Source organism: Rhodococcus aetherivorans, assembly GCF_011058165.1.
Classification (GTDB): Bacteria; Actinomycetota; Actinomycetes; order Mycobacteriales; family Mycobacteriaceae; genus Rhodococcus; species Rhodococcus aetherivorans.
On the sequence record NZ_JAALEG010000004.1, the window covers coordinates 112,053 to 158,851 of the forward strand.

Genomic DNA, 46,799 nt, shown 5'->3' on the forward strand with positions numbered 1-46,799 from the left:
GACCTGATCGCGCCGTACCTGCAGGGCTGGCACGACGTGCTCGGCGCCGGGAACACCGGCGTGTACGCCAACGGGCCGACCATCTCCTGGGCCCGCGAGGCCGGCCTGGGATCGTTCTACTGGCAACATGATTGGGGCACGGCCGAGGGCTACGTGCATCCCGCGGCGAACCTGCACCAGGTGGGTGGCGGGACGATCGACGGCATCGGCATCGACGTCAACAATGTATTCAGCGCCGACTACGGGCAGTGGTCGCTCACCGCCGGTTGAGCCCGCCGGGCCGCGCCCGGGGAACGGCGGCGGTCAGGGCCAGCGCGACGGCGGAGGCCGCGATCGACAGCAGGAAGGTGGCGCGGAACCCGTCGAGGGCGGGCACCGTGTAGGTGCCGACCGTCGTGGTCATCGCCGCGAGCACCACGCTCACCACCGCCGCGGACGTGGACGTCCCGATCGAACGCATCAGCGTGTTGAGACTGCTCGCGGCGGCGGTCTCGGACAGCGGCACCGCGCCCATGATGAGGGCCGGCATCGCCGCGTACGCCAGGCCGATGCCCGCCCCGATGATCATCCCCGCCACGACGATGTGCCAGATCTCGGTGTACGCGACGTAGACCAGCACGTAGCCGGCGCCCACCACCACGACCCCGCTCGCCAGGGTGACCCGTGGCCCGTGGCTGCCGGTGATCCGCGCGGAGACGGGGGACAGCGCCATCATGACGATCCCGCCCGGCGCGATGAGCACGCCGGCCGTCACCATGGACAGCCCGAATCCGTAGCCCGTCTCGGTGGGGGCCATCAGCAACTGCGGGAACGCGAGCATCTGTCCGTAGATCGCGAATCCGACGGCGACCGACGCGAGGTTGGTCAGCAGCACCGGGCGCCGCGCGGAGATCCGTAGATTCACCAGGGGTCGCGCCGTGCGCAGTTCGTAGTATCCCCACACGAGCGCCGCGCCGGCGGCGCCGGCGAACATGCCCAGGGTCAGGGGATTCGACCAGCCCCAGGTGCCGCCCTTGGTGACGGGCAGGAGCAACAGCGTCAGCGTGACCGAGAGGCCGATCGCGCCGACGACGTCGAACCGGCCGGGGTTGCGGTGGGGCGACTCCGGGATCACCTTCAGCACCATGGCGATGCCCAGCAGGCCGAAGCCGGCGGCGGCGGCGAACAACATGTGCCAGTCGGCGATCTGGGCGATGGCCGCGGCGACGGGGAATCCGACGGCGCCGCCCACCCCGAGGGTGGCGCTGATGGTCGCCATCGCCCCGGCGATCCGCCGGGGCGGCAGTTCGTCGCGCAGGATCGCGATGCCGAGCGGGATCGCGCCGGTCGCCGCGCCCTGCAGGGCGCGGCCGGCGATCATCGGGAGCAGCGACTCGGCGAGGGCGCAGACGAGGGAGCCGGCCACGACCGCACCGAGGCTGACCAGCAGCATGCGCCGCTTGCCGAACATGTCGCCCAGCCGGCCGCTGATGGGGGTGAGGACCGCCGCGGCGAGGAGCGTGGCGGTGACCGCCCATGAGGCGTTCTCCACGGACGTGCCGAGCAGGTGCGGCAGCTGGGGGAGCAGGGGGATGACGAGGGTCTGCATCAACGCGACGACGATCCCGCACAGGGAAAGCACCGCGACGAGACCACGGGGTGCGGGGCGTTCGGCTGTGACCGGAACGGGGGTCTCGACGGCCATGCGCCTCCTCGGGTCCGGGGGCCGCGCGATACGGGCGGGCATGGACGTGATCTACGAGATGTATCAGGTTCCCCACCGGGAGGGCAGCCGCGCGCCCGCCGATCGGGACACGGGCCCGGCCGGTCAGCTCTGGCAGTGCGCGGCGGGGTCGGGTTCGGCGGCGGTGACGACGAGCGTGGGATGCGGGTCGTCGGGGGCATCGTGGACACCGCGCCACGACAGCAGCGACCAGCGGGACAGTCCCGACAGCGCCGAGCCGAGGCTGGCGAACGACAGCGACGACAGGGCCGAACCGAACGAGCCCACCGAACCGACGGACAGCACCGACCCCACGCTGCCGATCGACAGGATCGAGTACGCCGAGCCGATGGACAGGATCGAGCCCTCGGAGCGGACGGACAGGATCGACCGGTGTGAACGGCGCGAGCGCAGGCACCGGGAAGCGGTGAGCCTGGACGGTGTTTCGGCCATGACTCGGTCTACCACGCGGTTCCCGGCTCGGGAAGCGCCCGGACGACGGAGGCCGCCGGGGGATGATCCCGGCGGCCTCGGCCAAGGTGCGGATGATCGGTCAGGCGACCGTGACGAGCCCGATCGTCGGCAGGAAGGTGCACGAACGCGGGGCCGCGCCCGCGGCTTGCGTGGTGATGCCGCCGGAGATCACGGCGGCCACGTTGCCGGAGCCGGTGTCGGCGATCGCGCTGAGCGTCGTCGGCCCGTCGGGATTGATCCTGGCCTCGTTGGTCAACGTCGCGGTGCCGCTGCGGCCGTTGGAGACGTTGATCCAGCTCACCGTCAGCGGCTGCGCCTGCTGGTCGGCGAACTTGGCGGTGCCCAGGGCGGTGAACACGAACCCGGCCTGGCCGGCCTTCGGGCCCGGCGGCGGGAGCGGCGCGGGGCCGGCCACGGCGAGCGCGGTGCCGATGGAGTCGCCGCCGTCGCGGATGCAGTCCTTGCCGATGCTCGGGTACAGGAACTGCGAGATCGCCACGGCGCCCGGCTCCGGAATGTCGGGTCCGCCGCCGCCGCTGCCGTCGAGGAAGGTGATCACGCGCTGGAGCAGGGCCTTGACCGAGTCCGGCAGCTGCGAGTTCGCGAGCAGTTCCTTCGCCTGGTCGAGGAGCTGATTCTTGCCGTCCGCGACGTCGGCCGGGCCGGCCGCCGCTCCGACGATGGCGGGGGCGAGGGAGGCGAGGGCCTCGACCTCTTCGGGGGCGGCTGCCTGGGTGCTGAGCATGCCCATGAGCGACTCGATCGACAGATCCGCCGGCACCTGGTAGCCGGCGAACTCGGCCGGCAGCTGGAGCACGTCGGGGATGCCCGGAACGACGGGTTGCGCGACCGCCTGCGACGGCACGGTGAGCGCCGCGGCGGCGGCGAGGGCGCAGGCGGTGAACATCCTGCGCGTTGCTCGGGTTCGAAGCACTTTTCCCCATCCTTGTCGTTGAAGCGGCTCCGGAGCGCGAGGCGCCGATGCCGCTGACGGCTCGGGGAGACACTTTATGTAGGCCCCCCGATCAGTACAAGCCGTGGCCGGTCTCACAGCCGCGCCCGTACTGGCGGGAGTCTAGCCATAACGTGTTCCGATCAGTGGTGTCCGCTCGAGACTACGTGTGACTGATGTGGTTTTTGTGAGAGTAGATGAAACTGTTACTGATGTGAGTATCGTGTTCGGCCCGCCGCCGCGGAACGGATAGTCTGCATCCGTCCCCGGCCCTTCCCCCCGGGGTGACGTGACGACGGGAGGCCGCACCGCAGTGTCCGATCCGGTTCGCCCGCATCGACTGTGGTGGTGCGCGGCCCTGCTGGCCGTATCCGTCGGGGCCCGGCTGGCGTGGAACTTCCTCACGCCCAACGGCATGAATCTCGTGGATCTGCACGTGTACGTCGACGGTTCCGCGGCGCTGCTGCGCGGCGAACTGTACGACTTCACCTACACCCGGGACACTCCCGAGTTCTCCCTGCCCTTCACCTACCCGCCGTTCGCGGCACTGGTCTTCTTCCCGCTGCACTATCTGCCCTTCCCGGTGGTCGGGGTGGCGTGGCAGCTGCTGACCGTCGCCGCCCTGTTCGGCCTCCTGCGCATCTGCCTCGAGTTGCTGTTCGGTTCCGCGGCGCACGGCGCGCGCTGGACGGCGGTCGCGCTCGTGTGGACGGCGGCGGGCATCTGGACGGAGCCCATCCGCACGACCCTCGACTACGGACAGGTCAACGTGTTCCTGGCCTTCGGCGTGATGGTCGCGGTCCGCAGCAACCGCTGGTGGCTCTCGGGCGGACTGGTCGGATTGCTCGCCGGCATCAAGCTGACCCCGGCGATCGCCGGCATGTACTTCGTGGCGCGTCGCCGCTGGGCGGCGGCGTTCTTCTCCGCGGCGACCTTCGCCGCCACCGTCGCCGTCAGCTGGCTGGTCCTCGGCGACCAGGCGCGGACCTACTTCACCACGTTGTTCGGCGACGCCGACCGGATCGGGCCGGTGGGGTCGGTCTGGAACCAGTCGCTGCGCGGAGCGCTGAGCCGCATCGTGGGACACGACGTGGGCACCGGGCCGCTGTGGCTGGCGGCTGTCGCGGCCTCGGCGGCGCTCGCCGTCGCGGCCTGGCGTGCCCTCGGCCCGGACGACCGGCTCGGCACGATCGTCGTCGTCGAACTGTTCGGGCTGCTGGTGTCGCCGATCTCCTGGATGCACCACTGGGTGTGGGTGCTGCCGATGCTGCTGTGGCTGGTCTACGGGCCGCTCGCCGGCCGCCTCGGCACCCGTGTGCTCGCCGGGTTCTGGGCGGTGCTGACCGTCGTCGGGGTGCCGTGGCTCCTCGGCCTGGCGCAGGACTCGATGTGGGACATCTCCCGCCCCGCCCTGCTGGCCTGGGCGGGCGCGTGCAACGTGGTGGGGGTGCTGGCGGTGTACGCGTGGATCGTCTACACCGGGCGCCCGGCTGCGGCCCCGCCCGTCAGCCGCGGGCCAGCGCGTCGATCTTCCGGGCCAGCTCCACGTCCGACCCGGTGATCCCGCCGGCGGAATGGGTGGACAGCGAGTAGGTCACCTTCCGCCAGCGGATGTCGATGTCGGGGTGGTGGTTCGCCGCCTCGGCGGCCTCGGCCACCCTGTCCACCAGCGCGACGGCCGCGGGGAACGAGGAGGACTCGACGGTCCGCACGATCGCGTTCCCGTCCCGTCGCCACTCGGGCAGCTGGGCGAGGGCGGCATCGATGTCGGCGTCGGAGAGCAACTCGGCCATGCCCCATTCTGGGACGATGCCGCACATGAGTGCAACGACGGGCCGGGCGGACGAGGTAGTGGCCGGGGCGATCTTCCGCGACGGCCGGCTGTTGCTGGCCCAGCGCATCGGGCCGCCGGAGCTCGCGGGGCTGTGGGAGCTGCCGGGCGGCAAGGCCGAGCCGGGGGAGTCCGCCGAGGCGGCGCTGCGCCGGGAGCTGCGCGAGGAACTGGGCGTGGAGGTCGCCGGTGCGCAGCGGGTCGGGGTCGGGGTGCCGCTGGACGGCGGCCGGGTGCTGCGTGCCTACCGGGTGGAGCTGCTCTCCGGGGAACCGCGGCCGCTCGAACACGCGGCACTGTGCTGGGTGGACGCCGACGAGCTGGAGCAGATCGACCTGGTGCCGAACGACCGGCTGTGGCTGCCGGAGCTGCGCGCGCACCTCGGGCGCTGACGGGGCGGGCGGTCAGGCGGCGCGGGCCTTCTTCAGGCGCTTCGCGAGTTCCTTCCCGCCGAGGCCCTCGTGCTCGAGCCTCTTCATCCGCATGATCACCACGGGGCAGCGCACACAGCGGGTCTTCTTGCGGCAGCACTTCTTCTTGGGCTCGAGCTGCGCGACCCTGCTCGCCTTCACCTTGCCCATCCGTGTCGCCGGCCTTTCGTCGGTGGGTCCCGGACCACAGCACTGGGCCCCTGGTCACATCAATTGGAAGGTTAGCATGCCCTAATAAAGGCGGAGGCGCCCGGCGAGCCGGTTTCGGCGGCCCGCAGCCGCCGGCGGGTTCGCCGAACAGTGCGCCGGGACGTGGCGAACGTCACGCTCCGGCCCGCGAACTGGTGAATCAGCCGTCGGCGGGCGCGAGGTACCACGTCCGGCCTGTACTGTATTGGAGGCCGCAGTGCCTGTGCGGGCCGTTCGCGGCCGCGAACGGGTGACTCGCATTCGCGACGCGGCCACCGCAAGAACGCCGTACGGGCGAGGTGCCGTCTGGGTCCAGTGCCGTGTGGCCGGACAACAGCCAGGAGAGCCATCGCGTGAGCACCGCCAGTTTCCGCAACGTCGCCATCGTCGCGCACGTCGACCACGGAAAGACCACCCTCGTCGACGCCATGCTGCGCCAGTCGGGCGCCTTCGCCGAGCGCGCGGAACTCGTCGACCGGGTCATGGACTCCGGTGACCTCGAGCGCGAGAAGGGCATCACCATTCTCGCGAAGAACACCGCCGTGCACCGGTACAACGGCGACGGCACCGTCACCGTCATCAACGTGATCGACACCCCCGGTCACGCCGACTTCGGTGGCGAGGTCGAGCGCGGCCTGTCCATGGTCGACGGCGTCGTCCTGCTCGTCGACGCGTCCGAGGGCCCGCTGCCGCAGACCCGCTTCGTGCTGCGCAAGGCGCTCTCCGCGTCGCTGCCGGTGCTGCTGGTGGTCAACAAGACCGACCGCCCCGACGCCCGCATCGCCGAGGTCGTCGAGGAGACCCACGACCTGCTGCTCGACCTTGCCTCCGACCTCGACGACGAGGCCTCCGAGGCCGCCGAGCAGCTGCTGGACCTGCCGGTCCTGTACGCCTCCGGGCGCGAGGGCAAGGCGTCGACGGAACAGCCCGAGAACGGACAGGCGCCCTCCGCCGAGAACCTCGACGCGCTGTTCGACGTCCTCATGAAGTACATCCCCGCCCCCAAGGGTGATCCGGCCGCACCGCTGCAGGCCCACGTCACGAACCTCGACGCCTCCGAGTTCCTCGGCCGCCTGGCGCTGCTGCGCATCCACAACGGCGAGCTGCGCAAGGGCCAGACCGTCGCGTGGATGCACGCCGACGGCGTGAAGAACGTGAAGATCACCGAGCTGCTCCAGACCATCGGTGTCGAGCGCCGGCCCGGTGACGTCGCCGTCGCCGGCGACATCGTCGCCGTCGCCGGTATCCCGGACATCATGATCGGCGACACCCTTGCCGACGTGGACAACCCGGTCGCCCTGCCGCGCATCACGGTCGACGAGCCGGCCATCTCGGTGGTCATCGGCACCAACACGTCGCCGCTCGTCGGCCGCGTGCAGGGCCACAAGCTGACCGCGCGCATGGTCAAGTCCCGTCTCGACTCGGAGCTGGTCGGCAACGTGTCGCTGCGCGTGCTCGACATCGGCCGCCCCGACGCCTGGGAGGTGCAGGGCCGCGGCGAGCTGGCGCTGGCCATCCTCGTCGAGCAGATGCGCCGCGAGGGCTTCGAGCTGACCGTCGGCAAGCCGCAGGTGGTCACCCGGCAGGTCGACGGCAAGGTGCACGAGCCCTACGAGGAACTCACCATCGACAGCCCCGAGGAACACCTCGGCGCGATCACCCAGCTGCTCGCGGCCCGCAAGGGCAAGATGGTGCAGATGTCCAACCACGCCGCCGGATGGGTGCGCATGGAGTTCATCGTCCCGTCGCGCGGCCTCATCGGGTTCCGCACCGACTTCCTCACCGAGACCCGTGGCACGGGCATCGCCAACGCCGTTTTCCACGGCTACGCCCCGTGGGCCGGGGAGATCCGCGCACGGCACACCGGCTCGCTGGTCTCCGACCGCTCGGGCTCGGTCACGCCGTTCGCCATGATCCAGCTCGGCGACCGCGGCACCTTCTTCGTGGAGCCGGGCAGCGACACCTACGAGGGCCATGTCGTGGGCATCAACCCGCGCGCCGAGGACCTCGACATCAACGTCACCCGCGAGAAGAAGCTCACCAACATGCGCTCCTCCACGGCCGACGTGATGGAGACCCTCGCGAAGCCGATCACCCTGAGCCTCGAGGAGGCCATGGAGTTCTGCGCGTCCGACGAGTGCGTCGAGGTCACCCCGGAGATCCTCCGTGTCCGCAAGGTGCACCTGTCGGCCACCGACCGGGCCCGCGCCCGCTCGCGGGAGAAGGCTCGCAACAAGTAGTCGCGGCAGTGGTGGTCCCGGCGCGGCCGGGACCGCCGCCGCATCCCGGAGGGAAGGGAGGCCGGATGCGCAGGATCGCCGGGATCACCGCGGTCGCCGCGGTGCTGGGGTTGACGGCGTGCACCGCCGATCCGCCGCCGCCGATCGAGCAGACCGAGCCCACCCGGACCCCCACCCCGGTTCCCCAGCTCAACACCGTCGTGGTGGCCGTCGACGACGTGGGCGCCGGGCTCAACCCGCACCTGCTCGCCGACCAGTCGCCCGTCGGCAACACCGTCGCCGGGATGGTGCTGCCGAGCGCGTTCCGGCCCGTGCCCGACCCCGCGCGGCCCGGCGCCTCCGCCTGGGTGCTCGACGAGTCCGTCCTCGCATCGGCCGAGGTCACCTCGCAGGCCCCGTTCACCATCACCTATCAGGTGCGCGACGAGGCGCAGTGGTCCGACAGCGCGCCCATCGCCGCCGAGGACTTCCGGTACCTGTGGCAGCAGATGATCACCCAGCCCGGTGTGGTCGATCCCGCCGGATACCGCCTCATCGAGGACGTCGGATCCTCCGGCGGCGGCAAGACCGTCACCGTCACGCTGCGCGAGCCCTACCCGGCGTGGCGGGAACTGTTCACCCACCTGCTGCCGGCTCACCTCGTCAAGGACACTCCGGGCGGTTTCACCACGAGCCTCGCCGAATCGATCCCGGTGTCCGGCGGGCAGTTCCATGTCAAGTCCGTCGACCGCGGCCGCGGCGAGATCCTGCTCGAACGCAACGATCGCTTCTGGGGCACGCCGGCCCGGCCCGACCGGATCCTGTTGCGCCGCGGCGGAACCGACGCGCAGCTCGCCGAGTCCATTCGCACCGGCGACGCGCAGGTCGCGCAGATGCACGGTGGGGGATCCGCGCTGCTCGCCCAGCTCGGCGCGATCCCGCAGGTGCGCACCGGCACCCAGCTGCAGCCCCGCGTCCTCGAGCTGACCCTCAACGGCCGCACGACCGAGTTCGCCGATCCGCGCGTGCGCCGGGCCGTCCTCGGGCTTCTCGACCCGGACCTGCTGGCCACCGTCGCGGCCGGCACGGAATCGGCCGTCGTCGCGGCCCGCGCGCAGGTGCTCGCCCCGTCCGATCCCGGCTATTCGCCGACGATGCCGCCGCGGCCCGGCCGCGAGGAGTCCCTCGCGCTCCTCGCCGGGGCCGGGTATGTACCGGCCGGCCCGGCGACGATCGACGCAACCGGCACCCCGGCGCCCGAGACCGCGACCACGGGTCTGCTCGCCCAGGGCGGCGTGCCGCTCACCCTCGTGCTGGGCGTGCCGGAGAACTCGCCGGTGGCCGACGCCGTCGCCCGCACCGCCGCGGACCAGCTGCGTGGGGCCGGCGTCGCCGCCACCGTGACGACGTTGCCGCCGGACGAGCTCTACGGCGACGCCCTCGTCGAGGGGACCGTGCATGCGGTGGTCGGCTGGACGCGCGCCGGAGGCGACCCCGCCACCGCTGCGCTGTCCCGATTCGGTTGCCCCCCAGTGCTTCCCGAGCAGGGCCCCGGCTCCGTCGAGCCGGCTCCCGCACCCACCCCGACGCCGGAGCCCGCCCCCGGCGGTGACGCCGAGTCCGTTCCGGACGGTGACGCCGAGTCCGTTCCGGACGGTGACGCCGGGCCGGTTCCCGACGGTGACGCCGGGCCGGTTCCCGACGACGAGATCGAGGCCGCCGAGGCGCAACTCGCCGCACCGAGCAACGTGTCCGGGGTGTGCGACCCCACCCTCGACCCGGAACTCGCCGGGGCCCTGCGCGGCGCCGGCGACGTGCCCGCCGTCCTGGCCGGGGCGCAGCCGAAGCTGTGGGACCTCGCCGTCACCCTGCCGATCGTGCAGGACCGCACCGTGATCGCCGCGGGACCCGGCGTCGAGGGCGTGACGCTGGCCGGCTCGATCCCTGCCGGTTCCCTGTCCGACGCGCAGAACTGGTGGAGGACCACACCGTGACCGATCGGAACGCCCCCGCGCCGAAACGCCTGCTGCTGGTGCACGCCCATCCCGACGACGAATCCATCACCACGGGCGGCACCATCGCCCGCTACGCCGCCGAGGGCGCCGAGGTCACCGTCGTGACGTGCACCCTCGGGGAGGAGGGCGAGGTCGTCGGCGACGAATGGGCGCAGCTCACCGCCGACCGGGCCGATCAGCTCGGTGGCTATCGCATCCACGAGCTCGGCCGGGCGCTGGCCGCCCTCGGCGTGCCCGCGCCCCGCTTCCTCGGCGGCGCCGGGCATTGGCGCGACTCCGGGATGGCCGGCACCCCGTCGGCCGCGAACCCGCGGGCCTGGGTGAACGCCGACCGCGACGAGGCGGTGGCCGCACTCGTCGCGGTGATCCGGGAACTGCGCCCGCACGTGGTGGTCACCTATGACCCCGTGGGCGGTTACGGCCACCCCGACCACATCCGGGTGCATCACGTCGTGACCGCAGCGGTCGAGGCCGCGGGGACCGGCGCCTACCCGCACGCCGGCGCACCGTGGGATCCGGCGAAGCTGTACTGGACCGTCACCGAGGCGAGCGCCCTGCGCCGCGGCATCGCGGAGATGACCGGCCTGCCCGACGGGTGGCAGCGTCCCGGCCCCGACGACCTGCCGTGCGTGCCCGACGAACAGGTCACCACCGTGGTCGACGTCGCCGGCGTGCTCGACGCCAAGCGGGCGGCCCTGGCGGCGCACGCGACCCAGGTCGTCGTCGCGCCCGGCGGAGCACAGTTCGCCCTGTCCAACCTCGTCGCGCAGCCCGTGCTGGAGCAGGAGCACTACGTGCTCGTCCGGGGCGACCGCGGCGACGTCGACGGCTCCGGCCGGGAGCGTGACCTCTTCGCCGGGCTGAGTTAGTGTGACCACGAGCACCGGACAGGTGATCGTGGTCACACGAGAGGGTCCTGATGTACAACTGGTCCGTCCAGAACCAGATCGTCGCATTCGTCGATTCGCTGCGTCCCTACGCGGACCAGATCAACGCCGCCTACTACCAGGCGCTCTACGGATTCGCGGACCAGGCCAGCCACGTGCTGACGCTCATGGGTTACCCGCCGGTGCCGTGATCGGCCGGGACCCGGTGACCACCCACCCGCGCCGGTGGCGCACTATCGAACGATGACGGTCGATCCCGCCACCACAGCCACCGAAGCTCCCGCCCCGCCGGCGCCGAAGCCGCGGCCGGGCATCGTCGCGCTGCTGACCTTCGACGGCTTCCTCTGCGCGCTGCTGTCCGTGTTCTTCCTCGGCCTGTACATCGGCACGGTGCCGTTCCCGATCACGATCGTGCTGGCCGGCGCGGCGAACATGCTCCTGGTGATGGCGATGCGCGCCGAGACCGGGTCCGCCTCGCGCGCGGCGTGGCCGCTGCTGGCGTGGATCGTCGGCTTCGTGGTGTGCCTGGCCGGCGGTCCCGGCGGCGATCAGCTCCTCGTCGCCGACTGGCGGACCCTGCTGCTGCCGGTCGGTGCGCTCGCCCCCGCCGGGTTGCACCTGTTCGTCGCCCGCATGGCCGCGCTCACGAGCGCAGTCCGGCAGCCCGCGCCGCGTCCGTGAGCACGGCGGTGAGCATGGCCGGGGTGAGCCGGCCGGTGAACGTGTTCTGCTGGCTCACGTGATAGCAACCGAACACGTGCAGCGGCCTGCGGTCCGCAGCGTCGCCGCGCGGCCGCAGTTCCACCGCCGTGCCGTGCCCGAATCCGGGGCGGGGACGCGGCACGGCCCAGCCGGCGTCGTCGAGCACCGGGAGCAGCGCCCGCCATCCGAAGCCGCCGAGCACCACGACCGAGCGCAACGTCGGCGCCAGCAGCTGCAGCTCCGCGTCGAGCCAGGTGCGGCACGTGTCCCGCTCCTGCGGCGTCGGCCGGTTGGCCGGCGGCGCGCAGTGCACCGGCGACGTGACGCGGGTGCCGAACAGTTCGAGGCCGTCGCCGCGGTGCGTCGCGGTGGGCTGCGACGCCAGGCCCGCCGCGTGCAGCGCGGCGTACAGGAAGTCGCCCGAGCGGTCGCCGGTGAACATCCGGCCGGTCCGGTTGCCGCCGTGCGCGGCCGGGGCCAGGCCCACGATCAGCAGGGACGCATCCGCCGGTCCGAACCCGGGCACGGGACGCGCCCAGTACTCCTCGTCGCGGTATGCGGCACGCTTCTCGCGGCCCACCTGCTCCCGCCACGCGACCAGGCGCGGGCAGGCCCGGCACTCGATCAGGCGCGCGTCGAGCGCGGCCAGGTCCGGGGGCCGATCGATCGGGTTCATCGGCGCACCCATCCGTCGCCGGCCCCGGGAGTGACCGCCTCGACCAGCGCCCACGCCTGCTCCGCGGGGAGGTCCACCACCGCGTAGCGGCCCGTACCGGCCGGGGTCGCGGCGACGACCGTCGCCACCCCGGCGCGGCGCTGGAAGAACGTCTGCCGCACCGTCCAGCCGATGATGCCGTCCGCCTCGAGCGAGACGCGGCGCCGATCCAGCGACCCGCCGCGGGTGATCAGCCACGACGTCGCGTCCTGCGGCCCCGCCCCCAGCACGGCATGCCCCAGGCTGCGGTAGCGATCCCACGCCAGCCCCACCGCCGCCACCGTGACAGCCGCGACCGCCGGACCCCATGCCGCCACCGGGACCGTGCGGCCGGTGACCGCGACCGCCGTCGCACCGGCGGCGACGGCCAGCGCCACGGGACTCAGCGCCCGGGTGAACCGTCGCCGCCGCGCCGCCGGCCCGTGCGGCCGCAGCGGGGCGTCGAGCTGCCGCGTGTCGCGCAGTACCGCTGCCGCGACCCGTCGCGCCTCGGCGGAGGGCGCGGGCGGCAGCAGCAGCGACGACTCGCCGTGCTCGGCGGCGACGCCGGTCATCACCGCGTCCAGGCGGGCCCCGCCGGCCAGGCGCAGCGCAAGCGGCTCGCGAAGGCTCACGCCGCGCAGGCGGCGCCGGTCCAGGGTGGTGTGCCGGTGCCGCAGCAGGCCGTGCCCGACCCGCAGCATCCGCCCGTCGTCGGTGACCGACAGGTCCGCGTACAGCAGCACGTACCGCACGCACGCCGCCAGGCTCGCCACCACGCCCAGGACGAGCAGGCCGAGCACGGCGGCGACGAACGGGCCGGCGGCCTCGATCGACGACAGCCCGCGCTCGACGGTGGCCGACTCGCCGAGCCGCTCGGCGATCCCGTACTGGAAGGCCAGTCCCACCACCGCCGCGACGGTGACCAGCCCCGTGGTCGAGAACGGGGCGTAGCGCACCCAGCCCGGCTGGAACCGGGCGATCGCGGTTTCGGCCGGGGCGGCCGCCCCGGCCGCCTCGTCCGGCGCCCCCGGGTGCGTGCTGAGCAGGGCGGCGCGCAGCGCCGGCACGGCACCGACCGCCAGGCCGTTCAGCTCGAACCGGTTGCGGTCGCGTCCGGCGCCGGTCCGCTGGCCGGTCCCGATCCGCACCACCGCCAGCCCGAGCAGCCGGTGCAGCAGGCGCTGTTCGACGTCCACGGACCGGATGCGGCTGCGCGGCACCGACAGCAGCTGGCGCTGCAGCAGGCCCCGGCGCAGCTCCACGTGCACCGGTCCGATCCGGTAGGTCGTGGTGAACCAGCGCAGCATGCCGATCACCACCAGCAGCGCGGCCACCGCCAGGCCCCAGCCGTGATTGCCGCTGCTGCTGCCGAGCAGCACCGACGCCACCAGCACCGGCAGCAGCCGCAGTACCTCCTCGACGGGGTGGATCAGCAGCATCCGCGGATCCAGCCGCAACCACGGCTGCTCGGCCTCGGCGGCGAGGGCGGGGGCGTCCTCCCGCTCCGGCGGCACGGGTACGTCGCTCACGTGGCATCGGCCTGGCTGCTGCCGGCGATCGCGGTGAGCCGGGCGGCGGTGGCGTCGGCGACCCCGACGTCGAGAGCGGTGATCTCCACGGCGCCCGCGGACGAGGCGGTGGTGACGGTGACGGTGGCGAGGCCGAGCCATCGTTCGATCGGGCCGCGCTCCGTGTCGACCGACTGGATCCGGGAGATCGGCGCGATCCGGCGTTCCTGGGTGAGCCACCCCGAGCGCGTGTACACGGCGGTGTCGGTGATCTCCCAGCGGTGCACCCGGTACCGCCACAGCGGCATCACGGCCACGTGCGCGACGGCGAGAACCGCGGTGGCGACGCCGGCGGCGACGTGCCAACCCGGGTGCCGGCCGGAGTCGACTATCGCCCACACCACCTGCGCGGCCACGACCGGCACCCACAGCAGTGCGGCGCTCACCGCCCACAGCAGCCGCGCCCTCGGGCTGGGGCGCCACGCCGGATCGGCCATCGTCACCGGCGGCGGGGCGGCCCTGCCGGCTGCCGGGGGCGGCGGGGGGTCGTCCCGGTTCACGCGGTTCTCCTCGTCGGTGGTGTCCAGTCGGTTCCAGGCTAAGCTGATCGGGCGAGCAAACCCGGCAATGCCGCGACCGGGTTCGGAGTCGACACGAGGAGGAGGACCGCCGTGACCGAATCATCGGAGACCACCGAATACACGGAACTGCCCGAGGCCGATCGGATCGAGCAGGAGATGCCGGCCGAGGACGAACCGGCCGACGACGAGGTGACCTCGGTGCCGCTCGAGGTGGAGCCCGCGGACGTTCTCGAGCAGAGCCGGGTCGTCCCGGGAGACGAGGACTATCCCCGCGAGTGAGTTCGCCGGGGACGTGCCCCCGAGGTGGCATGGGTACGGCGGGTGGCGCATGATCGGCGAATGACCGATTCGACCCACGACGGTGCCACGCCCGCGATGTTGCCCCTGCCCTCGGTCCGCGCCGGCGCGGCCGGGCCCGCGTCGTCCGCGGCGGATCCTGTGCGGGTTTCGCCGTCGGGCATGCGGCGGGCGTTGCGGCGCGCGCGGGACGGGGCGACGCTCAACGTCGACGAGGCCGCGATCCTGCTCGCCGCCCGGGGATCGGATCTCGAGGACCTGTGTGCCTCGGCCGCCCGGGTGCGCGACGCCGGTCTGCTCGCGGCGGGCCGGCCGGGCACGGTCACCTATTCCCGCAAGGTGTTCGTCCCCATCACCCGGCTGTGCCGGGACCGCTGCCACTACTGCACGTTCGTGACCGTGCCGGGCAAGCTGCGCGCCGCCGGGCAGGGGATGTATCTCGAGCCCGACGAGATCCTGGACATCGCCCGGCGTGGAGCCGAACTGGGTTGCAAGGAAGCGCTTTTCACGCTCGGTGACCGGCCCGAGGAGCGCTGGCCGGAGGCGCGGCAGTGGCTCGACGAGCGGGGCTACGACTCGACCCTCGACTACGTGCGCGCGATGGCGATCCGGGTTCTCGAGGAGACCGGGCTGCTGCCGCACCTGAACCCCGGGGTGATGAGCTGGGCCGAGATGTCCCGTCTCAAGCCGGTGGCCCCGTCGATGGGCATGATGCTCGAGACCACGTCGACCCGGTTGTTCACCGAGCAGGGGGAGTGCCACTACGGCAGCCCCGACAAGGACCCGGCGGTACGGCTGCGGGTGCTCACCGACGCGGGCCGGCTGTCGGTGCCGTTCACGACCGGCATCCTCGTCGGCATCGGCGAGACGCTCACCGAGCGCGCCGAATCCATCGCGGCAATCCGCAAGCAGCACAAGGCGTTCGGACATATCCAGGAAGTGATCGTGCAGAACTTCCGGGCGAAGGACGACACCGCGATGCGCGACGTGGACGACGCCGGACTCGACGAGTTCCGGGCCGCGATCGCCGTGGCCCGGCTCGTGCTCGGCCCGTCCATGCGCATCCAGGCGCCGCCGAACCTCGTCGCCGCCGACGAGTGCCGCGCGCTGCTCGCCGCGGGCGTCGACGACTGGGGCGGGGTCTCACCGCTGACCCCGGACCACGTCAACCCGGAACGGCCGTGGCCGAACCTGGACGCGCTCGCACGGATCAGCGCCGACGCCGGGTTCACCCTCACCGAGCGGATCGCGGCCCAGCCGCAGTACGTGCTGGCCGGGCAGCCGTGGATCGACCCGCGGATCGCCGCCCACGTGCGCGCGCTGGCGGACCCGGCGACCGGTCTGGCCCGGGACGTGACCCCGCAGGGGCAGCCGTGGCAGGAGCCCGACCTCGATTGGGAGTCCAGCGGCCGCGTGGATCTGAACTCCGAGATCGACGTGACCGGGCGCAACACCGAGTACCGCTCCGACCTCGGCAGCGCGTTCGGCGACTGGGACACCGTGCGCGAGCAGGTCCTCGCACTCGGCGCGAATGCCCCGGTGCGGTTGGACGGGGACGTGCTCTCGGCGCTGCGCGCGGCGGAGAAGGACCCCGCCGGTTGTACCGACGCCCAGTACGTCGCCCTCGCGCACGCCGACGGGCCCGGCCTCGAGGCGGTCGTCGCCCTGGCCGACCAGCTGCGACGGGACACGGTCGGCGACGACGTCACGTTCGTGATCAACCGGAACATCAACTTCACCAACATCTGCTACACCGGCTGCCGGTTCTGCGCGTTCGCGCAGCGCAAGGGCGACGCCGACGCGTTCACCCTGTCCACCGCGGAGGTCGCGGACCGGGCGTGGGAGGCGCACGTCGCCGGTGCCACCGAGGTGTGCATGCAGGGCGGCATCGACCCGGAACTGCCCGTCACCGGCTACGCCGACCTGGTCCGCGCGGTCAAGGAGCGGGTGCCGTCGATGCACGTGCACGCCTTCTCCCCGATGGAGATCGCCAACGGCGTCTCCCGCAGCGGCGTGTCCGTCCGCGACTGGCTGACCGAGCTGCGTGAGGCCGGCCTCGATACGATCCCCGGCACCGCCGCGGAGATCCTCGACGACGAGGTCCGCTGGGTGCTCACCAAGGGCAAGCTGCCCACCGCGGAGTGGATCGAGGTGGTCACCACCGCACACGAGGTGGGGCTGCGGTCCAGCTCGACGATGATGTACGGCCACGTCGATCAGCCGCACCACTGGGTGGGGCACCTGAACGTGCTGCGTGGGATCCAGGACCGCACCGGCGGCTTCACGGAGTTCGTGCTGCTGCCGTTCGTGCACCAGTCGTCGCCGCTGTACCTGGCCGGCGCGTCGCGGCCCGGTCCGACGTTGCGCGACAACCGCGCCGCGCACGCGCTGGCGCGGATCATGCTGCACGGCCGGATCGACAACATCCAGACCAGCTGGGTCAAGCTGGGTGTCGCCGGCACGCAGGCGATGCTGCAGGGCGGCGCCAACGACCTCGGCGGCACCCTGATGGAGGAGACGATCTCCCGGATGGCGGGTTCCCAGCACGGCTCGGAGAAGACCGTGGCAGAACTCGTGGCGATCGCCGAGGGCATCGGTCGCCCGGCCCGTCAGCGGAGCACCGCCTACGCGCCGCTCGCTGTCGACGGGGGCGCCCTCAGCGGGGCCGGCCGGTGAGCCCCAGGCTGGGCGACGGGGTCGTCGCGGCGGCCCTGGATGCGACCGCCGCGGGCGTCGGGCCGCTGTTCGACCTGGCGTACCTCGACCCGTTCGGTCTCAAGGCCCGCACGTTCGTGCCCACGGTGCGGGAGCGGACCCCGGTCGAGCAGGTGCTCGACGCGGCCGCGGCCGTGCTCGACGCCGGTCGCGTGCCGGGCACGGCGGCGTGGGCGGCCGCGTCGGAACAGGAGCGGGTGAACTGGTGGGTCGGCGGGCTCGGCTCGGTCTCGACGCTGCCCGTCGCGTTCTCCGGCATGCTCGGGGTGGTGGGCCGGATGCTGCCGCTGCAGGACGCGCTCGGCTTCGTCAACCAGGCGATCGTGCTGCTCGCCGTCGCCCGGGAACGCGGAATCCACGACCGCGACCGCCAGGTGCGGATGCTCGCGGCCGTGCTGTGCCGCCGCGACCTCCTCGGCACGGGCGAAACCGGGACGCCGCTGTCGTGGGTGCGGCGTCCGGTGCGGTCGACGATCGACCTGGTCCGCGCGGTGAACGCGGAATTCGCGCGGCGTCCGCAGCCGTCGGGCGCGTGGCGCGCGCTCGGCGTGCTGCCGCTGGTGGGGGCACTGGCCGGATACGTCGGCGAGCGGTCCGCCCTGTCCCGGGCCGCCGCGGACGGGCAGCAGTGGCTGGGCGCCCAGCCGGGGCCCGTCTAGTCAGGGCACCCTAACTCGGAGGGGTGTCCCCGCGGCGGGGGATACTGGACGTCGACGGACGCGGAGCGCGCCCCGATTCGGCGTGACCGTGCAGGTGGGCGGGCGACCAGAGAGGCAGGGAGAACACCAGTGACGTACACGATTGCGGAACCGTGCGTGGACGTGTTGGACAAGGCGTGCATCGAGGAATGCCCGGTCGACTGCATCTACGAGGGCGGTCGCATGCTGTACATCCATCCGGACGAGTGCGTGGACTGCGGTGCCTGCGAGCCGGTGTGCCCCGTCGAGGCGATCTTCTACGAGGACGACGTGCCGGACGAGTGGAGCGCGTACGTCAAGGCCAACGTCGACTTCTTCGACGATCTCGGATCCCCGGGTGGCGCCGCGAAGCTCGGCAAGGTCGACTACGACCCGCCGTTCGTCAAGGCCCTGCCGCCCATGGGCGAGGAATAGTGATCGGCGGTACCGTGACGCGCACTCGTCGTTCGGTGGCCGCGAGCCTGCCGGACTTTCCGTGGGACTCGCTGACCGGCGCGAAGGAGAAGGCGGCCGCGCACCCCGGCGGCATCGTCAATCTCTCGGTCGGCACCCCCGTCGACCCCGTCGCCCCGGTCATCCGTGAGGCGCTGCTCGCCGTCGCGGAGGAATCCGGGTATCCGACCACCCACGGCACGGAAGCGCTGCGCGCTGCCGCGGTCGGGGCGCTGGCCCGACGCTACGGCGTCACCGGCATCGACGCGTCCGCGATCCTGCCGGCCATCGGCACCAAGGAGATGATCGCGTGGCTGCCGAGCCTCCTCGGCCTCGGCGGCAGCGACCTGGTGGTGATCCCCGAGCTGGCGTACCCGACGTACGAGGTGGGAGCGCTGCTCGCCGGCACGCGGATCATTCGTGCCGACGGCCTCAACCGCCTGGGACCCGAGGGCGCGGCGCTGGTGTTCGTGAACTCGCCGTCGAACCCGACGGGCAAGGTGCTCGGCCTCGAACACCTGCGCAAGGTGGTGGACTGGGCGCGCAGCCGGGACGCGATCGTCGTCTCCGACGAGTGCTACCTGGGCCTGACCTGGGAGGGTGAGGCACTGTCCATCCTGCACCCGAGCGTGTGCGACGGCGACCACACGAACCTGCTCGCGGTGCACTCGCTGTCGAAGACGTCGAACCTGGCCAGCTACCGCGCCGGCTTCGTCACCGGCGACGCCGAACTCGTCGCGGACCTGCTCGAGGTGCGTAAGCACGCCGGCATGATGGTGCCGCTGCCGATCCAGTCGGCGATGACCGTCGCGCTGAACGACGACGAACACGAGAACGCGCAGCGCGAGCTGTACCGCAAGCGCCGCGAGGTGCTGCTCGCGGCCGTCCGCGGTGCCGGGTTCACGGTGGATCACTCCGAAGCCGGCCTGTACCTGTGGGCGAGCCGCGGCGAGGAGTGCCGCGCGACGGTGGACTGGTTCGCCGAACGCGGGATCCTCGTGGCCCCGGGCGAGTTCTACGGTCCCGGCGGCGTCCAGCACGTGCGGATCGCGCTGACGGCCTCGGACGAGAGGATCGCGGCCGCCGCGCAGCGGCTGATGTGATGCGCGCGCAGCGGCTGATGTGATGTGCGCGCACCGGCTGACGTGATGTGCGCGCACCGGCTGATGTGATGCGCGCGCGGCGGCGCGCGGCGGAAGCGACGCTGCCCGAGCAGGATTGCCGTATGCGACGCCGTGTTCGGCGCTACCCTGGGCCCAGGGAGGCCCCATGGACGCCGTCACTGCAGTTCCTGCGCCGGCCAACGAGCCGGTCCACACCTACGCTCCCGGCAGGCCGGAGCGGGAGCGTCTGACCGCCAAGCTGAAGGAGCTGGCGGCCGAACCGGTGGACGTCTCGCACGTCATCGGCGGCGAGCACGTGCACGGTGAGGGCGATCGCTTCGACATCGTGCAGCCCCACAACCATCACGCGGTGCTCGGCACCCTGCGCAACGCCACCCCGGCGGAGGCGACGGCGGCCGTCGAGGCGGCGACGGCCGCGGCCCCCGCGTGGCGGGAGATGTCGTTCGACGCCCGCGCGGCCGTGCTGCTGCGGGCCGCCGACCTGCTGGCCGGGCCGTGGCGGGAGACGATCGCGGCCGCCACCATGCTGGGCCAGTCCAAGTCGGTGCAGCAGGCGGAGATCGACGCGCCGTGCGAACTGGTCGACTTCTGGCGATTCAACGTGCACTTCGCCCGGGTGCTGCTCGCCGACCAGCCGTATTCGTCGCCGGGTGTGTGGAACCGGATGGACTACCGGCCGCTCGAGGGGTTCGTGTACGCGATCACCCCGTTCAACTTCACGGCGATCGCCGGGAACCTGCCCACCGCTCCGGCGCTGCTGGGCAACACCGTGGTGTGGAAGCCCGCACCGACGCAGTCCCTGTCGGCGTACTGGACGATGCGCCTGCTCGAGGCGGCGGGGATGCCGCCGGGCGTGATCAATCTGATCACCGGGGACGGCCGGGTCGCGTCGGAGGTGCTCCTGCGCGATCCGCGGCTGGCCGGTATCCACTTCACCGGGTCGACCCGGACGTTCCAGCACCTGTGGCGGGAGGTCGGGGCCAACATCGACGGCTACCGCACGTATCCGCGGCTGGTGGGGGAGACCGGCGGCAAGGACTTCGTCCTCGCGCACCCGTCGGCCGATCCGGGCGTGCTGTCCACGGCCCTGATCCGGGGGGCCTTCGAATATCAGGGGCAGAAGTGCTCGGCGGCGTCGCGGGCGTTCCTGCCCCGCTCCCTGTGGCGGCGCATGCGCACCGAGTTCCTCGACGAGGTCGAGAGCCTGACCTACGGCGACGTGACCGACCTGTCGAACTTCGGCGGCGCCCTGATCGACCGGACCGCCTACGAGAAGGTCGTCGGCGCCCTCGAGCGGGCCCGCGACCGCGAGTCGATCGAGATCGCCGTCGGCGGCGGGTACGACCAGTGGGTCGGATGGTTCGTGCGGCCCACCGTCCTGCTCACCGACGATCCGGGTGACGAGTCGATGTGCACGGAGTACTTCGGTCCGGTGCTGAGTGTGCACGTCTACGACGACGCGGAGCCGGACGCGTGGCGGCGGGTGCTCGACCTCGTCGACCGCGGCGCCCCCTACGCGCTCACCGGCTCGGTGATCGCCGAGGACCGCGCGGCCGTCGAGGAGGCCACCGCCGCGCTGCGGTTCGCGGCCGGCAACTTCTACGTCAACGACAAACCCACGGGCGCGGTGGTGGGGCAGCAACCCTTCGGCGGCGGCCGGGCGTCCGGCACCGACGACAAGGCGGGCTCGCCGCTGAACCTGCTGCGCTGGGTGTCGGCGCGGACGATCAAGGAGACGTTCGTGCCACCGACGGACTACCGGTACCCGCACATGAAGGGCGGGTGAGGTCCGTGGTCGCCTCGGAACCGCTGCCGTCGCCGCCCGTGACGTCGCGGGCGCTGCCGCGGCTGGCGTCGAACCCGCTGCGGCCGGTGATCCTCGCGGCCGCGAAGTCGCCCCGCGTCCGGGCGCTGGTCACCACGGCGCCGCCGACACGCCGGCTCGTCGACCGGTTCGTCGCCGGGGACACCCGCCCCGACGCGCTGGCGGCCACGAAGGCCCTGCTCGGCACCGGACGGGCGGTGAGCATCGACCACCTCGGGGAGGACACCACCGATCTCGCGCAGGCCCGGGCGATCGTCGCCGAATACGAGGCGCTGATCGCCGACCTGGCTCCGCTGGTCGAGCGCGATGCGCCGATGCCGGCGGTGGAGGTGTCGGTCAAGCTCACCGCGCTCGGCCTGGCCCTCGGCGCCGAGGGCCCCGGCATCGCGCTCGGGCACGCCCGGCAGATCTGCGCGGCCGCCGCCGCGGCGGGGGTGTGGGTCACCGTCGACGCCGAGGACCACACCACCACCGACGCCACCCTGTCGATCGTGCGGCGGCTGCGCGAGGACTTCCCCTGGGTCGGTGCCGTGCTGCAGGCCTACCTGCGCCGCACCGAGGCGGACTGCCGCGACCTGTCCGGCCCGGGCTCGCGGGTGCGGCTGTGCAAGGGCGCCTACCGCGAACCGGCGTCGGTGGCGTACCAGGATTCCGCCGAGGTGGACGCCTCGTACCTGCGGTGCCTGCGGGTGCTCATGGCCGGGCAGGGCTATCCGATGGTGGCCTCGCACGACCCGGCGATCGTGGCGGCCGCGGGACCGCTCGCCGCCGAGTACGCCCGCGGCCCGGACGGATTCGAGCATCAGATGCTGTACGGGATCCGCGACCTCGAACAGCGCCGGCTCGCCGGCGCCGGCCTGCGCATGCGGGTGTACGTCCCCTACGGGGCCCAGTGGTACGGGTACCTGATGCGGCGGCTCGCGGAGCGGCCGTCGAACCTGCGGTTCTTCCTGCGCTCGGTGGTGTCACGGGATTGAACGTCCGGCGCCGGGGGAGCGGACCCGCCGTCGACGGAACCGGACGCCGGGTACGTCCGCAGGTACATTGACGCCCGTGAGCACCTCGGAGGCCGACCCCGGTTCGGTGCTCCTGCTCGCCCTCGTCGCGGCCCTCGCGGTGCTGCTCGCGCAGCGTCGGTGCGCGCCGCCGGGGCGGCTGGTGTGGTGGCCCCCGCCGGGTCAGCTGCTGTGGCCGCCGCCGGTGACCGCGCTCGTGCTGTGGCTCGTCGTCGCGGTCCCGTCGCTGCTGCGCCTGGCCGTGCCGTCGCTGCTCGGGACGTTCGGCCGCGACCCGCTGCGGATCCGCGCCGAGGACGAATGGTGGCGGGTTCTGACCTCGGTGCTCGTGCAGGACGGCGGCGTGTTCGTCACCCTGGTGAATCTGCTCCTCCTCGCCGTCGTCGCGACCGTCGCGGTGCGGGTGTGGGGCCCGGGCCGGGCGGTCGGGTTGTTCGCGGTGAGCCAGCTGCTGTTCGGGCTGTTCACCGCGTTCGTGTCGCCGTCGACCGGTGCCGGCAGCTCGGGCGCGTCGTTCGCGGTCGCGGGGTCGATCGCGGGCCTGTGGCTGGCGGTCGGCGCCCGCGGGGCCGTGCTCGCGGCCGCCGTCGGCATCGGCCTCGCCGGCGCGGTGCTGGTGGTGGCCGGTGACGGGCACGGCGTGGCCGTCCTCGTCGGTGTGCTGCTCGGCGCGGTGCTCGGGACGGTGGCGCCGCCGCGCCGCGCCGCCCTCGCGGCGGCTGTGCGATCCTGACCGACGTGTCTTCGCTGCTTCGTTCCCTCAACCCCCTGGCCGTCGCGCGCGGCGACGACCTGCCCGACGCGGTCCGCATCGACGGGCACACGCTCTCGCGCAGCGACATCCTCGGCGCGGCCGGTGCCCTGGCCCGCCGCATCGGCGGAGCCGAACGTCTCGCGGTGCTCGCCGCGCCGACGGCGACGACGGTGATCGCGGTGGTGGGCTGCCTGCTCGCCGGGGTCACCGTCGTCCCGGTGCCACCGGACTCCGGCCCCGCGGAACGGGAGCACATCCTGCGCGACTCCGGAGCTCAGGCGTGGCTCGGGGACGCGCCGGACGAACCCGGCCTGCCGGTGGTGCCGGTGCGGCTGCACGCCCGCGACTGGCACAGTCACCCGGAACCCGATCCGTCCCGCACGGCGTTCGTGCTCTACACCTCCGGCACCACCGGCGCGCCCAAGGGCGTGCTGCTGAGCCGCCGCGCGATCGCGGCCGGGATCGACGCGCTGGCCGAGGCGTGGGACTGGACCGAACGCGACACGCTGGTGCACGGGCTGCCCTTGTTCCACGTGCACGGCCTGATCCTCGGCGTGCTCGGTCCGCTGCGCGTCGGCAGCCGGCTGATCCACACCGGCAGGCCCACCCCGGAGGCGTACGCGCAGGCGCACGGCACCCTGTACTTCGGGGTGCCGACGGTGTGGTCCCGCGTCGTGGAGGACGAGGAATCCGCGAAGGCCCTGAGCGGTGCACGGCTGCTCGTGTCCGGCAGCGCGCCGCTGCCCGTCCCGGTGTTCGAGCGCCTGCGCGAGCTGACCGGGCTGACCCCGATCGAGCGGTACGGGATGAGCGAGACGATGCTGACGCTCAGCACCCGGGTCGACGGGGAGCGCCGGCCCGGATGGGTGGGTACTCCGGTGCGCGGGGTCGAAACCCGGCTGCGCGACGAGCACGGCAACGACGTCCCCCACGACGGGGAGAGCATCGGCGGGCTGCAGGTGCGCGGGCCGATGCTGTTCGACGGCTACCTGAACCGTCCCGACGCGACGGCCGCGGCGTGGACCCCGGACGGGTGGTTCGTCACCGGCGACGTCGCGGCGATCGATCCGGGCGGGTTCCACCGCATCGTCGGTCGCGAGTCGACGGACCTGATCAAGTCCGGCGGCTTCCGGGTCGGGGCCGGCGAGATCGAGACCGTGCTGCTCGGCGATCCGTCCGTGCGGGAGGTCGCGGTGGTGGGCGTCCCCGACGACGACCTGGGCCAGCGCATCGTCGCCTTCGTGGTGCCCGCCCCGGACGGCCCGGCCGTCGACCCGGGCGCGCTGATCGAACTCGTGGCCCGTCAGCTCTCCGTGCACAAGCGGCCGCGGGAGGTGCGGGTGGTGGACACCCTCCCGCGCAACGCGATGGGCAAGGTCCAGAAGAAGCAGCTGCTGACCTGAGTCTCGGCCCGTCGGGGCCGCCGGGTGTGAGCCAGGTCTCTGTGGGCCCTTGTCCGATTCGCCCGGGCCACGTACCTTCCTACGGCAGAGTAAGTTCGTCTCTTTCCGGAGTCATGGGGGGTTCCGCGGAATGTCGGTGTCCGAATACGGTTCGCGGTCCGGGGTGGCGTTCGTCGTCGACGGAAGGCCCGCCTCGGTCCCGCTGCGGGACCTGCGCGCCGTCGCCCGCAAGCTGGTCGCGCACTTCGCGGACAACGTCGCGCCGTGTTCGCTGCAACCGGGCGAAGCCCTGCGCGGCGACGTCACCGAGATCACCGTCCGGTGCCTGCGCCTGGCGATCCAGGTGCTCGACACGGGGGAGCTGCCGACCGACGCCGACCTGTCGGAGCTGCGCAGCAGCGCCGCCCAGTGGGCGCGCGCCGGGTTCCGTCTGGAATACATGCTGCGCATCTACCACGAGGGCATCCGGCTGGGCTGGGAACTCGTCACCGCCCGGGCCCGCGAGGGCGACGTCGAGTCGGTCGCCGCGGCGTCGCGGCTGTGGATGGCGCTGCTCGAACGCGTCACCGTCGCCGCGACCACCGGGTTCGTCGCCGAACTCGAGGCGATGCGCCGCAACCGCGACGTCGCGGCCCAGGAGCTCGTGACGGCCCTGCTCGGCGGGCAGGACGCCGCCGCCGTCGCGCGCCGGTCCGGGCTCGAGCTGGCCGAGCGGTACACGGTGCTGGGCGTGCGGCTGGGCCGGCACCCGGACGAGCGCAATCCGCACGTGCGGCCGGAGGTCGTCGCGCGGCGTACCCTGCGGCGGCTCGAGACCGAGCTGGACCGGGTGTGCGACGGCCGGCAGCTGACCATGCTCGGACCCGAGGGCGGCACCGTGCTGCTCGGCGACACCCCGGCCGAGCACATCCGCACCGCGCTCTACGAGCAGGTCGCGCGTGCCGCGGGGGTGCCGCTGACGGTCTCGCTCGTCGAGTCCGACGTCCCGGGCATCCCCGCCGCGGCGCACCAGGCGCACGAGCTGCTCGAACTGGTCGGCCATCTGCGCCGGCCCGCCGGCGTGTACCGGATGCAGGACCTCGCGTTCGAGTATCAGCTCACCCGGCCCGGGCCGGCCCGCGAGCACCTCGTGCGGGTGCTCGAACCGCTCGCCGACGCGCCCGAGCTGGTCGAGACCCTCGAGACCCACATCGCCCACGAACTGAGCCGCCAGCGCACCGCGCGGAGCCTGCACGTGCACGCCAACACCGTCGACTACCGGCTCAAGCGGGTCGCGCAGCTCACCGGGTTCGATCCCACTGTCCCCTCCGGGCTGCGCCACCTGCACGCCGCGCTCGTCGCGCGGCGCCTCCAGAGCGGAGCGGCAGCCGGCGGCTCACCCTTCGACGGCACGTGAGACCGGACCGTTACGATGTGGCGCAGATCATGACGACGGTGTGTGCGGCGCGGCCCGGCACCGGCAGGGGAGGACCACATGGCAGGAGGCCGCCACAGCGTGCGGACGGCACGTGACGGCCGATCGACCCGGGTTGTCGCAGTCGTCGGAGCGGTGGTGGTGGTAGTGCTCGCGGCGGCCGGAGTCGGCGTCGTCCGCGCCCTGACCGGAGGATGCGACACCGTCGAGCAGTACAGCCTCGCCGTCGCTCCGAGCATCGAACCGGCCGTGAGTTCCGTCCTCTCGGAAAACGCGGACACCCACTGCTACGAGTTCACGGTCGACACCGCCGAACCGGGGGACGTCGCCGGGCTGCTCGGCAAGGGGATCGACGCGCCCGACCTGTGGATTCCCGATGCTCGGTGGTGGGCGAGTCGTGCGGCACCGACCGCCGCCGGGCCGGTACAGATGATCGCCGGGGCGGTCGCGAGCACCCCCGCGGTGCTGGTCGGGCCCCCGGGGGCGGTTCCGGAGGTGTCCAGCTGGCGCGCCGCCCTCGCGATCCCGGATCTGGTGCTGGGCAACCCGCTGCGGACCGGTGTCGCCGCCGCCCCGATCCGGGCGGCCCTGGCCGAGACCCAGGACGACCCCGTCGCCGTCGGCACGGTGCGCACCGCCATGGTGCCCCTGGCCCAGAAGGAGAGCATCCGCACCGAGGAGGCGCCCAGCGGCGCCGACCTGCTGGCGACGATCGGCGCCGACGGCATCGGCGTCGCCACCGAGCAGCAGGTGCTGGCCTTCACGACGGCGAACGAGTCGGCCCTCGAGGCGCGGGTACCGGACAACGGCAGCATCCTGCTGGAGTATCCGGTGGTGGTGACGTCGCCGGTGCCCGACCGGCACCATCGCGCGACGGACGCCGCACGGGTACTGATCGAGGTGCTGGGCACGGAGAAGGCCCTCGACGTGTTCCACGACCACGGGTTCCGCGGGCCCGACGGCGAGCCGTTGCCCGACGGCCGCGGCATCGGGGGCGTGCCGCTGCTGTCACTGCGGGACGAGGCGATGGCGGAGGAGGCGCTCGGCGCCTGGTCGCTGATGGCGTTGCCGATCCGCACGCTCGTCGCGATCGACGTGTCCGGTTCGATGCGGTTTCCCGCCGGCGACGGCACCCGGATGGACCTGACGGTGCGGGCCGCCCTCGCGGGCAATGCGATGTTCCCCGACAGCGTCTCCGCCGGGCTGTGGGCGTTCTCGCAGGACCTCGGCGGTGACGGCCAGGACTATCTCGAGCTGGTGCCGATCCGGCGGTACGACACCGACGTGGACGGGCGCACCCAGCGTGAGGTGATGGCGGCCCAGGCGGAGAAGGTGCCCGGTCTGGTCGGGGGTGGCACCGGCCTGTACGACACGACTCTCGCGGCGTTCCGCGCCGTGCAGCAGAGTTACGACCCGCGCGCGGTCAACAGCGTCATCGTCCTCACCGACGGAGCGAACGAGGATCCGGACAGCATCACCGAGGCGCAGCTCCTCGAGATCCTCGCGCGGGAGCAGGACCCGGCACGGCCGGTGATCGTCGTGACGATCGGCATCACGGAGGACGCGGATGCGCAGACCCTCGCCGAGATCTCCCGCGTGACCGGCGGCTCGAGCTACGTCGCCCGCGACCCCGCGGACATCGCGAACGTCTTCGTCAACGCCCTCGCCGACCGCGGCGAGCGCTGAGGCCGCCGGCCACCCCCGGACCTACCGCGCCTCCGGCACTACCGCGCCGCGGTGCGGGACCGGCTCCGGCGCTGCCACAGCCGGGACACCGCGGCGATGAACAGGAACAGCACCGCCGTCGAGGCCAGCTGTATCCGCGCGGCGGAGTCGAACAGCATGAGCACGATGAACGCGCCGAGCATGGCCAGGGTCAGCCAGCTCAGGTAGGGGAACGCCCACATCCGGACGGTGAGGCGGCCCTCCTGTTCGAGCGTGGGCCGCAGCCGCAGGTGCGAGACGACGATGAAGATCCAGATCGCCAGCAGGGCGGAGCCGACCGCGTTGAGCAGGATGCCGAGGATGTCCTCCGGCAGCCACCAGTTGAGCAGGACCGAAACGAACCCGAAGAACACGGACAGCAGCACGGCGTTGCGGGGAACACCCGTGCGGGAGAGCTTCGCGAGCACGGTCGGGCCGTCGCCGCCCCGGGCGAGGGAGTACGCCATGCGTGAGGTGCCGTAGACGTTGGCGTTGAACGCCGACAGCAGGGCGATCACCACGACGAGTTCCATGAAGCCCGACACGTACGGCAGGCCGGCGATGTCGAGGACGCTCACGAACGGCGAGGTCTCCCCGCTCGCCGACGTCCACGGCAGCACCAGCACCATGATCGAGATCGAGCCCAGGTAGAACAGGCTGATGCGCCACACGACGGTGCGCACCGCGGTCGCGATGGACCGCTCGGGGTCGCGCGACTCGGCCGCGGCGATGGTGACGATCTCGATGCCGCCGAACGCGAAGGCGACGGCCAGCAGGCCGGCGGCGATACCGGCGAGCCCGTTGGGGGCGAAACCGTCGCCGTCGCCGAGCAGGTGTGTCAGTCCCACCGGCTCGGTGTCCGGCAGCAGACCGAACACCAGCAGCACGCCGATGACGAGGAACGCGATGATGACCGCGACCTTCAGCGCCGCGAACCAGAACTCGAACTCGCCGAAGTTGGCGACCTTCGCCAGGTTCACCACCGCGAAGAACGTGACGAACACCAGGGCCACCACCCATTGCGGCACGCCCGGCAGCCAGCTGCTCACGATCGCCGAGGCGCCGGTGATCTCGACGCCCAGCACCATGATGAGCATGAACCAGTAGAGCCAGCCCATCGTGAAGCCGGCCCATTCACCGATGCCGATGCGGGCGTAATGGGAGAAGGATCCGCTGGCCGGGAGGGCCGCTCCCATCTCCCCGAGCATGCGCATCACGAAGACGATCATGATGCCGGCCAGGACGTAGGAGACGATCACCGCGGGTCCGGCGGCGGCGATGCCGACGCCGGACCCGAGGAACAGGCCTGCGCCGATCGCGGAACCGAGTCCCATCATCGTCAGGTGCCGGACCTTGAGCCCGTGCTCGAGGTGGTCGGCTTCGGTGAGTGTGTGCTCGGTTTTCGACACGATCGGTTTCTCTGGGTCAGTCGTTGGCGTGCAGCGCCGCATTCAGTTCGACGCCGGTGCCCTTGGTGGGAACCACCTCGACGGCGCCGGTGACCGAGTTGCGGCGCAGCATCAGGTTGGAGCGGCCGTTGAGGTCCTTGGCCTTGACGACGGTGCCGTCGGGGCCGCTGACCTTGGTGCCGGCGGTGACGTACAGGCCGGCCTCGACGATGCAGTCGTCGCCGAGGGAGATGCCGACACCGGCATTGGCGCCGAGCAGGCAGCGCTTGCCGATGGCGATGACCTCCTTGCCGCCGCCGGACAGGGTGCCCATGATCGACGCGCCACCACCGATGTCGGAGCCGTCGTCGACGACGACGCCCGCGGAGATGCGGCCCTCGACCATCGAGTTGCCGAGCGTGCCCGCGTTGAAGTTCACGAAGCCCTCGTGCATGACGGTGGTGCCGGCGGCCAGGTGCGCGCCGAGGCGGACACGGTCGGCATCGGCGATGCGCACCCCGGACGGCACGACGTAGTCGACCATGCGGGGGAACTTGTCGACGCCGTACACGGTCACGGGGCCACGGATGCGCAGGCGCGAGCGCACCAGTTCGAAGTTGTCGACGGCGCACGGGCCGTAATTGGTCCACACGACGTTGGCGAGCAGACCGAACACGCCGTCGAGGTTGGCGCCGTGCGGCCGGACGAGGCGGTGCGACAGCAGGTGCAGCCGCAGGTAGGCGTCGTGCGCGTCGGCCGGCGGCTGGGACAGGTCGGCGATCGTCGTGCGGACCGCGACCTGGTTGACCTCGCGCGCCTCGTCGGCGCCGACGAGCAGCGCGAAGTCCGACGGGATGTCCGTGCCCTCGAGCCGGGACGTGCCCGTCTCGCTGTATTCGCCCAGCGTGGGGGCCGGGTACCAGGTGTCGAGAACGGTGCCGTCCGCCGCGATGTTGGCGATGCCTACTGCTGATGCTCCCTGTGCACTCACGGTCGTGAAGCGTACGCGAGGCGTCGTCGTTCGCACCGGCGGCCTGGGAAATCGCTCCACGTATTGTTCTTGCATGTCTGCACCGCGCCTGGACCTGCACGCCGATCCGATCGAGCTGACCGCTGCGCTGGTCGACATCCCCAGTGTCTCGCAGGACGAGGCGGTGATCGCCGACTCCGTCGAACAGGCGCTGCGCGAGCAGACCACCGGTTTCGAGATCGTCCGCAGCGGCAACGCGGTCCTCGCGCGGACCCGGCTCGGCCGGCCGAGCCGGGTGCTGCTGGCCGGGCATCTCGACACCGTGCCCATCGCGGACAACGTGCCGTCGCGGCGCGACGGGGAGTTGCTGTACGGCTGCGGCACGGCCGACATGAAGTCGGGCGACGCGGTGTTCCTGCACCTGGCCGCCACCATCGCGGACCCGGCGCACGATCTGACGCTGGTCTTCTACGACTGCGAGGAGATCGCCGCGGCCTACAACGGTCTCGGCCGCATCGAGCGGGACCTGCGGGACTGGCTGGACGCGGACGTGGCGATCCTCGGCGAGCCGACGGCCGGGCAGATCGAGGCGGGCTGCCAGGGCACCCTGCGGGTGCGGATCTCGGCGACCGGGGTGCGCGCGCATTCGGCGCGGTCCTGGCTGGGTGACAATGCGATCCACCGGCTGGCCCCGGTGCTGGAGCGGCTCGCGGCCTACGAACCGCGATCGGTGGACATCGACGGCTGCGTCTACCGCGAGGGTCTGTCCGCGGTACGGATCGCCGGCGGCGTCGCCGGCAACGTGGTGCCCGACGCCGCGGACCTCGACGTCAACTTCCGGTTCGCGCCCGACCGCACCGTCGAGCAGGCTCTCGCGCACGTGCGGGAGGTGCTCGACGGTCTCGACGTCACCCTCGAGCTCACCGACAGCTCGCCCGGCGCGCTGCCCGGCCTGGCCCACCCCGCCGCCGCGGACCTCGTCGCCGCGGCCGGCGGCCGGTTCCGGGCCAAGTACGGATGGACGGACGTCGCGCGCTTCGCGACGCTGGGGATCCCGGCGGTCAACTACGGTCCCGGCGATCCGAACCTCGCGCACAAGCGCGACGAGCACGTGCCCGTGAAGCAGATCACGGAGGTCGCCGGCACGCTGCGGAGGTATCTGGCCGCCTGACGCACGATGCGGGGCATCGGCCGGGGCGGCCCGGCGGCATCCCCTAATCTGGGCGCATGGCGCGCGACACCGACCCCGGATCCCGCGACCGTGCGAGTGCCGATGTGGTGCACCGCGGTCCCGTCCAGTTGCGCCGGGACCGGGCGACCGAGACCACGACGATGGACCAGCGACTGCTGGACCGGAGGGGCCCCTCCGACTGGGTGCACACCGATCCGTGGCGGGTGCTGCGCATCCAGAGCGAGTTCGTGGAGGGTTTCGGTGCGCTGGCGGAGGTGCCGCGCGCGGTGGCGGTCTTCGGCTCTGCCCGCACCCCCGTCGACCACCCCGAGTACGTCACCGGCCGTGCCCTCGGGGCCGCGTTGGCCGCGGCGGGCTATGCGGTTGTCACCGGCGGTGGGCCGGGGGCGATGGAGGCGGCCAACCGCGGCGCGAGCGAGTCGGGCGGGTTCTCCGTCGGACTGGGTATCGAGCTGCCGTTCGAGCAGGCGCTCAACGAATGGGTCGACCTCGGACTGAACTTCCGCTACTTCTTCGCCCGCAAGACGATGTTCGTGAAGTACTCCCAGGCCTTCGTCTGCCTGCCCGGCGGTTTCGGCACGCTCGACGAGCTGTTCGAGGCGCTCACGCTGGTCCAGACCCACAAGATCACCCGGTTCCCCATCGTGCTGCTGGGCACCCACTACTGGGCGGGGCTGCTCGAATGGATCCGGCACGCGATGGTCGGCGAGGGCCGGATCTCACCGAGCGACCTCGATCTGCTGTACCTGACCGACAGCGTGGAGGAGGCGGTGCAGATCGTCGTCGACGCCCATCGCGGGCAGGACGAGTCGGCGCTGTACGGAGGGGGCGGGGCGTGGTGAGCGGTTTCCATCCGTTCGAGGGCATCGGCGGCGAGCGCACCGTCGAGGCGCGGGCGGTGTGCGTGTACTGCGCCTCCGGGCCGGTCGACGAGTCCTACCTCGAGCTCGCGGCGGCGGTGGGGACCGCCATCGGACGGCGCGGCTGGCAGCTCGTCTCCGGAGGCGGCAACGTGTCGATGATGGGTGCGCTCGCCCAGGCGACGCGCGCCGCCGGCGGGCACACCGTCGGTGTGATCCCCAAGGCGCTGGTGCACCGCGAGGTCGCCGACGTCGACGCCGACGAGCTGATCGTCACGGACACGATGCGCCAGCGGAAGCAGGCGATGGAGGAGCGCGCCGACGCGTTCGTCACGCTGCCCGGCGGGATCGGCACCCTCGAGGAATTGTTCGAGACGTGGACGGCCGGCTATTTGGGCATGCACGCCAAGCCGGTGGTGCTGCTCGACCCGGTGGGGCACTACCGGGGGCTGCTCGACTGGCTCGAGGCGATGGTGCCGGCCGGCTTCGTCAACCGCCACGCGCTCGACGGCCTGCAGGTCACCGGCGACATCGACGACGCCCTCGACCGCTGCGCCGGGTGAGGGGCTTCCGCTTCGCGCCGAGGTTGCTTACTCTGCAGTAAGTTCCTGTCCGCAAGTAACCGAGGATGCCATGACCGAGTCCGGCTCGACGATCTCCCTGGTGGGTCTCGCCACCCAGCTTCCGCGAATGCTGCCCGACGCACCGAGCCTGCTACGCGGCGCGCGGGGTCTCATCCGGCGGCCGGACGCGCGCGAGACGATCGGGTCGGTGTTCCAGCGCCTCGCGGAGCGGAACCCGGACCGGCCGTTCCTGCGATTCGAGGGCGACGCCCTCAGCTACGGCGACGCCAACGCCCAGGTCAACCGCTACGCCGCCGTGCTCACCGCGCAGGGTGTGCGCACCGGCGACGTCGTCGGCGTGTTGATGAAGAACCGTCCGGAGGCGTTGCTCGTCGCGCTCGCCACGGTCAAGCTCGGTGCCGCGGCCGGCATGCTCAATCACCATCAGCGCGGCGAGGTGCTCGCGCACAGCCTCGGCCTGCTCGACAGCCGGGTGCTCGTGGTCGGGGAGGAATGCGAGGAGGCCCTGGAGTCCCTCGACGGGGCGCCGCCGGCCGGAAAGGTGCTGCGCGTCGGCGAACTCGACGACCTCGCCGTCGCCGCCGACTCCGCGAACCCCGCCGTCACCGACCGCCTGCAGGCGAAGGAGACCGCCTTCTTCATCTTCACCTCGGGCACCACCGGCATGCCCAAGGCCAGCCGGATGACCCATTTCCGGTGGCTGAAGTCCATGTCGGGCCTGGGCAGCCTGGGCGTCCGGCTGCGCCGCGACGACACTCTGTACTGCTGCCTGCCGCTGTATCACAACAACGCCCTCACCGTGTCGCTGTCGTCGGTGCTCGCCGCCGGCGCCACCTTCGCGCTCGGCCGCAAGTTCTCCGCCACCGGATTCTGGGCCGACGCGAAGCGCAACGGCGCGACGGCGTTCGTCTACATCGGGGAGATCTGCCGCTACCTGCTCAACCAGCCACCGTCGCCGGACGACCGCGACAACGGCATCCGGTTGATGGTGGGCAACGGACTGCGGTCCGAGATCTGGACCGAGTTCACCCAGCGGTTCGGCATCGCCCGCGTCGCCGAGTTCTACGGCGCCAGCGAGTGCAACATCGCGTTCGTCAACGCGCTCAACCAGCCGCGCACCGCGGGTGTCTGCCCGCTTCCGTACGCAGTGGTCGACTACGACCACGAGACCGGCAAGGCGCTCCGCGGACCGGACGGCCGGCTGCGCCGGGTCGGCCGCGGCGAGGTGGGCCTGCTGCTGGCGAAGGTCACCGACCGTGCCCCGTTCGACGGCTACACCGATCCCGAGGCGAGCGAGTCCAAACTCGTGCGCGACGGCTTCGAGGACGGCGACACCTGGTTCGACACCGGCGACCTCGTCCGCAGCCAGGGCTTCATGCACGTCGCGTTCGTCGACCGCCTCGGCGACACCTTCCGGTGGAAGGGCGAGAACGTCGCCACCACCGAGGTCGAGGCGGCCGTGTCGGCGAACGAGTCGATCTCGCAGGCAGTGGTCTACGGGGTCGAGATCCCCGGCACCGACGGCCGGGCCGGTATGGCCGCGATCACGCTCCACGACGGGGCCGAGTTCGACGGCACCGCGCTCGCGGCGCAGCTGTACCGGGCGCTGCCGTCGTACGCGGTGCCGCTCTTCGTCCGTGTCGTCGGCGAACTCGAGCACACCTCGACGTTCAAGAGCCGCAAGGTGGACCTGCGCAAGCAGGGCTACGCCGACACCGGCGACGACCCCGTCTACGTGCTCACCGGGCCGGAGGAGGGCTACCGGCCCGCGTACGACGGCTACGTCGAGGCCGTCGCCGGGGGCGAGCTGCCGGCGGGCTGACTCCCGCTGGGCCGGTTCCTGCCCGGGCCCGCCCGCGGGTGCGTGCCAGGATGGAAATCATGACCGCCTCCGTCACCGTCTCGCCGACCCTCTGCGGCCGCCCGGTCGCCACCGACCGGGCCCTGGTGATGGCGATCGTCAATCGCACTCCGGACTCGTTCTACGACCGGGGCGCGACCTTCACCGACGACGCTGCGATGGCGGCCGTGGATCGGGCCGTGGCCGAGGGCGCGGACCTCGTCGACATCGGCGGCGTGAAGGCCGGCCCCGGCGAGGTGGTCGACGCGGCGGAGGAGACCCGGCGGGTGGTGCCGTTCGTCGCGGCGATCCGGGCCCGCCACCCCGGGCTGCTCATCAGCGTCGACACCTGGCGCAGCGACGTCGCGCGGCGCGCGGTGGCGGAGGGGGCGGATCTGATCAACGACACGTGGGCGGGTGCCGATCCGGAACTGGTGACCGTCGCGGCCGAACTCGGCGCGGGCATCGTCTGCTCGCACACCGGAGGTGCGGTCCCGCGCACCCGGCCGCACCGCGTGCGCTACACCGACGTCGTCGCCGAGGTGACGCGCGAGATCGTCGCCGCGGCCGAGCGGGCCGCGAAGGCCGGGGTGCCCGGCGACGCCATCCTCATCGATCCGACCCACGATTTCGGCAAGAACACCTTCCACGGCCTCGAGTTGTTGCGGCACGTGGACGTTCTCGTAAATACCGGGTGGCCCGTGCTCATGGCGCTGAGCAACAAGGACTTCATCGGGGAGACTCTGGGGGTGGAACTCGCCGACCGGTTGGAGGGCACATTGGCAGCGACAGCACTTGCGGCCGCGGCAGGCGCGCGGATGTTTCGGGTGCACGAGGTGGCGGCGACCCGTCGCGTGGTCGACATGGTGGCGGCCGTCGCCGGCACGCGCCCCCCGGCGCGCACCGTCAGGGGGCTGGCATGAGTACCGCGATGACCCGGCCGTGGGCCGAGGCGAACAGCTGGGACGAGCCCGGATGGAGCATCGCCGAACTCGAACGCGCGAAGCGGGGCCGAACCGTGTCGGTGGTGCTGCCCGCGCTCAACGAGGAGACGACCGTCGCGGGGGTGGTGGACACCATCCATCCGCTGCTCGGCGGGCTGGTCGACGAGCTGATCGTGCTGGACTCGGGGTCCACCGACCGCACGGCGGAGCGGGCCCGCAGCGCCGGCGCCCGCGTCCTCTCCCGGGAAGAGGCGGTGCCGGGCCTCGCCCCGGTGCCCGGCAAGGGGGAGGTGCTGTGGCGCTCCGTCGCGGCCACCACGGGTGATCTCATCGCGTTCGTGGATTCGGACCTGCTCGACCCCGATCCGGCGTTCGTCCCCAAGCTGCTCGGACCGCTGCTCACCGGCGACGGAATCCACCTGGTCAAGGGCTATTACCGCCGCCCGCTCCGGGTCAGCGGCGCCGAGGAGGCCAACGGCGGGGGGCGGGTCACGGAACTGGTGGCGCGGCCGCTGCTCGCGGCGCTGCGGCCGGAGCTGACGTGCGTGCTGCAGCCGCTGGGCGGCGAGTACGCCGGTACTCGGGAACTGCTGTCGGCGGTGCCGTTCGCGCCCGGCTACGGCGTCGAGATCGGGCTGCTGCTCGACACCTACGACCGGCTCGGGATCGGCGCGATCGCCCAGGTCAACCTCGGCGTACGCAAGCACCGGAACCGGCCGCTCGGGGAGCTGGGGGTGATGAGCCGGCAGATCGTCGGCACCATGCTCGCCCGCTGTGGGATCCCCGACTCGGGGGCGGGCCTGACCCAGTTCCTGGTGGACGGCGACGCGTTCGTCCCCGTCACCACGGAGGTCAGCCTCGCGGACCGGCCCCCGGCCGCCACCGTGGCCTGACGCCCCGGGCGCCCTGTCGGTGGCCCGTGCCAAGATCGGTACATGCTGACGGTTCTGCTCTACCTGCTCGTCATGGTGGTCGTCGGCGCGGTGCTGTTCCTCGTGGCGAGCGCGGTGTTCGGCCGCGGGGAGACCCTGGCGCCGATCCCGCCGGGCACCACCGCCACGGCCCTGCCGGTCACCGACGTGACCGGCGCGGACGTCCGGGATCTGCGTTTCCAGCAGGTGCTGCGGGGCTACAAGACCGCCGAGGTGGACTGGGCGCTCGACCGGCTCTCGCACGAGATCGACGACCTGCGGGCCAGGCTCGCCGCGTACGAGGACGCCGAGCGGGGCACGCCCGGTGGCGACGCCGCGGTGGGGCAGGCCGACGCATCCGTTGCGGTAGAGGCCGCAGGGGACCGCTCGGACAGGGGGGAGTAGCGATGGACGAGGACCGGGTGCGCTGTCCGTGGGCGGTGGATCCGCCGGGGTCCACGCTGTACCGGGACTACCACGACGAGGAGTGGGGCCGCGAGCTGCACGGGCGCGACGAGCTGTTCGAGCGCCTTGCCCTCGAGGCGTTCCAGTCGGGGCTGTCGTGGCTGACGATCCTGCGCAAGCGGGAGGCGTTCCGGTCGGCGTTCGCGGGGTTCGACGTCGAGGTGGTCGCCCGCTACACGGACGACGACGTCGCTCGCCTGCTCGGCGACGCCGGCATCGTCCGGAACCGGCGCAAGGTCGAGGCGGTGGTCGCCAACGCCCGGGCGGTGCTCGACCTGGAGGGCACGGACCTCGACGCGCTGCTGTGGTCGTTCGCGCCGGCGCGGCGCGCCCGGCGGTTCCGCTCCGTGGCGGAGGTGCCGGCGGTGACACCGGAGTCGACGGCAATGGCCCGCGAACTGAAGCGGCGCGGCTTCGCGTTCGTCGGTCCTACCACGGCGTATGCGCTCATGCAGGCCACCGGCATGGTCGACGATCACCTCGCCGACTGCTGGGTCGAGACGGACGTTCGACCAGTTTCCGGCCACATTAGGGCATAGTCAGCTACCCGGCGGTCGGCCGGATAGGGAAGAATGATGTGGCGAGCCTCGTCGAATTCCGACGAGGCCCCCACGGTAACCCACGCGCGCAAGAGTCGAGCGCAGATTTGGAGGGAGCAGAGGATGGCGGCCATGAAGCCCCGGACCGGGGACGGTCCCCTCGAAGCAACCAAAGAGGGACGAGGAATCGTCATGAGGGTTCCACTCGAGGGTGGCGGACGTCTGGTCGTCGAACTCACGCCGGAGGAAGCTGCAGCGCTCGGCGAAGAGCTCAAGGGCGTCACCAGCTAGGTGTCGGCACCCGGCGGCGATTCGCCGGGTTCTCCGGGCCCCGCGCTCCACGGTGCGCGGGGCCCGTTGCTGTTCGTACTCCGGTGCTCTTCGTTTCTCGGAAGGACTGCCCGTGCTCGACGCGGTGACCGATCTGCTCGCCTGCCCGCAGTGCGAGCGCGGACTCGATCTCGACGACGGCGTGCTGCTGTGCGAGGCCGGGCACAGCTTCGATGTCGCCCGCCAGGGGTATGTCAGCCTCCTCACCGGGGCCGCGACGCGGTTCACCGGCGACACCGCGGAGATGATCGCCGCGCGGGCGGACTTCCTCGAGGCGGGACACTACGATCCGCTGCGCGACGCCGTCGCCCGCGCCTGTGCCGAGCGTCCCGGCGGCGACGGCACCGCCCGCGTCCTCGAGGTGGGCGCCGGCACCGGGCGGTATCTCGCGGCGGTGCTCGACGCGCTGCCGGGCAGCCGCGGCGTCGGGCTCGACGTGTCCAAGCCCGCGGTCCGGCGCATCGCCCGCAGCCATCCCCGCGTCGGGGCCGTGCTCGCCGACGTGTGGCGGCAGTGGCCGATCCGCAGCGGCGTCCTCAGCCACGTGCTGTCCGTCTTTGCGCCGCGCAACGCCGCCGAGACGCACCGGGTCCTCGCGCCGGGCGGCGTGCTCGTCGTCGCGGCCCCCACCCCGTCGCACCTGCGCGAGCTGGTGGCCCTGCCCGGCATGGTCCAGGTGGACGAGCGCAAGACCGAGCGGCTCGGGGCGGCCCTGTCCGGCGCGTTCGAGCGGGTCGACCGCGCCGACGTGCAGTACACCCTGGAACTCGACCGTCCGGCACTCGGACAGCTGGCCGGCATGGGGCCCTCGGGGCACCACCTGACCGCCGAGCGGCTGGCGGAGCTGGTCTCGGGGCTGCCGGAGCCGTTCCCGGTGACCGCCTCGGTGACCGTCACCGTGTGGGAACGGCGCGCGACGCACTGAGCCGGGACGCTCAGTGCCGCGCGGCGGCGACCTCCTGGTACACCGCGAGGGTCTGCCGCGCGATCTGCGCCCAGGAGAACTCCGCGATGGCCCGCACCCGTCCGGCCCGGCCCATCTCCGCAGCCAGGGCGGCGTCGCCGGCGACCTCGTTGATCGCCGCGGCCAGCGCCTGCTCGTACGCCCGCGGCTCGTAGGAGTTGTAGTGCACGAGCCGGCCGGTGACCCCGTCCTCGACGACCTCGGGGATGCCACCGACGTCCGACGCGACGACAGCGGTCTCGCAGGCCATCGCCTCGAGGTTCACGATACCCAGTGGCTCGTACACCGATGGGCACACGAAAACTGATGCCGCGGAAAGGATCTCACGGACCGAGTCGGTGGGGAGCATTTCGCGGACCCAGAAGACGTTGCCGCGCCGGCGCTCGAGTTCGGCCACCGCCTGCTCGGTCTCGGCGGCGATCTCCGGGGTGTCCGGCGCGCCGGCGCACAGCACCAGCTGAATTCCGGGGTCCACGTCGTGGGCGGCGGCGATGAGGTGCCCGACGCCCTTCTGGCGCGTGATGCGCCCGACGAACGCGACGATCGGCCGATCGGGGTCCACCCCGATCTTCTCCAGGGCGGACGGCTCGCCCGGCTCGGCCGGCCCCGGGTGCCACACCCCGGTGTCGATGCCGTTGCGCACCACGTGCACACGGGCCGGGTCGACGAACGGATATGCGTCCAGCACGTCGAGGCGCATCCCAGCGCTGACCGCGATGACCGCGTCCGCGTGCTCGACCGCGTTGCGTTCGGACCACGAGGAGACGCGGTAGCCGCCGCCCAGCTGCTCGGCCTTCCACGGCCGGCGCGGTTCGAGCGAATGTGCCGTCAGCACGTGCGGCACGTCGTACAGCTCGGCGGCGAGATGCCCCGCGAGGCCGGTGTACCAGGTGTGGGAGTGGACGACGCCGGCACCGCTCGCGGCGTGCGCCATCCGCAGCTCGGCGGACAGCGTCGTCAGCGCCGGGTTGGCGCCCGCCAGTTCGGGGTCGGGTCCGTGGACGAAGGCGCCCTCGCGGGGCGCCCCCATGCAGTGCACGTCGACTTCGCACAGCCGGCGCAACTGCGCAACCAATTCGGTGACGTGCACGCCGGCACCACCGTAGACCTCCGGCGGGTACTCCCGCGTCATCATTGCCACCCGCACCGGATCAAACTATCCGGCGCGTGACGTTCCGGCCACCGATGGGCCTCTTCGCTGGCGGCGGAGGGGGGTGGCGGATAGGTTGACTGTGTGAGGAGCCAGCCCCATGTGCTTGGAATCGTGCTCGCCGGCGGCGAGGGCAAACGCCTGTATCCGCTGACGGCGGACCGCGCGAAACCGGCGGTACCGTTCGGCGGTGCCTACCGACTGATCGACTTCGTGCTGAGCAACCTGGTCAACGCCGGGTTCCTGCGGATCTGCGTGCTGACCCAGTACAAGTCCCATTCGCTGGACCGGCACATCTCCCAGACCTGGCGCCTGTCGGGCTTCACCGGCGAGTACATCACCCCGGTGCCGGCGCAGCAGCGGCTCGGGCCGCGCTGGTACACCGGCAGCGCCGACGCCATCCTCCAGTCGCTCAACCTCGTCTACGACGAGGATCCGGAGTACATCGTGGTGTTCGGCGCCGACCACGTCTACCGGATGGACCCGGAGCAGATGGTGAGCCAGCACATCGAGTCCGGCGCGGGCGTGACCGTCGCCGGCATCCGGGTACCCCGCAGCGAGGCGTTCGCGTTCGGTTGCATCGACACCGACGAGCAGGGCCGCATCACCCAGTTCCTCGAAAAGCCCGCGCACCCGCCCGGCACCCCGGACGATCCCAACGTCACCTTCGCCTCGATGGGCAACTACGTCTTCACCACCAAGGTGCTGGTGGAGGCGCTGCGGGCGGACTCCGAGAACCCGGACTCGGACCACGACATGGGCGGCGACATCATCCCCGCCCTCGTCGCGCAGGGCGCCGCGCACGTCTACGACTTCAACGACAACGTCGTGCCGGGCGCCACCGAACGCGACCGTGGCTACTGGCGCGACGTCGGCACCCTCGACGCGTTCTACGACGCGCACATGGACCTGGTGTCGGTGCACCCGATCTTCAACCTCTACAACCGGCGCTGGCCGATCCGCGGCGCCTCCGAGATGTGGCCCCCGGCGAAATTCGTCCAGGGCGGTCTCGCGCAGGAGTCGATCGTCGGATCGGGCAGCATCCTGTCGGCCGCCACCGTCCGCAACTCGGTGCTCAGCTCCAACGTCATGATCGAGGACGGCGCCACCGTCGAGGGCAGTGTCCTGATGCCGGGCGTGCGCATCGGCAAGGGCGCGGTCGTGCGGCGCGCGATCCTCGACAAGAACGTCGTCGTCGGCGACGGCGAGATCATCGGCGTGGACCTCGAACGCGACCGGCAGCGCTTCGCCGTCAGCAGCGGCGGCGTCGTCGCCATCGGCAAGGGCGTGTGGATCTGATCGGGGCGTGCGCCGGGGCCTAGAGCTTGGCGGCGCAGAGCAGCCCGTCGCCCACCGGCAGCAGCACCGGTGCGAGACGCTCGTCGGTCACCACGGCCCGCGTCGCCTCTCGGACGGCGAGGACGGCGGAGTCACGCTCGCCCGGGTCGGCGACGCGGCCGCAGAGCAGCGCGTTGTGCAGCACGATGACCCCGCCCGGTCGCAACAGCCGCACGCCCTCGCGGACGTAGTGCGGATGATCGGCGGGGGTGGCGTCGACGAAGACCAGGTCGTAGGCAGAGTCGGCCAGCCGTGGCAGCACGTCCAGCGCGCGCCCGTTGATCAGCCGGGTGCGGGAGGCCGTGACGCCGGCCTCCCGGAACGCGGTCTTGGCGGCACGCTGATGCTCGGGCTCGCTGTCGATGGTGGTGAGGACGCCGTCCTCGCGCAGGCCCCGCAGCAGCCAGAGTCCGCTGACGCCGGCGCCGGTGCCGACCTCGACGACGGTCCGTGCGTCGAGCATGCGGGTGAACATCGCCAGGGCCGCGCCCACTGCTGCCGGGATCGGATCTGCGCCGAGATCGAGGGCACGCTCACGCGCCAGGGCGAGGTTCTCGTCCTCGGTGACGTTCTCGACGTGGGCCAGGATCCGTTCGGCATTCGTGTGCACCCCAGTGAGGTTATCGTCGCCGGGGGCCGGTCGCAGGCAGGCGCGCACGGCGGGTGGATTCTCAGGCGATGCTCAGGTTGCTCATATCGGCACCACATCCCCGTGCGTGAGGGTGTAGATACCACATCAGACCGCACCGACAGCGCGATCGGGGTACCGGGAACAAGCCGGCGCCCTCGGGTGTTGGACGAAGACACCGACACCCACGATCAGCGGTCCCGAAGAGGAGGATCCAGCGATCCACATGGCCGATTCCCCCCAGCTCCCCAGCCCCGACGCCGAGCCCACGGCCGACGTCGAGCTCACCGGCACGGCAGTGTTCGACGCCACCGGTGACCGTGCGGTGATGCCGTCGTGGGACGAGCTGGTGCGCGAGCACGGCGACCGGGTGTACCGGCTCGCCTACCGCTTGTCCGGAAACGCGCAGGACGCCGAGGACCTCACCCAGGACACGTTCATCCGGGTCTTCCGCTCGCTGCAGAACTACCAGCCGGGCACCTTCGAGGGCTGGTTGCACCGCATCACCACCAACCTGTTCCTCGACATGGTCCGGCGCCGCAACCGCATCCGCATGGAGGCGCTGCCCGAGGACTACGACCGCGTGCCCTCCGAGGGCCCCGACCCCGAGCAGATCTACCACGATGCCCGGCTCGGCGCCGACCTGCAGTCCGCCCTGGACTCGCTGGCGCCGGACTATCGTGCTGCTGTCGTCCTGTGTGACATCGAAGGCCTGTCCTACGAGGAGATCGGTGCCACACTGGGAGTCAAGCTCGGCACGGTGCGCAGCCGCATCCATCGCGGACGGCAGGCGCTGCGTGAGCACCTGCGCGAGCATGGGAAGGTCGAAGTCGGTCGAGTCGATGCGGGGTAGCCGCCAGGAGGATTTCATGACGAGGGCACACCCGACCCGCCGGTTCGGTTCCACGGAGCACCTGGCGAGTGAGGCTGTGGCAGCGTACGTGGACGGCGAACTGCGGATGAACGCGTATCTCCGGGCGGCCGAGCACCTGGCCGTGTGCCCGGAGTGCGCCACGGAGGTCGAGGCCCAGCAGCAGGCCCGGCGCGCGTTGCGCGACGCCGCCCGGACGGCGCCGCCCCCGATGCCGAGTTCCCTCCTGGGTGCCCTCGCCGACATCCCGCAGCACCACCAGGACCTGTCCGCGCCCGGCTTCGGGGGAGTGCTGGCGGCCGACCAGTCCTGGCCCGCCGGGCGGCGCTGGCCGATCCGTTGGCGCCGTTGACGGTGCTCGCGTCCTTCCGCGCCGTGATCGACCCGCGACGGTCGGTGGCGGTGCCACCGGTGCCATCGGTGATACTGGGCACCGTGACTGACGGACACGGGGGAGACGGGCACGCGTGACAGCGGAATCAGTGGAGTCCGAGCGCCGGGCCGCCTCGACGTCGGACACGGACGGCGCTCCCGCGCCGGGCGTGTCGCACCGCGCCGACGCCCCGCGCCTGCAGCCCCGCCCGGTCTATCGCCCGGACGTCGACGCCGCCGCCAGCAGCGTCTTCGGCCGGCCGGCCGGTACGACGGGCTCGTTCGGCCGGTCCGCCGAGGAACGGGCCGCGGAGCCGCGGGTCGGCCACGGTGCGCCCGCCGATCCGGTGCTGGCCGAGGCGTTCGGCCGACCCGTGGGCACCTCCGAGATCCTGCAGCGGCCCCCGGCCGACCCGGATGCCGAGACCGATGCGGACGGCCCCGAGCCCGACCCGTGGCGCGACCCCACGACGAACGTGCGCCTGGGCGCGCCTGCGCAGGCCCGCGACGAGCGCCCGCTGCCGCCCGCCCCCAAGCTCACGCTGCGGGAAGTCCTCTTCGGCGGTCGGATCGAGACCCGCGCCCTCGCGACGCTGGCGGCGGTCGCGCTGACCATCGGCATGATCGGCGGTCTCGTCGTCGCGCTGATCACGTCCGACACCGGCTCCCTCACCAGCCGCAGCGTGACGCTGGCCCAGGTGGAGCAGGACGGCGACCTGCCGACCGGGCAGGTGGCCCGCGTGGCCGACGCGGTGCTGCCCGCCGTCGTCTCCATCCAGGTCACCGTCGGCGACGAGTCCGGCACCGGGTCCGGTGTCGTGATCGACGGTGCCGGATACATCGTCACCAACAACCACGTGATCTCGATGGCCGCGACCGGTCCGGACGCGAAGATCCAGGTCACTTTCAACGACGGCACCAAGGTGCCCGCACAGATCGTCGGGCGCGACATCAAGACCGACCTGGCAGTGCTCTCCGTCGACGTGGACAACCTCACGGTCGCCGAACTGGGCCGTTCCGGGGACGTGCAGGTCGGTGAGGACGTCATCGCCGTGGGTTCGCCGCTCGGGTTGAGCAAGACCGTCACCCGCGGCATCGTCAGCGCCCTCAACCGGCCGATGCGCCTGGGCGGTCAGGGCACCGACACCGACGCCGTGATCGACGCGGTGCAAACCGACGCCTCCATCAACCCCGGCAACTCCGGCGGCCCGCTCGTCGACGCCGAGGGCCGCGTCATCGGCATCAACTCGGCCATCAAGACCGAGACCGGCGGTTCCGTCGGTCTGGGGTTCGCCATTCCCATCGACGACGTCACCGCCGTCACCCAGGAACTGATCCGCACCGGCGCGATGCGTCATCCGGAGATCGGCGTCAACGCCCGCAGCGTCGTCAACGACGTCGCCAGCGGCGCCGAGGTGGCCAACGTGCAGGAGGGCAGCCCCGCGCAGCAGGCCGGGATCGTCGAGGGCGACGTGATCGTCAAGGTCGGGGACCGCGAGGTCACCAGCGCGGACGAGCTGGTCGTCGCGGTCCACGCCCAGAAGATCGGCGAGCCGGTGACGGTGCAGCTGGTCCGCTCGGGCCGTCTCGTGGACGTGCAGGTGACCCCGCAGTCCGACTGACCGTCGGCTCCCTGTTCGCTGGGAATTCGCTGTGACCTGGGTCCTCCGGGCTGCGAACGGCGCGGCACCACGTACCCTGGAGCGGTGTTCGGCAACATCGGTTGGGGCGAATTCATGGTCCTCCTCGTCGCGGCGCTCGTGGTCCTCGGCCCCGAGCGGCTGCCCGGCGCGGTGTCGTGGGTGACCAAGTCGCTGCGGCAGGTCCGCGACTACGCGTCCGGCGCGAAGGAGCAGCTGAAGGAGGAGCTGGGCCCCGAGTTCGACGACCTGCGTCAACCCCTGTCCGAACTCAACGAGCTGCGCGGCATGACGCCCAAGGCGGTCATCACCAAGCACCTGCTGGACGGCGACGACTCGCTGCTCACCGGCAACTTCGACAAGCCCGGCACCAAGCCGGTGAGCAAGCCCGTCCCGCCGCCGCTGGCGGCCGGGGAGAAGCCCCCCATCGACTCCGACGCGACGTAGGCCGCTGCGCGGCCGGTGTGTCCTTCGGGCGGCAGGAGCAACGTAAAGGGCACACCGGCGCCGCAGGCGCCTACAGGTGGCGGGTGGTGTCGATCCCCAGCGACATGCCGGCCAGGCCGCGGCGCCGCACGGCGAGCTTCTCGGCGATCTCGCGCAGCGCCGTACCCGCAGGCGACTCGGGGGCGCTGAGAACGATCGGGGTGCCGGCGTCACCGGCCTCGCGCACCGCCGGATCGAGCGGGATCTGGCCCAGCAGCGGGACGGTCGCGCCGACGGCGCGGGTGAGCCGCTCGGAGACGGCCTGACCGCCGCCCGTGCCGAACACGTCCATCCGGGTACCGTCGGGCAGTTCGAGCCACGACATGTTCTCCACGACGCCGACGATGCGCTGGCGGGTCTGCAGCGCGATGGAGCCGGCCCGTTCGGCGACCTCCGCGGCGGCCTGCTGCGGCGTGGTGACGACGAGGATCTCGGCGCCCGGGATCAGCTGCGCGACGGAGATCGCCACGTCGCCGGTGCCGGGCGGCAGGTCGAGCAGCAGCACGTCCAGATCGCCCCAGAACACGTCGGCGAGGAACTGCTGCAGCGCACGGTGCAGCATCGGTCCGCGCCAGACCACGGGCGTGTTGCCCTGGGTGAACTGGGCGATGGAGATCATCTTCACGTCGTGCGCGACGGGCGGCATGATCATCCGCTCCACCTGGGTGGGCTTGGCGTCGGTGCCGAGCATCCGTGGGATGGAATGGCCGTAGATGTCGGCGTCGAGCACGCCGACGGACAGGCCCCGCGCGGCCATCGCGGCGGCGAGGTTGACCGTGACGGAGGACTTGCCGACCCCGCCCTTGCCGGAGGCCACCGCGTAGACGCGGGTGAGCGAGCCGGGCTGGGCGAACGGGATGACCGGCTCGGTGGAGTCGCCGCGCAGCGACTTGCGCAGCTCGGTGCGCTGCTCGTCGGTCATGACGCCGAGCTCGACGCGCACGGCGGAGACCCCGGCGACGTCGGCGACGGCCTTGGTGACGCGGTCGGTGATCTCGGTGCGCAGCGGACAGCCGGCGGTTGTCAGGTAGATGCCGACGTCGACGCTGCCGTCGCCGCCGATCTCGATGCTCTTGACCATGCCGAGCTCGGTGATGGGCTTGCGGATCTCGGGATCCTGAACCCGCGCCAGGGCGCTGCGAACGTCGGACTCGCTGACTGCCATGGCATCAATCGTAGGGGGCGCCCGATCAGTGGATGCGCGGCAGGTCCGCCGCGCTGGGGGTGACACCGGTCGAATAGGCGGCCGACCAGGCGAGCACGTTGGCAACGTATGCCATGGAGTTGTTGTAGCGATGGATGGCCTTGGTGGCCTGCGCGATGTCGTGCATGTTGTTTCCGCCGTCGCACAGGTACTTGGCGGTGGTGAGGGTGGAGTCGTACAGGTTCTGCGGGTCGGCGTCGCCGTCGCCGTCACCGTCACCGGCGTAGAGCTTCCACGTGGACGGGATGAACTGCATGGGGCCGACCGCCCGGTCGTAGACGGTGTCGCCGTCCAGGGTGCCGCCGTCGGTGTCACGGATGACGGCCTGGCCGCGCAGGCTGCCGTCGAGGGGCAGGCCGATCACGGGTTCGAGGAGGTTGCCCTTGTCGTCGGCCTTGCCGCCCTTGGCGTGGCCGGACTCGACCTGGCCGATGCCGGCGAGCAGCGTCCAGTACATGTTGCAGCCGGGGTTCTCGGCGGCGAGGATCCGCTCGGCGTTCTGGTAGGCGGCGAAGTTGATGCCGGGGATCCCGAGGGGGCCGGGCTGCAGCGG

The 46,799-nt window shown here is 72.1% G+C and carries 48 protein-coding genes (1 of these 48 only partly in view); 34 read left to right on the plus strand and 14 right to left on the minus strand.

Going from position 1 to position 46,799, the window contains the following annotated elements; genetic code table 11:
- Positions 1–270, plus strand: partial view of a DUF1906 domain-containing protein gene (locus tag G6039_RS03045; protein ID WP_006933927.1) — the 3' portion only. The gene continues 453 nt to the left of window position 1, outside the view; only the last 270 of its 723 coding nucleotides appear in the window; the start codon falls outside the window, past its left edge; its stop codon occupies positions 268–270.
- Here the strand turns inward: G6039_RS03045 and G6039_RS03050 are convergent.
- From G6039_RS03050 to G6039_RS03060, 3 genes are all read right to left on the minus strand, one after another.
- A complete protein-coding gene (locus tag G6039_RS03050) occupies positions 257–1,684 on the minus strand; it encodes an MFS transporter (protein WP_006933931.1) in 1,428 nt (475 codons plus the stop codon). The two genes, G6039_RS03045 and G6039_RS03050, sit on opposite strands and share 14 nt — an antisense overlap.
- A 123-nt stretch (positions 1,685–1,807) precedes the next feature.
- Complete coding sequence (locus tag G6039_RS03055) at positions 1,808–2,155, minus strand: hypothetical protein (RefSeq protein ID WP_043799235.1); 348 nt, start codon at positions 2,153–2,155, stop codon at positions 1,808–1,810.
- Between the two features lie 100 nt (positions 2,156–2,255).
- The gene (locus G6039_RS03060) at positions 2,256–3,110 is read right to left on the minus strand and encodes an Rv1157c family protein (protein WP_006933936.1); all 855 of its coding nucleotides are present in this window, start codon (positions 3,108–3,110) and stop codon (positions 2,256–2,258) included.
- Positions 3,111–3,441: 331 nt separating this feature from the next.
- On the opposite strand from G6039_RS03060, the gene G6039_RS03065 reads away from it, so the two are divergent.
- Complete coding sequence (locus G6039_RS03065; protein WP_043799237.1) at positions 3,442–4,689, plus strand: mannosyltransferase; 1,248 nt, start codon at positions 3,442–3,444, stop codon at positions 4,687–4,689.
- Here G6039_RS03065 and G6039_RS03070 read toward each other — a convergent pair.
- Positions 4,634–4,921, minus strand: coding sequence for a 4a-hydroxytetrahydrobiopterin dehydratase (locus G6039_RS03070; RefSeq protein ID WP_029542335.1), 288 nt, complete (start codon positions 4,919–4,921; stop codon positions 4,634–4,636). The genes G6039_RS03065 and G6039_RS03070 overlap by 56 nt on opposite strands.
- Before the next feature lie 25 nt (positions 4,922–4,946).
- On the opposite strand from G6039_RS03070, the gene G6039_RS03075 reads away from it, so the two are divergent.
- Entirely contained in the window at positions 4,947–5,351 is a 405-nt protein-coding gene (locus tag G6039_RS03075; RefSeq protein ID WP_029542337.1) for a (deoxy)nucleoside triphosphate pyrophosphohydrolase, read from the plus strand.
- A 12-nt stretch (positions 5,352–5,363) separates the two neighbouring features.
- On the opposite strand, the gene G6039_RS03080 is transcribed toward G6039_RS03075, so the two are convergent.
- Entirely contained in the window at positions 5,364–5,531 is a 168-nt protein-coding gene (locus G6039_RS03080; protein ID WP_006933942.1) for a hypothetical protein, read from the minus strand.
- Between the two features lie 401 nt (positions 5,532–5,932).
- Here G6039_RS03080 and typA point away from each other — a divergent pair, with 401 nt between their 5' ends.
- From typA to G6039_RS03105, 5 genes are all read left to right on the plus strand, one after another.
- On the plus strand, positions 5,933–7,819 hold the full coding sequence (gene typA / locus G6039_RS03085) for a translational GTPase TypA (protein ID WP_006933946.1): 1,887 nt from the start codon (positions 5,933–5,935) through the stop codon (positions 7,817–7,819).
- A 65-nt stretch (positions 7,820–7,884) separates the two neighbouring features.
- Complete coding sequence (locus G6039_RS03090) at positions 7,885–9,792, plus strand: ABC transporter family substrate-binding protein (protein ID WP_043799239.1); 1,908 nt, start codon at positions 7,885–7,887, stop codon at positions 9,790–9,792.
- The gene (gene mshB / locus G6039_RS03095) at positions 9,789–10,682 is read left to right on the plus strand and encodes an N-acetyl-1-D-myo-inositol-2-amino-2-deoxy-alpha-D-glucopyranoside deacetylase (protein WP_006933950.1); all 894 of its coding nucleotides are present in this window, start codon (positions 9,789–9,791) and stop codon (positions 10,680–10,682) included. The genes G6039_RS03090 and mshB overlap by 4 nt, the downstream gene beginning before the upstream one ends.
- 50 nt (positions 10,683–10,732) lie before the next feature.
- On the plus strand, positions 10,733–10,891 hold the full coding sequence (locus G6039_RS03100) for a hypothetical protein (RefSeq protein ID WP_006933951.1): 159 nt from the start codon (positions 10,733–10,735) through the stop codon (positions 10,889–10,891).
- Positions 10,892–10,943: 52 nt separating this feature from the next.
- Positions 10,944–11,381 (plus strand): hypothetical protein, encoded by a 438-nt coding sequence (locus tag G6039_RS03105; RefSeq protein WP_006933953.1) that lies wholly within the window; start codon positions 10,944–10,946, stop codon positions 11,379–11,381.
- Here G6039_RS03105 and G6039_RS03110 read toward each other — a convergent pair.
- Genes G6039_RS03110 through G6039_RS03120 form a run of 3 tightly spaced genes read right to left on the minus strand, consistent with a single transcriptional unit; the run spans position 11,344 to position 14,104 of the window.
- Positions 11,344–12,078 carry a uracil-DNA glycosylase gene (locus tag G6039_RS03110; RefSeq protein ID WP_006933956.1) on the minus strand — a complete coding sequence of 245 codons (735 nt, stop codon included), beginning with the start codon at positions 12,076–12,078 and terminating at the stop codon, positions 11,344–11,346. The genes G6039_RS03105 and G6039_RS03110 overlap by 38 nt on opposite strands.
- Positions 12,075–13,628 (minus strand): PH domain-containing protein, encoded by a 1,554-nt coding sequence (locus G6039_RS03115; protein ID WP_043799243.1) that lies wholly within the window; start codon positions 13,626–13,628, stop codon positions 12,075–12,077. Before G6039_RS03115 ends, G6039_RS03110 begins: the two co-directional genes overlap by 4 nt.
- Positions 13,625–14,104, minus strand: a complete 480-nt coding sequence (locus tag G6039_RS03120) for a PH domain-containing protein (protein ID WP_051446044.1) — start codon at positions 14,102–14,104, stop codon at positions 13,625–13,627. Before G6039_RS03120 ends, G6039_RS03115 begins: the two co-directional genes overlap by 4 nt.
- Positions 14,105–14,278: 174 nt before the next feature.
- Between G6039_RS03120 and G6039_RS03125 the strand changes: the two genes are divergently transcribed.
- From G6039_RS03125 to G6039_RS03175, 11 genes are all read left to right on the plus strand, one after another.
- Positions 14,279–14,467, plus strand: a complete 189-nt coding sequence (locus G6039_RS03125; RefSeq protein WP_006933961.1) for a hypothetical protein — start codon at positions 14,279–14,281, stop codon at positions 14,465–14,467.
- 60 nt (positions 14,468–14,527) lie between these two features.
- Positions 14,528–17,161 (plus strand): bifunctional FO biosynthesis protein CofGH, encoded by a 2,634-nt coding sequence (locus tag G6039_RS03130; RefSeq protein WP_043799247.1) that lies wholly within the window; start codon positions 14,528–14,530, stop codon positions 17,159–17,161.
- Positions 17,158–17,859 carry a hypothetical protein gene (locus tag G6039_RS03135; protein WP_043799248.1) on the plus strand — a complete coding sequence of 234 codons (702 nt, stop codon included), beginning with the start codon at positions 17,158–17,160 and terminating at the stop codon, positions 17,857–17,859. Before G6039_RS03130 ends, G6039_RS03135 begins: the two co-directional genes overlap by 4 nt.
- Before the next feature lie 129 nt (positions 17,860–17,988).
- Positions 17,989–18,312, plus strand: coding sequence for a ferredoxin (gene fdxA, locus G6039_RS03140; RefSeq protein WP_006933964.1), 324 nt, complete (start codon positions 17,989–17,991; stop codon positions 18,310–18,312).
- A 35-nt stretch (positions 18,313–18,347) separates the two neighbouring features.
- Entirely contained in the window at positions 18,348–19,433 is a 1,086-nt protein-coding gene (gene dapC / locus G6039_RS03145; protein ID WP_043799291.1) for a succinyldiaminopimelate transaminase, read from the plus strand.
- A 166-nt stretch (positions 19,434–19,599) separates the two neighbouring features.
- Positions 19,600–21,240, plus strand: a complete 1,641-nt coding sequence (gene pruA, locus G6039_RS03150; protein ID WP_043799250.1) for an L-glutamate gamma-semialdehyde dehydrogenase — start codon at positions 19,600–19,602, stop codon at positions 21,238–21,240.
- Positions 21,237–22,256: a proline dehydrogenase family protein gene (locus G6039_RS03155; protein ID WP_051446042.1), complete on the plus strand. Its 1,020-nt coding sequence runs from the start codon at positions 21,237–21,239 to the stop codon at positions 22,254–22,256. Before pruA ends, G6039_RS03155 begins: the two co-directional genes overlap by 4 nt.
- Before the next feature lie 76 nt (positions 22,257–22,332).
- The gene (locus tag G6039_RS03160) at positions 22,333–23,028 is read left to right on the plus strand and encodes a hypothetical protein (protein WP_006933977.1); all 696 of its coding nucleotides are present in this window, start codon (positions 22,333–22,335) and stop codon (positions 23,026–23,028) included.
- 5 nt (positions 23,029–23,033) lie between these two features.
- Positions 23,034–24,452 (plus strand): acyl-CoA synthetase, encoded by a 1,419-nt coding sequence (locus G6039_RS03165; RefSeq protein ID WP_043799251.1) that lies wholly within the window; start codon positions 23,034–23,036, stop codon positions 24,450–24,452.
- A 130-nt stretch (positions 24,453–24,582) separates the two neighbouring features.
- Positions 24,583–25,848, plus strand: coding sequence for a PucR family transcriptional regulator (locus G6039_RS03170; protein ID WP_029542356.1), 1,266 nt, complete (start codon positions 24,583–24,585; stop codon positions 25,846–25,848).
- Positions 25,849–26,001: 153 nt separating this feature from the next.
- The gene (locus G6039_RS03175; protein WP_080688523.1) at positions 26,002–27,552 is read left to right on the plus strand and encodes a substrate-binding domain-containing protein; all 1,551 of its coding nucleotides are present in this window, start codon (positions 26,002–26,004) and stop codon (positions 27,550–27,552) included.
- 38 nt (positions 27,553–27,590) lie between these two features.
- Here the strand turns inward: G6039_RS03175 and G6039_RS03180 are convergent, their stop codons facing one another.
- Together G6039_RS03180 and dapD are read right to left on the minus strand one after the other, a co-directional pair.
- Positions 27,591–28,979, minus strand: coding sequence for an amino acid permease (locus tag G6039_RS03180; RefSeq protein WP_006933986.1), 1,389 nt, complete (start codon positions 28,977–28,979; stop codon positions 27,591–27,593).
- Between the two features lie 16 nt (positions 28,980–28,995).
- Entirely contained in the window at positions 28,996–29,949 is a 954-nt protein-coding gene (gene dapD, locus G6039_RS03185) for a 2,3,4,5-tetrahydropyridine-2,6-dicarboxylate N-succinyltransferase (RefSeq protein ID WP_029542360.1), read from the minus strand.
- A gap of 73 nt (positions 29,950–30,022) precedes the next feature.
- On the opposite strand from dapD, the gene dapE reads away from it, so the two are divergent.
- The 10 genes from dapE (at position 30,023) to G6039_RS03235 (ending at position 38,518) form a co-directional block, all read left to right on the plus strand.
- Positions 30,023–31,099, plus strand: coding sequence for a succinyl-diaminopimelate desuccinylase (gene dapE / locus G6039_RS03190; RefSeq protein WP_043799253.1), 1,077 nt, complete (start codon positions 30,023–30,025; stop codon positions 31,097–31,099).
- A gap of 56 nt (positions 31,100–31,155) precedes the next feature.
- Positions 31,156–31,962 carry an LOG family protein gene (locus G6039_RS03195; RefSeq protein WP_006933996.1) on the plus strand — a complete coding sequence of 269 codons (807 nt, stop codon included), beginning with the start codon at positions 31,156–31,158 and terminating at the stop codon, positions 31,960–31,962.
- Positions 31,956–32,543: an LOG family protein gene (locus tag G6039_RS03200; RefSeq protein ID WP_051446043.1), complete on the plus strand. Its 588-nt coding sequence runs from the start codon at positions 31,956–31,958 to the stop codon at positions 32,541–32,543. The genes G6039_RS03195 and G6039_RS03200 overlap by 7 nt, the downstream gene beginning before the upstream one ends.
- A gap of 70 nt (positions 32,544–32,613) precedes the next feature.
- Positions 32,614–34,386 carry a long-chain-acyl-CoA synthetase gene (locus G6039_RS03205; RefSeq protein ID WP_006938811.1) on the plus strand — a complete coding sequence of 591 codons (1,773 nt, stop codon included), beginning with the start codon at positions 32,614–32,616 and terminating at the stop codon, positions 34,384–34,386.
- Positions 34,387–34,445: 59 nt separating this feature from the next.
- Positions 34,446–35,327, plus strand: coding sequence for a dihydropteroate synthase (gene folP, locus G6039_RS03210; RefSeq protein ID WP_043799255.1), 882 nt, complete (start codon positions 34,446–34,448; stop codon positions 35,325–35,327).
- Positions 35,324–36,241 (plus strand): glucosyl-3-phosphoglycerate synthase, encoded by a 918-nt coding sequence (locus tag G6039_RS03215; RefSeq protein WP_029542464.1) that lies wholly within the window; start codon positions 35,324–35,326, stop codon positions 36,239–36,241. Before folP ends, G6039_RS03215 begins: the two co-directional genes overlap by 4 nt.
- Before the next feature lie 42 nt (positions 36,242–36,283).
- Entirely contained in the window at positions 36,284–36,664 is a 381-nt protein-coding gene (locus G6039_RS03220; protein WP_043799256.1) for a DivIVA domain-containing protein, read from the plus strand.
- A 2-nt stretch (positions 36,665–36,666) separates the two neighbouring features.
- Entirely contained in the window at positions 36,667–37,263 is a 597-nt protein-coding gene (locus G6039_RS03225; RefSeq protein WP_006938803.1) for a DNA-3-methyladenine glycosylase I, read from the plus strand.
- 123 nt (positions 37,264–37,386) lie between these two features.
- Positions 37,387–37,554, plus strand: a complete 168-nt coding sequence (locus G6039_RS03230) for a DUF3117 domain-containing protein (RefSeq protein ID WP_003936084.1) — start codon at positions 37,387–37,389, stop codon at positions 37,552–37,554.
- A gap of 112 nt (positions 37,555–37,666) precedes the next feature.
- Positions 37,667–38,518: a putative RNA methyltransferase gene (locus G6039_RS03235; protein WP_006938800.1), complete on the plus strand. Its 852-nt coding sequence runs from the start codon at positions 37,667–37,669 to the stop codon at positions 38,516–38,518.
- A gap of 10 nt (positions 38,519–38,528) precedes the next feature.
- On the opposite strand, the gene glgA is transcribed toward G6039_RS03235, so the two are convergent.
- On the minus strand, positions 38,529–39,704 hold the full coding sequence (gene glgA, locus G6039_RS03240; RefSeq protein ID WP_029542466.1) for a glycogen synthase: 1,176 nt from the start codon (positions 39,702–39,704) through the stop codon (positions 38,529–38,531).
- Positions 39,705–39,791: 87 nt separating this feature from the next.
- On the opposite strand from glgA, the gene glgC reads away from it, so the two are divergent.
- A complete protein-coding gene (gene glgC, locus G6039_RS03245) occupies positions 39,792–41,006 on the plus strand; it encodes a glucose-1-phosphate adenylyltransferase (protein WP_037200697.1) in 1,215 nt (404 codons plus the stop codon).
- A gap of 19 nt (positions 41,007–41,025) precedes the next feature.
- Here the strand turns inward: glgC and G6039_RS03250 are convergent, their stop codons facing one another.
- On the minus strand, positions 41,026–41,655 hold the full coding sequence (locus G6039_RS03250) for an O-methyltransferase (protein WP_006938797.1): 630 nt from the start codon (positions 41,653–41,655) through the stop codon (positions 41,026–41,028).
- Between the two features lie 244 nt (positions 41,656–41,899).
- On the opposite strand from G6039_RS03250, the gene sigE reads away from it, so the two are divergent.
- The 4 genes from sigE to tatB all read left to right on the plus strand — a co-directional run bounded on the left by sigE (position 41,900) and on the right by tatB (position 45,003).
- Positions 41,900–42,526, plus strand: coding sequence for an RNA polymerase sigma factor SigE (sigE, locus tag G6039_RS03255; protein WP_006938796.1), 627 nt, complete (start codon positions 41,900–41,902; stop codon positions 42,524–42,526).
- 16 nt (positions 42,527–42,542) lie between these two features.
- Positions 42,543–42,896, plus strand: coding sequence for a zf-HC2 domain-containing protein (locus G6039_RS03260; protein WP_029542469.1), 354 nt, complete (start codon positions 42,543–42,545; stop codon positions 42,894–42,896).
- A 190-nt stretch (positions 42,897–43,086) separates the two neighbouring features.
- On the plus strand, positions 43,087–44,538 hold the full coding sequence (locus tag G6039_RS03265; RefSeq protein WP_037201547.1) for a S1C family serine protease: 1,452 nt from the start codon (positions 43,087–43,089) through the stop codon (positions 44,536–44,538).
- A gap of 84 nt (positions 44,539–44,622) precedes the next feature.
- Positions 44,623–45,003, plus strand: a complete 381-nt coding sequence (tatB, locus tag G6039_RS03270) for a Sec-independent protein translocase protein TatB (protein ID WP_006938788.1) — start codon at positions 44,623–44,625, stop codon at positions 45,001–45,003.
- A 70-nt stretch (positions 45,004–45,073) separates the two neighbouring features.
- Here the strand turns inward: tatB and G6039_RS03275 are convergent, their stop codons facing one another.
- Together G6039_RS03275 and G6039_RS03280 are read right to left on the minus strand one after the other, a co-directional pair.
- Complete coding sequence (locus G6039_RS03275) at positions 45,074–46,207, minus strand: Mrp/NBP35 family ATP-binding protein (protein WP_043799258.1); 1,134 nt, start codon at positions 46,205–46,207, stop codon at positions 45,074–45,076.
- Between the two features lie 25 nt (positions 46,208–46,232).
- Positions 46,233–46,799: lytic murein transglycosylase (locus G6039_RS03280; RefSeq protein ID WP_206530683.1), on the minus strand; the 567-nt coding region annotated here is incomplete at its 5' end.

Bases quoted from the DNA above. Each gene is read 5' to 3' on its own strand.
- dapE (WP_043799253.1), top strand. From the start codon at position 30,023: ATGTCTGCACCGCGCCTGGACCTGCACGCCGATCCGATCGAGCTGACC.
- G6039_RS03105 (WP_006933953.1), top strand. From the start codon at position 10,944: ATGACGGTCGATCCCGCCACCACAGCCACCGAAGCTCCCGCCCCGCCG.
- G6039_RS03260 (WP_029542469.1), top strand. From the start codon at position 42,543: ATGACGAGGGCACACCCGACCCGCCGGTTCGGTTCCACGGAGCACCTG.
- G6039_RS03215 (WP_029542464.1), top strand. From the start codon at position 35,324: ATGAGTACCGCGATGACCCGGCCGTGGGCCGAGGCGAACAGCTGGGAC.
- G6039_RS03170 (WP_029542356.1), top strand. From the start codon at position 24,583: ATGTCGGTGTCCGAATACGGTTCGCGGTCCGGGGTGGCGTTCGTCGTC.
- G6039_RS03205 (WP_006938811.1), top strand. From the start codon at position 32,614: ATGACCGAGTCCGGCTCGACGATCTCCCTGGTGGGTCTCGCCACCCAG.
- G6039_RS03050 (WP_006933931.1), bottom strand. From the start codon at position 1,684: ATGGCCGTCGAGACCCCCGTTCCGGTCACAGCCGAACGCCCCGCACCC.
- folP (WP_043799255.1), top strand. From the start codon at position 34,446: ATGACCGCCTCCGTCACCGTCTCGCCGACCCTCTGCGGCCGCCCGGTC.
- G6039_RS03100 (WP_006933951.1), top strand. From the start codon at position 10,733: ATGTACAACTGGTCCGTCCAGAACCAGATCGTCGCATTCGTCGATTCG.
- G6039_RS03070 (WP_029542335.1), bottom strand. From the start codon at position 4,921: ATGGCCGAGTTGCTCTCCGACGCCGACATCGATGCCGCCCTCGCCCAG.
- G6039_RS03055 (WP_043799235.1), bottom strand. From the start codon at position 2,155: ATGGCCGAAACACCGTCCAGGCTCACCGCTTCCCGGTGCCTGCGCTCG.
- G6039_RS03195 (WP_006933996.1), top strand. From the start codon at position 31,156: ATGGCGCGCGACACCGACCCCGGATCCCGCGACCGTGCGAGTGCCGAT.
- G6039_RS03090 (WP_043799239.1), top strand. From the start codon at position 7,885: ATGCGCAGGATCGCCGGGATCACCGCGGTCGCCGCGGTGCTGGGGTTG.
- G6039_RS03275 (WP_043799258.1), bottom strand. From the start codon at position 46,207: ATGGCAGTCAGCGAGTCCGACGTTCGCAGCGCCCTGGCGCGGGTTCAG.
- G6039_RS03130 (WP_043799247.1), top strand. From the start codon at position 14,528: ATGACCGATTCGACCCACGACGGTGCCACGCCCGCGATGTTGCCCCTG.
- G6039_RS03220 (WP_043799256.1), top strand. From the start codon at position 36,284: ATGCTGACGGTTCTGCTCTACCTGCTCGTCATGGTGGTCGTCGGCGCG.
- sigE (WP_006938796.1), top strand. From the start codon at position 41,900: ATGGCCGATTCCCCCCAGCTCCCCAGCCCCGACGCCGAGCCCACGGCC.
- G6039_RS03110 (WP_006933956.1), bottom strand. From the start codon at position 12,078: ATGAACCCGATCGATCGGCCCCCGGACCTGGCCGCGCTCGACGCGCGC.
- G6039_RS03075 (WP_029542337.1), top strand. From the start codon at position 4,947: ATGAGTGCAACGACGGGCCGGGCGGACGAGGTAGTGGCCGGGGCGATC.
- pruA (WP_043799250.1), top strand. From the start codon at position 19,600: ATGGACGCCGTCACTGCAGTTCCTGCGCCGGCCAACGAGCCGGTCCAC.
- G6039_RS03230 (WP_003936084.1), top strand. From the start codon at position 37,387: ATGGCGGCCATGAAGCCCCGGACCGGGGACGGTCCCCTCGAAGCAACC.
- G6039_RS03225 (WP_006938803.1), top strand. From the start codon at position 36,667: ATGGACGAGGACCGGGTGCGCTGTCCGTGGGCGGTGGATCCGCCGGGG.
- G6039_RS03120 (WP_051446044.1), bottom strand. From the start codon at position 14,104: ATGGCCGATCCGGCGTGGCGCCCCAGCCCGAGGGCGCGGCTGCTGTGG.